At 38.0% G+C, this 57671-nt stretch carries 61 protein-coding genes, 2 pseudogenes and 1 riboswitch (1 of these 64 cut by a window edge); of the genes and pseudogenes, 52 read left to right on the top strand and 11 right to left on the bottom strand.

Translation table 11 applies throughout. The features are described 5' to 3' along the window. Both A5849_RS09880 and A5849_RS09875 read left to right on the top strand, forming a co-directional pair. Nucleotides 1-324, top strand: partial view of a tetratricopeptide repeat protein gene (locus A5849_RS09880; protein ID WP_002290180.1) — the end only. It extends 936 nt beyond the left edge of the window; 324 of the gene's 1260 nt are visible here — the last part of the coding sequence; its start codon lies off the left edge, out of view; its stop codon occupies nt 322-324. Between the two features lie 5 nt (nt 325-329). After that, nucleotides 330-911 carry a ReoY family proteolytic degradation factor gene (locus A5849_RS09875; RefSeq protein ID WP_002309587.1) on the top strand — a complete coding sequence of 194 codons (582 nt, stop codon included), beginning with the start codon at nt 330-332 and terminating at the stop codon, nt 909-911. Between the two features lie 81 nt (nt 912-992). On the opposite strand, the gene A5849_RS09870 is transcribed toward A5849_RS09875, so the two are convergent. After that, nucleotides 993-1868 carry a YitT family protein gene (locus tag A5849_RS09870; protein ID WP_002309586.1) on the bottom strand — a complete coding sequence of 292 codons (876 nt, stop codon included), beginning with the start codon at nt 1866-1868 and terminating at the stop codon, nt 993-995. Between the two features lie 147 nt (nt 1869-2015). Between A5849_RS09870 and A5849_RS09865 the strand changes: the two genes are divergently transcribed. The 8 genes from A5849_RS09865 (at nt 2016) to A5849_RS09830 (ending at nt 10647) form a co-directional block, all read left to right on the top strand. After that, nucleotides 2016-2348, top strand: a complete 333-nt coding sequence (locus A5849_RS09865) for a nucleotide pyrophosphohydrolase (RefSeq protein ID WP_002309584.1) — start codon at nt 2016-2018, stop codon at nt 2346-2348. A gap of 110 nt (nt 2349-2458) precedes the next feature. Next, nucleotides 2459-3667 carry a CCA tRNA nucleotidyltransferase gene (locus tag A5849_RS09860; RefSeq protein ID WP_002309583.1) on the top strand — a complete coding sequence of 403 codons (1209 nt, stop codon included), beginning with the start codon at nt 2459-2461 and terminating at the stop codon, nt 3665-3667. A 153-nt stretch (nt 3668-3820) separates the two neighbouring features. Then, nucleotides 3821-4276, top strand: coding sequence for a hypothetical protein (locus A5849_RS09855; RefSeq protein ID WP_002290187.1), 456 nt, complete (start codon nt 3821-3823; stop codon nt 4274-4276). Between the two features lie 465 nt (nt 4277-4741). Further along, nucleotides 4742-5017: a hypothetical protein gene (locus tag A5849_RS09850; protein ID WP_002290188.1), complete on the top strand. Its 276-nt coding sequence runs from the start codon at nt 4742-4744 to the stop codon at nt 5015-5017. 12 nt (nt 5018-5029) lie between these two features. Further along, on the top strand, nt 5030-7108 hold the full coding sequence (locus tag A5849_RS09845; protein WP_002309582.1) for a sodium:proton antiporter: 2079 nt from the start codon (nt 5030-5032) through the stop codon (nt 7106-7108). Nucleotides 7109-7266: 158 nt separating this feature from the next. After that, nucleotides 7267-9150, top strand: a complete 1884-nt coding sequence (locus tag A5849_RS09840) for an ABC-F family ATP-binding cassette domain-containing protein (RefSeq protein ID WP_086310066.1) — start codon at nt 7267-7269, stop codon at nt 9148-9150. An 11-nt stretch (nt 9151-9161) separates the two neighbouring features. Then, nucleotides 9162-10109, top strand: a complete 948-nt coding sequence (locus A5849_RS09835) for a thymidylate synthase (protein ID WP_086310065.1) — start codon at nt 9162-9164, stop codon at nt 10107-10109. Nucleotides 10110-10128: 19 nt separating this feature from the next. Beyond that, nucleotides 10129-10647 carry a dihydrofolate reductase gene (locus A5849_RS09830; RefSeq protein WP_002309578.1) on the top strand — a complete coding sequence of 173 codons (519 nt, stop codon included), beginning with the start codon at nt 10129-10131 and terminating at the stop codon, nt 10645-10647. 63 nt (nt 10648-10710) lie between these two features. Here the strand turns inward: A5849_RS09830 and A5849_RS09825 are convergent, their stop codons facing one another. Then, nucleotides 10711-11364, bottom strand: coding sequence for a hemolysin III family protein (locus tag A5849_RS09825; protein ID WP_002309577.1), 654 nt, complete (start codon nt 11362-11364; stop codon nt 10711-10713). A gap of 129 nt (nt 11365-11493) precedes the next feature. On the opposite strand from A5849_RS09825, the gene A5849_RS09820 reads away from it, so the two are divergent. The 6 genes from A5849_RS09820 (at nt 11494) to lepB (ending at nt 15568) form a co-directional block, all read left to right on the top strand. Then, nucleotides 11494-12336 (top strand): DegV family protein, encoded by an 843-nt coding sequence (locus tag A5849_RS09820; RefSeq protein WP_002309576.1) that lies wholly within the window; start codon nt 11494-11496, stop codon nt 12334-12336. Nucleotides 12337-12492: 156 nt separating this feature from the next. Further along, nucleotides 12493-13386, top strand: coding sequence for an SGNH/GDSL hydrolase family protein (locus A5849_RS09815; protein ID WP_002316172.1), 894 nt, complete (start codon nt 12493-12495; stop codon nt 13384-13386). Between the two features lie 5 nt (nt 13387-13391). Then, nucleotides 13392-14105 carry a YpmS family protein gene (locus tag A5849_RS09810; protein ID WP_025478090.1) on the top strand — a complete coding sequence of 238 codons (714 nt, stop codon included), beginning with the start codon at nt 13392-13394 and terminating at the stop codon, nt 14103-14105. A 19-nt stretch (nt 14106-14124) separates the two neighbouring features. Then, on the top strand, nt 14125-14643 hold the full coding sequence (msrA, locus tag A5849_RS09805) for a peptide-methionine (S)-S-oxide reductase MsrA (RefSeq protein ID WP_002309572.1): 519 nt from the start codon (nt 14125-14127) through the stop codon (nt 14641-14643). Then, nucleotides 14640-14867 carry a YozE family protein gene (locus A5849_RS09800; RefSeq protein WP_002309571.1) on the top strand — a complete coding sequence of 76 codons (228 nt, stop codon included), beginning with the start codon at nt 14640-14642 and terminating at the stop codon, nt 14865-14867. Before msrA ends, A5849_RS09800 begins: the two co-directional genes overlap by 4 nt. A gap of 149 nt (nt 14868-15016) precedes the next feature. Then, nucleotides 15017-15568 (top strand): signal peptidase I, encoded by a 552-nt coding sequence (gene lepB, locus A5849_RS09795; protein WP_002313873.1) that lies wholly within the window; start codon nt 15017-15019, stop codon nt 15566-15568. Nucleotides 15569-15655: 87 nt separating this feature from the next. Here the strand turns inward: lepB and A5849_RS09790 are convergent, their stop codons facing one another. Both A5849_RS09790 and A5849_RS09785 read right to left on the bottom strand, forming a co-directional pair. Continuing rightward, a complete protein-coding gene (locus tag A5849_RS09790) occupies nt 15656-16198 on the bottom strand; it encodes a folate family ECF transporter S component (RefSeq protein WP_002313872.1) in 543 nt (180 codons plus the stop codon). A gap of 236 nt (nt 16199-16434) precedes the next feature. Continuing rightward, nucleotides 16435-16833, bottom strand: a complete 399-nt coding sequence (locus A5849_RS09785; RefSeq protein ID WP_002309568.1) for a VOC family protein — start codon at nt 16831-16833, stop codon at nt 16435-16437. Nucleotides 16834-17093: 260 nt separating this feature from the next. Between A5849_RS09785 and ylqF the strand changes: the two genes are divergently transcribed. The 10 genes and pseudogenes from ylqF to A5849_RS09735 all read left to right on the top strand — a co-directional run bounded on the left by ylqF (nt 17094) and on the right by A5849_RS09735 (nt 28035). Next, nucleotides 17094-17954 (top strand): ribosome biogenesis GTPase YlqF, encoded by an 861-nt coding sequence (gene ylqF, locus A5849_RS09780; protein ID WP_002309567.1) that lies wholly within the window; start codon nt 17094-17096, stop codon nt 17952-17954. Further along, nucleotides 17947-18714 carry a ribonuclease HII gene (locus A5849_RS09775; RefSeq protein WP_002309565.1) on the top strand — a complete coding sequence of 256 codons (768 nt, stop codon included), beginning with the start codon at nt 17947-17949 and terminating at the stop codon, nt 18712-18714. The genes ylqF and A5849_RS09775 overlap by 8 nt, the downstream gene beginning before the upstream one ends. 55 nt (nt 18715-18769) lie before the next feature. Next, complete coding sequence (gene dprA, locus A5849_RS09770) at nt 18770-19627, top strand: DNA-processing protein DprA (protein WP_002345056.1); 858 nt, start codon at nt 18770-18772, stop codon at nt 19625-19627. Between the two features lie 121 nt (nt 19628-19748). Then, the gene (gene topA, locus A5849_RS09765) at nt 19749-21827 is read left to right on the top strand and encodes a type I DNA topoisomerase (protein WP_002345057.1); all 2079 of its coding nucleotides are present in this window, start codon (nt 19749-19751) and stop codon (nt 21825-21827) included. Continuing rightward, a pseudogene (gene trmFO / locus A5849_RS09760) lies at nt 21796-23171 on the top strand (FADH(2)-oxidizing methylenetetrahydrofolate--tRNA-(uracil(54)-C(5))-methyltransferase TrmFO). The gene topA and the pseudogene trmFO overlap by 32 nt, the downstream one beginning before the upstream one ends. 197 nt (nt 23172-23368) lie before the next feature. After that, nucleotides 23369-24274 (top strand): tyrosine recombinase XerC, encoded by a 906-nt coding sequence (gene xerC / locus A5849_RS09755; protein WP_002345058.1) that lies wholly within the window; start codon nt 23369-23371, stop codon nt 24272-24274. Nucleotides 24275-24309: 35 nt separating this feature from the next. Next, the gene (hslV, locus tag A5849_RS09750; RefSeq protein WP_002290221.1) at nt 24310-24858 is read left to right on the top strand and encodes an HslVU peptidase proteolytic subunit; all 549 of its coding nucleotides are present in this window, start codon (nt 24310-24312) and stop codon (nt 24856-24858) included. A 13-nt stretch (nt 24859-24871) separates the two neighbouring features. After that, nucleotides 24872-26272 (top strand): ATP-dependent protease ATPase subunit HslU, encoded by a 1401-nt coding sequence (gene hslU, locus A5849_RS09745; protein ID WP_002313868.1) that lies wholly within the window; start codon nt 24872-24874, stop codon nt 26270-26272. Between the two features lie 15 nt (nt 26273-26287). Then, the gene (codY, locus tag A5849_RS09740) at nt 26288-27079 is read left to right on the top strand and encodes a GTP-sensing pleiotropic transcriptional regulator CodY (RefSeq protein WP_086310064.1); all 792 of its coding nucleotides are present in this window, start codon (nt 26288-26290) and stop codon (nt 27077-27079) included. 80 nt (nt 27080-27159) lie between these two features. After that, entirely contained in the window at nt 27160-28035 is an 876-nt protein-coding gene (locus A5849_RS09735; protein ID WP_002309552.1) for an aldose 1-epimerase family protein, read from the top strand. Between the two features lie 143 nt (nt 28036-28178). Here A5849_RS09735 and plsY read toward each other — a convergent pair whose 3' ends face one another. Then, nucleotides 28179-28817, bottom strand: a complete 639-nt coding sequence (plsY, locus tag A5849_RS09730) for a glycerol-3-phosphate 1-O-acyltransferase PlsY (protein ID WP_002309550.1) — start codon at nt 28815-28817, stop codon at nt 28179-28181. 126 nt (nt 28818-28943) lie between these two features. Between plsY and A5849_RS09725 the strand changes: the two genes are divergently transcribed. The 8 genes and pseudogenes from A5849_RS09725 to A5849_RS15400 form a co-directional block, all read left to right on the top strand. Further along, nucleotides 28944-29378, top strand: coding sequence for a CoA-binding protein (locus A5849_RS09725; RefSeq protein ID WP_002309549.1), 435 nt, complete (start codon nt 28944-28946; stop codon nt 29376-29378). A 165-nt stretch (nt 29379-29543) separates the two neighbouring features. Continuing rightward, on the top strand, nt 29544-31589 hold the full coding sequence (gene parE / locus A5849_RS09720; protein WP_002335004.1) for a DNA topoisomerase IV subunit B: 2046 nt from the start codon (nt 29544-29546) through the stop codon (nt 31587-31589). Between the two features lie 11 nt (nt 31590-31600). After that, nucleotides 31601-34051: a DNA topoisomerase IV subunit A gene (gene parC / locus A5849_RS09715; protein ID WP_002316184.1), complete on the top strand. Its 2451-nt coding sequence runs from the start codon at nt 31601-31603 to the stop codon at nt 34049-34051. 276 nt (nt 34052-34327) lie between these two features. Beyond that, nucleotides 34328-36559, top strand: a complete 2232-nt coding sequence (gene pflB, locus A5849_RS09710; protein WP_002309546.1) for a formate C-acetyltransferase — start codon at nt 34328-34330, stop codon at nt 36557-36559. A 243-nt stretch (nt 36560-36802) separates the two neighbouring features. Further along, on the top strand, nt 36803-37564 hold the full coding sequence (gene pflA, locus A5849_RS09705; RefSeq protein ID WP_002313865.1) for a pyruvate formate-lyase-activating protein: 762 nt from the start codon (nt 36803-36805) through the stop codon (nt 37562-37564). Nucleotides 37565-37648: 84 nt separating this feature from the next. Then, the gene (locus A5849_RS09700; protein ID WP_086310063.1) at nt 37649-38575 is read left to right on the top strand and encodes a manganese-dependent inorganic pyrophosphatase; all 927 of its coding nucleotides are present in this window, start codon (nt 37649-37651) and stop codon (nt 38573-38575) included. Nucleotides 38576-38756: 181 nt separating this feature from the next. Beyond that, nucleotides 38757-39638 (top strand): DUF1803 domain-containing protein, encoded by an 882-nt coding sequence (locus A5849_RS09695; RefSeq protein WP_002309543.1) that lies wholly within the window; start codon nt 38757-38759, stop codon nt 39636-39638. A 117-nt stretch (nt 39639-39755) separates the two neighbouring features. Beyond that, nucleotides 39756-39881 (top strand): annotated as a pseudogene (locus A5849_RS15400) (GNAT family N-acetyltransferase); the annotation flags it as partial. A 186-nt stretch (nt 39882-40067) separates the two neighbouring features. On the opposite strand, the gene A5849_RS09685 reads toward A5849_RS15400, so the two are convergent. Together A5849_RS09685 and A5849_RS09680 are read right to left on the bottom strand one after the other, a co-directional pair. Then, complete coding sequence (locus tag A5849_RS09685; RefSeq protein ID WP_002345061.1) at nt 40068-40700, bottom strand: hypothetical protein; 633 nt, start codon at nt 40698-40700, stop codon at nt 40068-40070. A 148-nt stretch (nt 40701-40848) separates the two neighbouring features. Beyond that, nucleotides 40849-41391: a DUF2179 domain-containing protein gene (locus tag A5849_RS09680; RefSeq protein ID WP_002289260.1), complete on the bottom strand. Its 543-nt coding sequence runs from the start codon at nt 41389-41391 to the stop codon at nt 40849-40851. Nucleotides 41392-41525: 134 nt separating this feature from the next. On the opposite strand from A5849_RS09680, the gene A5849_RS09675 reads away from it, so the two are divergent. The 4 genes from A5849_RS09675 (at nt 41526) to A5849_RS09660 (ending at nt 44630) form a co-directional block, all read left to right on the top strand. Beyond that, nucleotides 41526-41915, top strand: coding sequence for a hypothetical protein (locus A5849_RS09675; RefSeq protein WP_086310062.1), 390 nt, complete (start codon nt 41526-41528; stop codon nt 41913-41915). A 3-nt stretch (nt 41916-41918) separates the two neighbouring features. Beyond that, nucleotides 41919-42677 carry an alpha/beta fold hydrolase gene (locus A5849_RS09670; RefSeq protein ID WP_002313863.1) on the top strand — a complete coding sequence of 253 codons (759 nt, stop codon included), beginning with the start codon at nt 41919-41921 and terminating at the stop codon, nt 42675-42677. Between the two features lie 135 nt (nt 42678-42812). Further along, nucleotides 42813-43760 (top strand): LacI family DNA-binding transcriptional regulator, encoded by a 948-nt coding sequence (locus A5849_RS09665; protein WP_002309535.1) that lies wholly within the window; start codon nt 42813-42815, stop codon nt 43758-43760. 129 nt (nt 43761-43889) lie between these two features. Then, nucleotides 43890-44630: a hypothetical protein gene (locus A5849_RS09660; protein ID WP_002313862.1), complete on the top strand. Its 741-nt coding sequence runs from the start codon at nt 43890-43892 to the stop codon at nt 44628-44630. A 288-nt stretch (nt 44631-44918) separates the two neighbouring features. Here the strand turns inward: A5849_RS09660 and A5849_RS09655 are convergent, their stop codons facing one another. Beyond that, on the bottom strand, nt 44919-45587 hold the full coding sequence (locus tag A5849_RS09655) for a YitT family protein (RefSeq protein WP_002309531.1): 669 nt from the start codon (nt 45585-45587) through the stop codon (nt 44919-44921). A 132-nt stretch (nt 45588-45719) separates the two neighbouring features. Here A5849_RS09655 and A5849_RS09645 point away from each other — a divergent pair, with 132 nt between their 5' ends. From A5849_RS09645 to A5849_RS09605, 8 genes are all read left to right on the top strand, one after another. Beyond that, on the top strand, nt 45720-46007 hold the full coding sequence (locus A5849_RS09645; protein WP_002309528.1) for a hypothetical protein: 288 nt from the start codon (nt 45720-45722) through the stop codon (nt 46005-46007). Nucleotides 46008-46422: 415 nt separating this feature from the next. Continuing rightward, nucleotides 46423-47961, top strand: a complete 1539-nt coding sequence (locus A5849_RS09635) for an ABC transporter permease/substrate-binding protein (RefSeq protein WP_002319985.1) — start codon at nt 46423-46425, stop codon at nt 47959-47961. Continuing rightward, nucleotides 47958-48923 (top strand): ABC transporter ATP-binding protein, encoded by a 966-nt coding sequence (locus A5849_RS09630; RefSeq protein WP_002309526.1) that lies wholly within the window; start codon nt 47958-47960, stop codon nt 48921-48923. Before A5849_RS09635 ends, A5849_RS09630 begins: the two co-directional genes overlap by 4 nt. After that, nucleotides 48910-50232 carry an NAD(P)/FAD-dependent oxidoreductase gene (locus A5849_RS09625; protein WP_086310061.1) on the top strand — a complete coding sequence of 441 codons (1323 nt, stop codon included), beginning with the start codon at nt 48910-48912 and terminating at the stop codon, nt 50230-50232. Before A5849_RS09630 ends, A5849_RS09625 begins: the two co-directional genes overlap by 14 nt. A gap of 62 nt (nt 50233-50294) precedes the next feature. Further along, nucleotides 50295-50399: riboswitch (TPP riboswitch) on the top strand. Nucleotides 50400-50472: 73 nt separating this feature from the next. Then, a complete protein-coding gene (locus A5849_RS09620; protein WP_002309524.1) occupies nt 50473-51216 on the top strand; it encodes an ABC transporter permease in 744 nt (247 codons plus the stop codon). A 14-nt stretch (nt 51217-51230) separates the two neighbouring features. Then, entirely contained in the window at nt 51231-52223 is a 993-nt protein-coding gene (locus A5849_RS09615) for an ABC transporter substrate-binding protein (protein ID WP_002309523.1), read from the top strand. 11 nt (nt 52224-52234) lie between these two features. Next, a complete protein-coding gene (locus A5849_RS09610) occupies nt 52235-52960 on the top strand; it encodes an ABC transporter ATP-binding protein (protein ID WP_002319982.1) in 726 nt (241 codons plus the stop codon). A gap of 1 nt (nt 52961) precedes the next feature. Continuing rightward, the gene (locus A5849_RS09605; RefSeq protein WP_002319981.1) at nt 52962-53684 is read left to right on the top strand and encodes a TatD family hydrolase; all 723 of its coding nucleotides are present in this window, start codon (nt 52962-52964) and stop codon (nt 53682-53684) included. An 83-nt stretch (nt 53685-53767) separates the two neighbouring features. Here the strand turns inward: A5849_RS09605 and A5849_RS09600 are convergent, their stop codons facing one another. Further along, nucleotides 53768-54394 (bottom strand): LysM peptidoglycan-binding domain-containing protein, encoded by a 627-nt coding sequence (locus A5849_RS09600; protein WP_002310878.1) that lies wholly within the window; start codon nt 54392-54394, stop codon nt 53768-53770. Between the two features lie 334 nt (nt 54395-54728). Here A5849_RS09600 and A5849_RS09595 point away from each other — a divergent pair, with 334 nt between their 5' ends. The 3 genes from A5849_RS09595 to A5849_RS09585 all read left to right on the top strand — a co-directional run bounded on the left by A5849_RS09595 (nt 54729) and on the right by A5849_RS09585 (nt 55840). Beyond that, nucleotides 54729-55163: a universal stress protein gene (locus A5849_RS09595; protein WP_002292929.1), complete on the top strand. Its 435-nt coding sequence runs from the start codon at nt 54729-54731 to the stop codon at nt 55161-55163. A gap of 22 nt (nt 55164-55185) precedes the next feature. Continuing rightward, nucleotides 55186-55506: a hypothetical protein gene (locus A5849_RS09590; RefSeq protein WP_002292931.1), complete on the top strand. Its 321-nt coding sequence runs from the start codon at nt 55186-55188 to the stop codon at nt 55504-55506. Nucleotides 55507-55648: 142 nt separating this feature from the next. Then, nucleotides 55649-55840, top strand: coding sequence for a hypothetical protein (locus tag A5849_RS09585; protein WP_002292933.1), 192 nt, complete (start codon nt 55649-55651; stop codon nt 55838-55840). A gap of 69 nt (nt 55841-55909) precedes the next feature. On the opposite strand, the gene A5849_RS09580 is transcribed toward A5849_RS09585, so the two are convergent. Then, nucleotides 55910-56167 (bottom strand): hypothetical protein, encoded by a 258-nt coding sequence (locus A5849_RS09580; protein ID WP_002292934.1) that lies wholly within the window; start codon nt 56165-56167, stop codon nt 55910-55912. A gap of 157 nt (nt 56168-56324) precedes the next feature. On the opposite strand from A5849_RS09580, the gene A5849_RS09575 reads away from it, so the two are divergent. Together A5849_RS09575 and A5849_RS09570 are read left to right on the top strand one after the other, a co-directional pair. After that, the gene (locus A5849_RS09575; RefSeq protein WP_002292935.1) at nt 56325-56588 is read left to right on the top strand and encodes a hypothetical protein; all 264 of its coding nucleotides are present in this window, start codon (nt 56325-56327) and stop codon (nt 56586-56588) included. Nucleotides 56589-56611: 23 nt separating this feature from the next. Then, the gene (locus A5849_RS09570) at nt 56612-56800 is read left to right on the top strand and encodes a hypothetical protein (protein ID WP_002288067.1); all 189 of its coding nucleotides are present in this window, start codon (nt 56612-56614) and stop codon (nt 56798-56800) included. Nucleotides 56801-56954: 154 nt separating this feature from the next. Here the strand turns inward: A5849_RS09570 and A5849_RS09565 are convergent, their stop codons facing one another. Then, nucleotides 56955-57143, bottom strand: coding sequence for a hypothetical protein (locus A5849_RS09565; protein ID WP_002292937.1), 189 nt, complete (start codon nt 57141-57143; stop codon nt 56955-56957). Between the two features lie 215 nt (nt 57144-57358). Here A5849_RS09565 and A5849_RS09560 point away from each other — a divergent pair. Continuing rightward, on the top strand, nt 57359-57671 hold a 313-nt coding region (locus A5849_RS09560; RefSeq protein WP_086310060.1), incomplete at its 3' end, for a YxeA family protein.

Genomic DNA, 57671 nt, shown 5'->3' with positions numbered 1-57671 from the left:
TTAAGCAATCTTTACTTGGATGATGAAAGATATGAAGATGTGATACAAGTGATCAATCAGATGGAAGAAACTGCTAATCCGTATGCGGAATGGAATCTAGCGCATGCTTATAATGAATTAGAAGACTTCACCGTTGCAGCTGTACACTATGAACAAGCTTATCATGAACTATCTCATGAACCAGATTTCTTGAAAGAATATGCCTTTTTCTTAAGAGAAGAAGGACAGCTAAAAAGAGCGCAAGAATTATTGACTCATTATTTAAAACTTGAACCAGGAGATATGGAGGCACTGTCATTATTAGATGATCTAACAGAGAGGTGAGAAAAATGCTAATTGATGTACGGGAAAAGAAGAATTTTTTAACGTGGATGGTCAATCATGTATCTTTTAGCCGAAGAGAAGTTTTTTGGATCTTGAATTATCTTGCCAATCATGAAGCGATTTTAAGTAATGTCCACTTTGTAGAAGGGGCAAATTTTGCGGATCGAGGTCTGCAAATCAGTGATCTATCTGTTGAAGGGGAACCAATGAAATTGTTTTTGCAGGGAAAAGAATTTACGGATACAGATCAGATTTTTCATGAGATCCGATTGAATTGGAAGAAACCCTTATATGTGGAATGTCTATTTGAGAATGCTTGGCAGACAAGAGAATATCTATCGATCTTAGAAGATAATCCATTTTCTTCTTGGGATGCTTCTGTTAGTGAAGAAGATACTGAATTGATCGAGCGATATTTTCAAGAAAAAGAAGAAGCAGCAAAACTAAATATGCTTTATGCTCAAATCGATCAAGCGCTAGAAGATGGAGATAGGGATGCTTTTTTGAAATTATCTGATGAAGTTAACCGAAAGATCCTTTTGCAGACACAAAAGAAAAGTAACCGGGTAAGTGAACATAACAATTAGTTAAAAACAGTATAGTACTAAAAAAGACAAAGGTCAGCTGGATGTGGAATCTTTCCTCATAGCCAATCTTTGTCTTTTTTCTTATAGTTTTTTCAGTAATCTTGTCTGTGGCTTCAAATAAGTAAAGCCTTGCCCTTCCACTTCATGCACATTGATGATTGAAAGGAAAGCTTTTTCGTCAATCTCGTGGACGATCCTCTTAGCTTCAGTTAATTCACTAGAGCTAACGACCATATAGATGATTTTTTTTGAATTACCAGAGAATGCGCCTTCTCCAGAAAGGAAAGTCACACCTCTTTGCAGACCGGTCATCAGTAGCGGTGCAATCTCTTCACTTTTGTTGGAGACGACAAGTAGACCTTTTGCAGAATATCCGCCATCTAAGATCGAATCAATCACACGACTGAAAACATACGAAACGATCAACGTATACATCATGCGTTTCAAGTCGATATAGGTTAAGGAAGCAAGCAAGACGATGATATCGAATGCCAATAGGGAACGTCCCATGGAGATGCCGTAATTTTGTTCTAAAATCCGAGCGATAATATCGCTTCCGCCTGTTGTTCCACCCATCCGATAGACGATCCCGCTTCCTACCCCTGCAACCAAACCCGCAAGTAGAGAAACGATCAGTAGATCATGCTGTAAATTAATTTCTAGCGGAACCCGTTGCCAAATCCATAAAAAGAATGACAAAGAGAGTGTACCTAGAACAGTATAGGCTAAAGAACGTTTTCCGAGGATCTTTCCCCCTAGTAAAATCAACGGGATATTAATTAATAAAGTCGTATAAGCTGGATCAATTCCGAATAAAGCTCTCAAGATCAAGGTGATCCCTGAGACGCCCCCTTCTGCTAAGTGATTAGCGATGTTCAAATAAACAAGTCCAAATGCGTAAATACTCGTTCCTATAATAATAAAAAGTACTTCTTTTACTGTTTTCCGTGTAGCCATATGAATCCCAGCTTTCAATTATGTATTTTCAAAGAATCTCCATTTAGAAATTCCTTCCTAAATGTAGCACGGAAATTCGTTTTTCTCAATTGCTCTTATCTAGGATTTGCGTTAAAGTTTTGGTAAGATAGTTTTGGAGGGAAAAAGATGGATGAAAAACGTTCTTTATACAGTATGCAGCAGGAAGTAGATGAATATATCCAACAATTCAAGGTCGGGTATTTCTCTCCATTAGCTCAACTGGCTCGATTAACGGAAGAAGTAGGTGAATTGGCCAGAGAAGTCAACCACGCTTATGGAGAAAAAAGCAAAAAAGCTTCGGAACCAGATAACTCGGTAGCAGAAGAACTTGGAGATGTTTTATTCGTTACGATGATCATGGCTAATTCATTGAATATCGACTTAACTGATGTTTTTGAAAAAAATATGGAAAAATTCAATCAAAGAGACCATAACCGCTTTGAACGTAAGGACAAGTAAAAAAATAAAGTGGTTTGTGCTTTGAAGCTACTAAAACGGACTTATCAATCAGGCATCATGCAACTGAGTACTTATCTCAGTACAAGAAACACGCAGGAAAGGTTGGAAAAATGAAATTAAAACAATTACCTCTGGAATACCAAAAGGCAATTCCAGTTCTGAAAAAATTAGAAAATGCAGGATATGAAGCTTATTTTGTAGGTGGAAGTGTTCGTGATATCTTGCTGAACCAGCCGATCCATGATGTGGATATCGCAACAAGCGCATTTCCAGAAGAAATCAAACAGCTTTTTCCAAAAACGATAGATATCGGGATTGAACACGGGACTGTATTGGTATTAGAAAACGATGAACAATATGAAATCACTACATTTCGGACGGAATCAACTTATCAAGACTACCGCAGACCAGATCATGTAGAATTCGTTCGTTCGTTGGAAGAAGACTTAAAACGAAGAGATTTTACAATCAATGCCTTTGCTTTGAAAGAAGACGGCGAAATCATCGATTTGTTCGATGGTCTGCAAGATTTAGAAGAACAAATCTTGCGAGCTGTAGGCAATCCTCATGAGCGGTTCCATGAAGATGCCTTGCGAATGATGCGTGGGTTGCGTTTTGTCAGTCAATTAGGATTCAAATTAGAGGAAGAAACCTTCTACGCCATCAAAGAAAACCACGAGCTATTAGGCAAAATATCTGTAGAACGTATAAATGTGGAATTCATCAAGATGCTTTTGGGAAATGAACGGTCTGCAGGAATCCATGCATTCATTGAAACAGAATGTTATATTTGCTGCCCTGGTTTGAGAGAAGAAGGTGAAGCACTTTTACGTTTTGCTGAATTACCTTCCGTTCCATTGAAAGAAGAGAGTCAAGCATGGACATTATTAATCAGTCAACTGGATCTAAAAGAAAATGAAATTCGCTCCTTTTTGAAATCGTGGAAGTGTTCCAATCAAATGATCAAGGATGTCCAAGCACTTGTTCAAGGACTGCGTCAACGAAAAACTGGAGTTTTAGAACCGTTCGAATTATACTTCTTAGGCAAAAAGCATGCATTGCAAGTAGAAGAATTAATGACTTATTTTGATGAAACACCACAGATGGATGTCGTAGAAGAATCCTATGATCGTTTACCTATCAAGTCATTAAGCGAATTAGCTGTAGATGGTAAAATCTTGCTGGAAGAAAGTGGAAAAAAACCTGGTAAGTGGGTTAGTGAAGCTTTGCAATCAGCTGAAAAAGCTGTCGTAGAACAAAGAATAGAAAATGATAAAAAACAGGTTTTGGATTTTTTATCGAAAGAAAAATTGATTTAAAAAACGCTAGACTGTATCTGCTCAGCTTGGCTAGCTACTTAAACTGGGCAGATACGTCATTAGAAGAAAAAACATAAAATGTGACCACTTACATAAATTTGTGCTAAACTGAGGAAGTACAAGAATAAATTACATCATAAAGGAGTCTTTTTAATGAGTAAAGAAATGACAGCGCTAAAATTTTATTTTAGAAATGGAGAAACATGGACGATTAACCGCCGTCACATCGGCGATCTTTGGATCAAACAAATCACAACAAGTTTTGGACGGATCAACGGCAGTGAATTTGTTGAAATCCATCCATGTGCCGGATTTAAAATCGAAATTTTCCATGAGGGGGACGCAGTTGCGACACATGATATCAACTTAGGTGGACTGGAAATGGGCATGTTTAATCGTGCATTGAAATACGAAGATATCGAACGAATGGAAATCCTTTACCGCAATGGAACACCTGATCTTGTATACTTCCCATATCTAGATAAAGGAACAGAAGGATTAGACAATCAATACCAATCTACAAAAATCAGCGAAAAAACAGGTAACTTGTACATCGTGATCAACCCAGACCAACGTGTAGAAGATGTATACGGAGAATTTTTCGAATAAATTGATCTTACGCAAAAATGAGGTTGTGAAAGAGACATTCAGCCTTGAGCGATGATGAGAACTCTAACAAAGAAATTGCGACGAGTAACCGCAGGAGCGATAAGAAGTGATTTTTGAAAAATAGCTTCTCATATTTTTACAAAATCGTGCCTTATGGCTAATAGGCTGTCTCTAGAACACCATTTATTCAGAATAAGGGACTGTGACAAAAATATTGTCACAGTCTTTTTTTTGTTGTGACAAAGGAACAAGGAGGATATGATAAAAAAACAAATATTATTTTTGTTAGAAACTTTTATCTTTCTTAAGTTTTACTTGATATCTGAGACTATTTGGAATAGAATGAGGCGTTGAAAAATTTATGGAAATTTCTAACTAGCAATAAACGATGAAACAATGAAATATTTTTCATTCAAAGAGAACTTTGCTATAATGATGGAAGTTTGTGTATAGGAGATCTAGAAAATGAGAGAAAGTTTTGAACAACAAAAAAAACTGTTGCATGATCGCTATGGCGCCCTTTCGATGGATGACCGCCGTCAAATACTTTGTAAGTTGCGTAAAAGAAATATATTAATGTATCGTCAGTTGGAACGTCTGAAACATGATCTGCTTCGTTTGGAGTCAAAACGTGTACAGTGTGAATTAGAGGGAAATCAAACACAAGTTGAAGTAGTTGAAACCAAAATTTTAAAGAAAAAAGAACAATTTTTAAAAATGCTTACACAAAATAAAAAGTAAAGGGGATGGACGATGGAATTTGCTGAGTTAGTTATTGTATTTGCAGTAACGATCACCTTATCGAACATAGCTAGCCGCATTTTGCCAATGATCCCAGCTCCACTGATCCAAATTTTCCTTGGAGTGGTATTAGGTCTGACAGAGTGGGGACAATCAGTTGATTTTGAACCTGAATTGTTCTTGGTTATGATCATTGCACCATTGTTATTTAGAGAAGGAGAAAAAGCAGATATTTCTTCGATTCTCAAAAATTTCGGGACGATTCTGTTCTTGGCATTTGGCGGAGTCATTTTGACCCTTGTTGGCGTAGGTGCGACGTTGTCATTCCTGTTGCCAAGTGTCCCTCTTGCTGCCTGCTTTGCTTTTGGAGCAGCGTTAGGTCCGACAGATGCGGTAGCAGTCAGTTCGCTTTCTGGACGGGTGAATATTCCTAAGAAAGCAATGCATATTTTAGAAGGAGAAGGCCTGTTGAATGACGCATCTGGCGTTACTGCCTTCCAGTTTGCTCTTGGTGCGCTAATCACCGGTTCTTTTTCCGCAGTAAACGCTGGGGTGAGTTTAGTGGTCTCCAGTATTGGTGGAGCTTTGATCGGTTTTTTGCTTGTCTGGTTCAAACAAAAAATAATCCATTTGATTGAAAAAGCATCGGCACAAGATGTCACAGGGTATCTGCTAATCGAACTTTTGCTTCCTTTTCTAGCCTATGTCTTGGCAGAGGCATTTGATGTATCTGGGATCATTGCTGCGGTGGCAGCAGGTATTCTCCAAGCTTCTGGTTTTAGGAGAATCACCGTGTTTGATGCAGAGTTGTCGAGTTTGTCCCACAGTACATGGACAACTATTGCTTTTACACTGAATGCATTAGTGTTTATATTCTTAGGAATCGAACTGACACAAGTATTCTCGCCGGTATGGGGAGACGGTTTATATCCAAATGGTCTTTTGTTAGCAATTATCGTATTGATCTCTATTATGCTTTTTGTGATTAGATTCATTTCCATCAGTCTTTTTTATGTATTCAAAGATGGCAGTAAAAAGTTCAAAAAACAGTTGAACGAGATCTTGATTTTGACATTTGGCGGTGTAAAGGGAACAGTCAGTTTGGCTACGATCTTTATTTTGCCCTTTTCAATCAATAATATGATGTTTTACCAGCGATCTTTACTTTTGTTTTTGACGGCCGGTGTTATCTTAGTGACTTTGGTCATAGGGATCATTGTCTTGCCTATGCTGACGGAAACAGAGGAAGCGAAAAGCACGGATTTGAATGCTTTGATGATCTTAGAAGAGGTCGTTGAAGTTTTGCGAAAAGAAATAAAGGAAATTGATCGTGATACAAAAGAATTTTTAGCCACTGAAGCAGTGATAGAAAATTACCAGGAACGGATACGTGATCTGTACTTGGAAGATTTAACCGATGATGAAAAGCAAGAAGTACAAGAAATACAAGCACTGATTTTGTCGATCGAACGCGACGGATTAGATGAAAGTTATCGTTCGGGTAAACTTTCTTCTAATGGTTATCGCTTTTATTCCCGTTTTCTTTCCCGGTTCGAACATTCGATCACCAGTCAATTTTTATCTTTTATCGGCTTTTGGTTCATTGTTGTCCGTAGGTTGATGCGAATCGTTCTCCACCCAAAAATGTTTTGGCAAAGAAGGTATGCGGATCGTCAGACATTTATTAGTGATGAAGATATCCAAGAAATCAGGGAGACATATCAAAAAAATACACAATTGATTATTGAAAGTTTAGATAACTTGACTGATATTTATGATGAAACGATGCTTCAATTTTTTATCCAGCAACGAAAACTTGAGGGAATAAAAATGAGCTCGGGGAATTTGATTTCTTCGTGGATGATCCAGCAAGATAACCTGTTTACGAAAAAAATGCTGAGAGGTTACTATCTTGAAAGAAAAATCATTGATGAATACGAAGTTGCTGAGAAAATCACGACGTTTTCTGCGAATAGCTACCGTAGGAATATCAATTTGTTAGAATCTTACACGATGAACAAACCGTCAGATAACTTTTCTTTCCGATTTGCGTTTCGAGCAAAGTCAAAAAAATCGAGCGCAACGAAATAAAAAAATAGATTTTCAAGAACGATAAAAACAAAACATGTCAGAACAGGATCAGATCGGTCCTGTTCTTTTTTTGGAACACAAAAAGAACAAATTCGAAAAAAATTTTCCTGAAGTTCACTATTTTTATGATACAATATCCAAGATAAGGAGGGAACACGTTGAAAGAATTAAAAGTAACTGACCTCAAAAAAACTTATGGTGAAAAAGATTTGTTTGACCAGATTTCTTTTTTGATCCACGAAAAAGACCGTATCGGGTTGATTGGGACGAACGGGACGGGTAAAACAAGTCTCTTAAATATTATTGCTGGTATCGATAGCGGCGATGGCGATCGGCAAACAGTGTTTTATCCAACTGATTACCGTATAGGTTATCTTTCTCAAGCAGCTGAATTTTCTGATGAACTAACTGTTCTCCAAGCAGTCTTTCAGGGAAACAGTCCCTTGATCCAAACTGTTCGAGCATATGAGGAAGCATTGATCGAACTAGGGGAAAATGGAGAAGACCCTAATGTGCAAAAACGTTATGCTAAAGCAGAAGAACAAATGAATAAAGAAGATGCTTGGACCACAGATACCAATGCGAAGATTATTTTGCAAAAATTAGGAATCAGTGAATTAGATAAAAAAATCAATACGCTATCGGGTGGACAGAAAAAACGAGTTAGTTTAGCTCAAGTGCTGATTGATGAACCCGATTTACTATTACTAGACGAGCCAACAAACCATTTGGATTATCAAGCAATCGAGTGGTTGGAAAACTATTTGAAACAATACCGTGGCGCTCTATTGATGGTTACTCACGATCGTTATTTTCTAGATCGAGTAGCAAACCGGATCTTCGAACTTTCATTTGGAAAATTATACGAGTACAAAGGAAATTATGAAGCTTACGTCTTAGAAAAAGCAGAACGTGATCGTGTAGAAGTAGAACAAGAAGAAAAGCGCAAGCGACTTTATAAGCAAGAACTAGCATGGATGAGGGCAGGAGTGCAAGCTCGTGGTACCAAGCAGCAAGCACGAATTAACCGTTTCGAAAATCTAAAGGAGAATTTATATCAAGTAAACCAAGAAGATGACTTAGAATTGAATCTAGCGACACAACGTTTAGGAAAAAAAGTATTGGAAATCAAAGATGGCAGTTGCCGTATAAATGACCAAACACTGCTAGAACATTTAGATTTGCTGATCCAATCTCGGGAAAGGCTAGGAATTACTGGTAAAAATGGGGCAGGGAAATCGACATTGCTTAATATTCTAGCTGGCAGAATTCCTCTGGATAGCGGTACAATTTCTATCGGTGAAACGGTTCGGCTTGCGTATTATACACAAGAAAATGAAGAAATGGCGCCAGATAAACGGATGATTGCTTACTTGCAAGAAGCTGCTGAAGAAGCAAAAACGGTTGATGGCAGTCAAATCGGGGTAGCAGAATTACTTGAACGATTTTTATTTCCGAGATTTATGCATGGGACACTGATTGGCAAACTTTCAGGTGGAGAGAAACGGCGATTGTTTTTGTTGAAACTGCTGATCCAACAACCCAATGTGTTATTATTGGATGAACCGACCAATGATTTGGACATAGCAACATTGACGATTTTGGAAGACTATTTCAGAAGTTTCCCAGGTGCTGTGATCACTGTTTCCCATGACCGTTATTTCTTGGATAAGGTAGCAGATAAGCTATTGGTATTCCAAGGAAACGGAAAACAAGAACTTTATTATGGAAACATGTCCAGTTATTTGCTGAAGCAAAAAGAACTCCAGCAGCCTGCTGAAAAAGTGAAGCCAAAAACACAGAGCAAGGAACCTGCTGGAAAGAAAAAATTATCTTATATGGAGCAAAAAGAATGGGAAACGATTGAAGAGGATATTGCAGAACTTGAAGAAAAAATCTCATTACTCCAAGAAGAGATGAATCATCAAGGAGATGATTTCACTCGGTTACAGGAATTGCAAAACGACGTATCTGAGACAGAAGCACAACTTGAAGAAAAAATGGCACGTTGGGAATATTTGAGTGAATGGGCAGAAGATTAGGAGGAAAAGGGATGGAACAAGCGTATCTTGACTTAGGAAGAAAATTGTTGGAAGAAGGACATCGTAAAGAAGACAGAACAGGCACGGGCACGTTAAGTTTATTCGGGTATCAAATGCGGTTTGATCTGCAAAAAGGTTTTCCTTTGTTAACAACGAAACGAGTACCTTTTGGCTTGATCAAAAGCGAACTGCTTTGGTTTTTAAAAGGAGATACGAACATCCGCTATCTATTACAAAATAAAAACCATATTTGGGATGAGTGGGCATTTGAACGCTATATCAAAAGTACAGATTATAACGGACCAGATATGACTGATTTTGGACATAGAAGTTTGACAGATCCTGAATTCAATGAAGAATATAAAAAGCAGAGCAAACTTTTTTGCGAAAAGATCCTAACAGATGATTCCTTTGCTGAGAAATACGGTGATCTTGGTCACATCTACGGTTATCAATGGCGGCACTGGGAGACAAAAGACGGCGGTTTTATTGATCAAATCAAAGAAGTGATCGAAGCAATCAAAAAAACACCTGATTCTAGAAGATTGATTGTCTCTGCATGGAATCCAGAAGATGTTCCTAGCATGGCTTTGCCTCCTTGCCATACGATGTTTCAATTTTATGTGCAAGAGGGACGGTTAAGCTGCCAATTGTATCAACGTAGTGGGGATGTCTTTCTAGGTGTTCCGTTCAATATTGCAAGTTATGCGTTGCTGACTCACTTGATTGCACATGAAACAGGTTTAGAGGTGGGAGAATTTGTTCATACATTAGGAGATGCTCATCTTTATATCAACCATATCGAACAAATGAAAGAACAATTAAGCCGAGAAGTACGCGCATTTCCAACTTTAGCTTTGAATCAGGAAAAGCAGTCAGTATTTGATTTTGAGATGGAAGATATCCAGTTAGAAGGATATGACCCACATTCAACGATCAAAGCGCCTATCGCTGTTTAAAATCAGAAAGGATGAGAAAATGTTAGCTGCAATTTGGGCACAGGACGAAAACGGATTGATTGGAAAAGAAGACCGTCTTCCTTGGCGTTTGCCAAATGATCTGAAATTCTTTAAACAAATGACAGAAGCAAATACATTAGTGATGGGACGTAAAACTTTCGAAGGGATGGGCAGCCGTCCGTTGCCGAATCGTCAAACGATTGTTTTGACTAGAGATTCTTCCTATACAGCAGAAGGCGTGCATGTTATGCATAGTGTAGAAGAAGTGCTTGCCTTGGAAAAAGAAACAGATGGTATTTTTTTCATCGCTGGAGGTTCAGCTGTTTATCAAGAATTTCTACCTTTTTGTACGATATTATACCGGACAGTCATCTATCATGTATTTGATGGAGATGCTTATTTTCCAGCTGTTGACTGGTCTGATTGGTCATTGATCAATACGAGTCAAGGAGAAATAGATGAAAAAAATCGTTACCCGCATCAATTTGAAACCTATCAGCGTAATGAGAATCCTTTAAAAAATGGGACAGGCGAATAGACGATAAAAAAACTATTGATGGAACAGCTTTTATTTAGAGCTGACCCATCAATAGCTTTTTTATTAAGTAAAGAATAAAACAGAGAAGTACATAAAACCTGCACCTAACATAACAAACAAATGCCAAACCACATGCATATAGCGGATAGAATTCAAGCTATAAAAGAATGCGCCTATCGTGTAAGAAAGACCGCCTGCCACCATCAAAATAACACCAGTCATTCCAAGAGAATGATAAAGAGGAACAGCAGCCACGACACAGAGCCACCCCATAAAAATATAGATGATCGTAGATACTTTTGATACTCTCTCGCGTTTATGCAACGTCAACGCTTTATATATAATGCCAAGAATCGCAAACAACCAAATCAATACAAATAAAGTCCAACCTAGCCATCCTCGGATACTCAGCAAACAAAAAGGAGTATAACTTCCTGCAATCAAAAGAAAAATCGAACTATGATCGAATACTTGGAACACCTTTTTTGCTTTTGTAAAAATCAATGAATGAAACAACGTAGACGTTAAAAATAAAAGAATCATCATCGATCCATAGATAGCATAAGAGACAATATGGAGAGAGGAATGCAAGTGGGCACCCTTTATCAAAAGAATCACTAGTCCTGCGATACTCAATCCAGTCCCAATTCCATGGGTGACTGCATTAAACACTTCATTTAATATTTCATACGTTCGATTAAATTTCGTTTTTTCCATGAAAACGGCTCCTTTACTAGGTGTAATTAATGAAAAATCATTATTTGTCTGTTATACTAAAAATAGAAATTGTCTTACATGTAGTTTAACATGAATAAGACATCTTGTTAAAGAAAGAGAGAGAAAATAATGACAAACGTAAAAATCGTAACAGATTCTTCATGTACGATGGAAAAAAACATACGCGACGCTTTAGGCATTCGTGTCATGCCGCTATCCATCATGATTGACGGAACAGTATATCCGGATGATGACCAATTAGACGGTGAAAGATTTATGGAAATGATGGCGAAAGCAAAAAATCTGCCAAAAACCAGCCAACCACCGATTGGAGAATTCATCTCAATGTATGATGAGTTAGGAGAAGACGGCAGTGAAGTGATTTCGATCCATATGACAAAAGGCTTGAGTGGAACAGTAGAAGCAGCAAGACAAGCTAGTAATTTAACCAAAACGAAAGTAACGGTTATCGACAGTGATACCACTGACCAAGGATTATCGTTTCAGGTAATTCGAGCAGCTGAATTAGCAAAAGAAGGTAAATCAGTAGAGGAAATCCTTGAAGAAGTCAAAAAAGTACAAGATAATACAAAATTATACATCGGAATTTCCACACTAGACAACTTGGTAAAAGGTGGAAGAATCAGCCGAACGACTGGTTTACTGTCTAGTGTTTTGAACATACGCGTGGTGATGAATTTCGCCCACTCTGAATTGATCCCTGTAACGAAGGGGCGAGGAAAGAAAACGTTCGACAAATGGTTCAATAATTTGAAAAACGAACTGAAAGAATTGCCAAATGTGCGGCAAATCGGCATCTCTCATGCGGATGCAAAAGAACTGGCACAAGAATTCAAAGAAGGTCTGCAAGAATTGTTTCCGGATATGCATATCCCTGTACTGCATACGAATCCGGTTATCGCTACGCATACTGGTAAAGACGCGTTTGCAATCATGTATTACGTAGACTAGTCAAAAAGAGGATAAGCCCTCAGCCTGCAAGGCTTTTAGCTTATTCTCTTTTTCTTTGTAAAAATAGGAAAATAATTATTTTCTTTTTTCATAAAGACTACCTTTTTGATAAAATTTTTGATAACATTAGACCAATCGAATACAAGAGGTGAAAAGATGAAATTAACGAAACGGCATTTGATCCTCGTTTTGTTCCCATTATTAATTGCGATCATCATCTATGCAGGTCTAGCTGCTTCCATACCGAAAGCTGGCCCTCTAATGAAACCAGTAACTACTGTGAGAGAAGATCCAAATAAAAAAGAAAAACTTCACTACATAGCTATCGGAGATTCGCTGACTGAAGGAGTAGGGGATCAAACCAAACAAGGAGGCTTCGTTCCCCTTGTCGCAAATGATCTAAAAGACCGTTATAATTTGACTGCGGTTGAAACAGAAAACTATGGTGTAAATGGTGAACGAAGTGACCAGATCTTAAAGCGAGTAAAAACAAAAGAAGAAATTCGAAACAATATCAAAACAGCTGATTTTATCACGCTGACTGTTGGCGGAAATGATTTGATGAAAGTTATCCAAAATAATTTGTTCGGGTTAACGGTCAATTCCTTTAAAAAACCGATGAAAAACTATCAGGAAAATGTCACAGAACTATTGGAAGAATTTCGATCCCTCAATAAAACTGCGCCAATTTATATTTTAGGCATCTACAATCCATTTTATTTGAACTTTCCTGAAATCACTGACATGCAGACCATCGTTAATAATTGGAACAAAGGAACAGAAACGGTGACAAAAAAAATGCCGAACTGCTACTTTATTCCAATCAATGACTTGCTTTATCAAGGATTGAATCAAGAAGTAGGTGTCACAGAAGAAGGCACAGATCAAACAACTAGCACGACAGAAAATCTAAATGGCATCAAAAACAATGTGCTTTACGAAGAAGATCATTTCCATCCGAATAATTTAGGTTATCAATTGATGGCAAATGCAGTGAGAGATCAGCTGATCGAGACACAAAACCAATGGCTAGAGAAGGAGGACGAGTAAAAAACATGAAAACAAGGTCTGGAGCAACTTCAAACAAAGCAAAGAAAACGAATTACTGGAAAGTCGCTTTTCTTATCCTTCTTGGGGTAGTACTCGGTTCGACAGTATTTTTAGGTAGCCGTATTTTTGCTAATCGGGAACCAGAACTCCCAGAAATACCTGCCCTCACGGAAAGGCAAGGCGATCCTGTCCTCACAATCAATTCAAATAAAGAAAAAGTCAATCAAATCATTAGCTTTTTCCTTAGTGAGTATCAAAAAGATAGTGATATCGAATATAAATTCTATTTGGAAAATGAAGCACTACTCAATGGTACTTTCGAAGTATTAGGTTTTCCTATCAATTTCTATTTATATTTTGATCCTTATGTGATGGAAAATGGAAATGTCCAACTAAAAGCTAGAAGTCTTTCTATTGGAACCTTGAGTTTGCCAATCAAAGATGTGATGAATATGATCAAGAGAAACTATAAATTGCCAGATTGGATCGAAGTTAATACAGATGATTTGACTATCATGCTTAGATTGGATCAATTCCGAATGCAAAACGGGATGTATATTAAAGCAGATAAAATCGACTTAGTAAATGATGACATTCGATTTAGTCTATATTTGCCAAAAGATACCTCTGATGCTTCAAGCAACTCAAATACAAACAAAACTAGCAACAGCAGTACTGAAAGCAAGACAAAAGAGAACAAAAAAACATCAAATGAGTAGTATTAGAGGAGGAATAATAATGGAACGAGCAATATTTGCAGGAGGCTGCTTCTGGTGTATGATCCAACCTTTCGATACGCTTCCGGGTATTCATACAGTGATGTCAGGATATACTGGAGGACACGTACCAGATCCAACTTATGAACAAGTAAAAAGCCAAACGACTGGACATACGGAAGCAGTGGAGATTATCTATGATCCAACATTGATTTCATATGAACAGTTAGTAGAACTTTACTGGCAGCAAACGGATCCGACTGATGCTTTCGGACAATTTGAGGATCGCGGCGACAATTATCGTCCGGTCATCTTTTATTTGACAGAAGAACAACGGATCATTGCTGAAAATAGTAAGAAACAATTAGCTGAAAGTGGACGTTTCGAACAGCCAATCGTTACGAAAATCGAACCAGCCCAACCATTTTATCTAGCAGAAGAAGACCATCAAGAGTATTATAAAAAGCATCCTGAAAATTTTAAAAGAAACCATGCACGCCGGGCTGCCTTTATTGAAGAAAATTGGAGGAACGAAGGGTGAATCGAAGCTTTTTTCACTATTTAATGACACTGCGAGGCGGTGGTGCACATGATACTTTATCTATTTTTGCTACAGAAGCCGGTAAAGATATCCAATTCCCTAAGCACAGCTCTAGCTACGAAGAAATTTCTAGTTATCTAGAATTGAATGTCGACTATTTGCCATCCATGGATATTTTTGACGAAGCTTGGGAAAAATATTTAGAGAACAATCATGACTTATAAAAATTGGCTTTCCATTTATGATCCAAGCGCTTTTTGTCCAACAGCTTGATAGAAAGAATTATTTTTATTTCAGCTATCTAGTCGCATTTTTTTGATATTTTTCTTATAATAAAGAAAGAAGGAAAAAACGAAGGATGGATTGATAGAGATTGACAAAAAAACAACGCTATATTGATCGCTTCTGGCTTATATTCAAATACTTACTTGTTTCTGGATTCATTGCGTTCATGTTGCGGGGATTTTTGTTCATCCCTGTACCAGTAGAAGGCAATTCAATGGAAAATGTGTTGAAACAAGGCGACATGGTTGTGATGGAAAAATTTTCGGAGATCAGACGATTTGATATTGTTGTTTTTCAATTAGCAGATGGGACGATTTATATCAAACGAGTGATTGGGCTTCCAGGAGAAAATGTTAGCTACCAAAATGATCAATTGAAGATCAATGGAAAAGTAGTGAAGGAGCCTTATCTAACTAAAAACATAAAGTCAGATCATGCAAATGCATCCTATACGACGGACTTCACACTACAAGAACTGACGGGACAATCGAAGCTTCCCGAAGATAGTTATTTTGTACTTGGAGATAATCGAAGAGTTTCAAAAGATAGCCGCTCATTTGGTACGATCAATAAAACGGATATTTTAGGTAAAGCAAGATTCGTTTATTATCCGCTTGATGAAATAAAATGGATTCAGTGAGAAACAATAAAGAGGTTGTGACCATTCTTTTGTCACAACCTCTTTATCGTTTGGTCCAAAATCAGCATATTACCTTAGTAGATAAAATCAAACAGCTCGTTTAAACACTTTTCTAGCCTCTAAAGCTTTGATAAATGAATAAACAACCGTTATTTGAATAGGGATCTGAATCATATTCCTGATAACCCTACCTAGAAAAATCACTTTGAAATCTGCACCAAACAAAACAGACATCAGCCAAGAATTGATAAAAAGGCTAACTGGAATCATAATCAATAGTTGGGCAGCGATGACGGAAAGCAGGTTTATCTTTTTATGATATAAAAATAAGCCATTGATAAACCCACCAAGGAATGCTGTGATAAGAAAAGCAACTTGAAACGTACCTGAACCAAATATTGTGAAATTCAAAGTGTTCGACAACGTTTCAAGCAAACCAGCCCAGATCGGCCCATATAGATAACCCATAAGTGCCATACTTAAAAATCCGAATGTGACTTGAAAATAAGCAGGACCAATCGCTATCTTGTATAAGATGACATCAAGAGCTAATAAAAGGGCAGAAGTCGATAACAATCTTGCATTCATTTCGGGCAATCTAAAAACGTCTTTTGCAATCAAAGTGTTCAAAATATTCTCTCCTTTGTCAGTTAATAAGAAAAGGATACCATAAAATCGCCAAGGTGTCATGACACCTTGGCGATTTACAAAAATAACCATCCAACAACTAATAAAATGAGAAGAAGACTGCTTTTATAAACTGTAAAAAAGGCAATTGTACGATCGAAAAAAATAGAGGTGGAGAATACTTATCGCATCATCCATCTCTATTTTTTTGTTATAAAAACGTCAGTTTCGTTATCTGCTTACATCTTCATCCATACGGGTTCTAATGTGTTTCCATCCAAATCTTGGACTTCTAATGAAAACATTTCTTCTTCAGGTATTCCCATATCGACTTCGTGGAAAGCACCACCATTTTCTTTTGCAATTTGAGCGAATTTTTTTACTTTATCCGCGTTGTCCATACTAAACGAAATCAAAGCGCCACTTGTTTTTTTATTATCGGCTATTTCTTTATCTTTTATAAATTTTTTATAAAAATCATGAGAGAGGAGCATCACCCAAAAAGTGTCATCCCACACCATTGAACTAGCTTCTTCAGTAGAGAATTCTTCGTTTTTTTTAAACCCAAGCTTTTCATAAAAAGCAACGGAACGATTGACATCGGCAACAGGAAAATTAACAAAAACCATACTATTCATTTGTTTCGTCTCCTTTCTGCATTGTTCGTCTATCATCTCTTATTTAGGAAGCGCTGTCGAAAAATCAGACTCGTATACAGAAATCAAAATAAAAAATTTACATCATCAAAAAAGAGAAGATGTGATAGAATGAGGACTGGTTCACTTTCACTTAACTAATAGATAGGATTTTTTATAATAGAAAAAAGTGAATATATATTGAAAAATAAAAAACAAGTAAAGTCGGAGAATATTCCGATATGAAAGGAATGGAGAGAACAATGACCATCCAATGGTTTCCAGGACACATGGCAAAAGCCCGACGAGAAGTTTCTGAAAAAATGAAATATGTGGACATCGTATTTGAATTGGTAGATGCACGTTTACCTTTATCTTCTCGTAATCCAATGTTAGATCAGATCATTCAGCAAAAGCCTCGGCTTGTTTTGTTGAATAAAGCGGATCTGGCAGATCCACAACAGACAAAGCTGTGGCAAGAATATTTTCGTAAGCAAGGCCACCTTGCGTTAGCTATCACGGCACAAGAAAGTAAAGGAATCAAAGGGCTAGTACCTGCAGCCAAAGAAGCGTTGAAAGAAAAACGAGCAAGAGACGCTGCTCGTGGGATCAAGCCTCGCGCTATTCGGGCAATGGTATTGGGTATTCCGAATGTTGGAAAGTCTACGTTGATGAATCGACTAGTAGGCAAAAAAATTGCTCAGACAGGAAATAAACCAGGTGTAACAAAAGGTCAGCAGTGGCTTCGTTTGGGTAACGAGTTGGAATTGTTAGACACACCAGGGATTTTATGGCCCAAATTTGAAGATGAAGAAATCGGCAAAAAACTAGCGCTGACAGGCGCCATCAAAGACCAACTTGTCCATTTAGATGATTTGGCGATTTACGGATTGGACTTTTTTGCCCGATATTATTCAGGAAGAATCAGCGATCGTTATGGTTTGCCAATCGAGCAAGAAGAAAAATTGGCACCGGAATTGCTGATGGATATCACAGCAAAACGTGGGTATAAAGAAGACTATGATCGTGGCAGCGAATTAGTCGTGCATGATATCCGTCAAGGAAAACTTGGTCGATACACATTGGATCGTTGCGAAGAAATGGAGCAAAAAAGCGATGACTGAATCCATCCAAAGTATCAAAGAACGATTGAAAAGCATACAGAGAATAGATGATCCTACACTAGAATCATTGAGGAACGATCCACGCAAAGGCGTACAGCAAGCGCTAGTTTCTTTTGAACGACGATTGAAAAAAGAGGCATTGATCAAGGAAAAATATGAAGAAATGTTTTGCTTTGAAAAACAAGGGTACGCACAAGGTCACCAATGGATTGCCGGCATTGATGAAGTAGGAAGAGGACCGTTAGCTGGACCTGTCGTGGCAGCTGCAGTTATCTTGCCGAAAAATGAGATCATATTAGGGCTGAATGATTCAAAACAGTTATCAGAGAAAAAACGAGAACTTCTTTCTCAACAAATTCAAGAAAAAGCTTTGGCCATCGGGATCGGAATCATTGATCAGCAGACAATCGATGAAGTGAATATTTATGAAGCAAGTAAATTGGCGATGATCCAAGCAGTAGAAAACTTGTCTATTGCACCAAGCTATTTGTTGATCGATGCGATGACCTTGGATTTGTCTATACAGCAGGAAAAAATAATCAAAGGGGATGCACGATCTGTGTCGATTGCGGCTGCAAGTATCATTGCTAAAGTATATCGAGACCAATTGATGAAAGAATATGACGTGCTTTATCCTGGGTATGGTTTCTCGCATAATGCAGGCTATGGAACAAAGGAACATTTAGAAGGACTTGAAAGACAAGGGATTACGCCAATCCATCGCAAAAGTTTTGCACCTGTAAAAAAATATTTACAATAAAAAACAGCCGCTTTTACGTATCTTATTAGAAAGAGAGACGAAAGGCGGTTTTATGATGTATCAAATAGAAGAGAATTTATTGAAACTTGCTTATGCAAAAGGAATTAGTAGCCAAGGGAAATGGGCACTTGCTAACTGGATGATGCAGTATCCTTACAAAGAAATCGGATTTGAAGACGTCGTTAAGATAAGAAAAATCACCGCACATCGGGAGCTGTTCCGTACAAGTTGGCATGAAATTCACGATAATTGGGGCAAAATCCAATTGAAACAGTCGTTTATTACTTGCTTTGATCCCAACTATCCCCCTCAGTTGCTTCACTTGACCTATCCGCCAATTGTCCTGTTTTACAGTGGTGACCTATCTTTACTTTCTTGTAATATGTTAAGCGTTGTTGGTGGAAGACGTACTTCTGCTTTAGCCAAAAAAACAGTGTATTATTTACTAAAACCAGTGGTAGAAGCTGGATATGTAATCGTCAGTGGCTGCGCGAAAGGGATAGATACCTACAGTCACCAAGCAGCAATCTCTCATGGTGGACGGACAATCGCGGTCATTGGAACAGGGATAGAGCAAGTCTATCCTGCTGAAAATCGTGACCTGCAAGAGGTGATTGCAAATGATCATCTTCTTTTGAGTGAATATCCTCCTCAATCCGGCCCGAAAAAGCATCGTTTTCCAATGAGAAATCGTATTATCGCAGCTTTGTCTAAAGGAACATGTGTCTTTGAAGCCAAGAAAAAAAGCGGCTCTCTGATAACAGCCCAGCAAGCATTGGATCTTGGAAGAACAGTTTTTTCTGTTCCAGGAAATATTTTAACAGAACATTCTGCCGGATGTCATCATTTGATCCAAGACGGTGCAGTTTGCACGGTTTCGGGTGAAGATATCTTGGCAGAATTTAAAGAATAACACCATACTTTTCATTTGCTTTTCTTGACAAACGTTTTCTGAATGGATATGATTAGCTACGATTTGTATGAATCCTCTTTTAATAGTAGGAACACGACAATGGAAAGGAGTCCATTCAGTAATGGCGTATAAATATTTAGTGATTGTAGAATCACCTGCAAAAGCCAAGACGATTGAGAAATATCTTGGACGAAACTATAAAGTAATGGCCAGTGTTGGTCATATAAGAGATTTACCGAAAAGTAAAATGGGTATCGATTTTGAAAACAATTATGAACCCCATTATATTTCTATACGCGGAAAAGGCGATGTCATCAAAAGCCTGAAAGCCGCAGCAAAAAAAGCTCAAAAAGTTTACTTGGCAAGTGACCCGGATAGAGAAGGAGAAGCAATTGCTTGGCATTTAGCGTACCTACTTGGGTTGGATCTGAAAGAAAAAAATCGGGTGGTCTTCAATGAAATCACAAAAGATGCAGTCAAAGCAGCCTTTAAGGAACCAAGAACGATCGATGTAGATTTAGTAGATGCACAGCAAGCTCGTCGTACCTTAGACAGAATCGTTGGTTATTCGATCAGCCCTATTCTTTGGCGCAAAGTCAAGAAAGGGTTAAGTGCAGGACGTGTCCAATCTGTCGCTTTAAAAATTATTATTGACCGTGAAAAAGAGATTCGAGAATTTGTTCCAGAAGAATATTGGAGCATCGACGGTAATTTTAAAAAAGCTCGCAAGAAATTCAAAGCAAATTTCTGGGGAATCGACGGTAAGAAAAAGAAGTTACCAGATGCACAAAGTGTAAAAGAAGTCACTGCTAGAATTGATGGAACAGACTTCGAAGTAAAAAAAGTAGAAAAGAAAGAGCGCAAAAGAAACCCTGCGAATCCTTTCACTACAAGTAGCCTGCAACAGGAAGCTGCCCGTAAATTAAACTTTCGAACAAGAAAAACCATGATGGTAGCACAACAATTATATGAAGGAATCACTTTGGGTAAACAAGGAACAGTCGGCTTGATTACATACATGCGTACTGATTCTACCCGGATTGCCGATACAGCAAAAGCAGAGGCCGCAGCATTTATTGAAGATACGTATGGAAAAGAATTTTCTAGACATGATCACCGAAAGATCAAAAATGCTCAAGGCGCACAAGATGCCCATGAAGCTGTGCGTCCAACGAGTGTGCTTCGTACACCAGAAGAACTCAAACAATATTTAGATAAAGATCAATTGAAACTTTATACATTGATCTGGTCACGTTTTGTGGCTAGTCAGATGACGCCGGCTATTTTAGATACAATGAAAGTAACATTAGAACAAAATGGTGTGATCTTCATTGCGAACGGTTCAAAAATCAAATTCAAAGGATTCATGCAAGTGTATGTGGAAGGTAGAGACGACGGCAAAGAAGAGAAAGAAAATATTCTTCCAGAACTTGAAGAAGGCGATGTCGTCCAATCTGTTGATATTGAACCAAAACAGCATTTTACTCAACCACCTGCACGTTTCAGTGAGGCTACGTTGATTCGTGCACTAGAAGAAAACGGGGTAGGGCGACCTTCCACTTATGCACCAACACTTGATACGATCCAAAGACGCTACTATGTAAAATTGACACAAAAAAGATTTGAGCCGACAGAATTAGGAGAGATTGTCAATTCGCTGATCTGTGAATTTTTCCCTCAAATCGTCGATGTCCATTTCACAGCAGAAATGGAAGGAGATTTGGATAAAATCGAAGAAGGCACGGAAGCGTGGGTCAAAGTAGTCGATCGTTTCTATAAACCGTTTGAAAAAGAACTGACGAATGCGGAAGAAAAAATCGAAAAAATCCAAATCAAAGATGAACCAGCAGGATTCGATTGTGATGTCTGTGGACATCCGATGGTGATAAAATTAGGGAAATACGGGAAGTTTTATGCTTGTAGCAATTTTCCTGATTGTCGGAATACCAAACCAATCGTAAAAGAAATCGGTGTGACTTGTCCAGTATGTCATGAAGGGCAAGTTATCGAACGAAAATCTAAGAAAAACAGACTGTTCTACGGTTGTTCTCGTTTTCCAGAATGTGAATTCACTTCTTGGGATAAACCAGTGGGCAGAAATTGTCCAAAATGTGATGGATATCTGGTTGAGAAGAAAGTCAAAGGTGGCAAACAAGTAGTCTGTGTAAATGGAGACTACGAAGAAGACATCCAAAAATAATAGAAAAGAGGTTCTTTCATTGAAAATGGTAAATGTTGTTGGAGCAGGACTTGCCGGAAGTGAAGCTGCTTGGCAGATCGCACAAGCAGGAGTACCTGTCCGTTTATATGAAATGCGTCCAGTCAAATCGACTGAGGCGCATCACACAAGTAATTTTGCTGAACTAGTATGTTCCAATTCACTAAGAGGAAATAGTTTGGCTAACGCAGTAGGATTATTGAAAGAAGAAATGCGACGATTGAATTCAGTAGTAATCACTTCGGCAGATGAAACAGCAGTGCCAGCTGGTGGTGCTTTAGCTGTTGACCGAGATTCTTTTTCTGAAACGATTACCCGAAAAGTCAAAGAGCATCCATTAGTAACAGTGATAAACGAAGAAATTACTGAAATACCAGAAGGAATCACCGTAGTAGCAACAGGACCGTTGACTTCTCATCCATTGGCAGAAAGTATCAAAGCATTCAATGGTTCAGATGGTTTTTATTTCTACGACGCAGCTGCACCGATCGTAGACAAAGCTACGATCGATATGGATAAAGTATATTTGAAGTCCCGCTATGACAAAGGAGAAGCAGCTTACTTGAACTGTCCGATGACAGAAGAGGAATTCAAAGCTTTCCATGAGGCACTAATCAATGCCGAAGTGGCAGAACTTAAATCTTTTGAAAAAGAAAAATATTTTGAAGGATGTATGCCAATCGAAGTAATGGCACAGCGTGGTTTCAAAACAATGCTTTTTGGTCCTATGAAACCAGTTGGGCTGGAAGATCCTAAAACTGGCAAACGTCCTTATGCTGTTATCCAGCTACGTCAAGACAATGCTGCAGCTTCTTTATACAACATCGTGGGCTTCCAAACTCACTTGAAATGGGGCGAGCAAAAACGTGTTTTCCGGATGATTCCTGGATTGGAAAATGCTGAATTCGTTCGCTATGGTGTTATGCACCGAAATAGCTTTATGAATTCGCCAGAATTACTGAAACCGACGTATCAATCAACGAAACGCGAAGATTTGTTCTTTGCAGGTCAAATGACTGGTGTAGAAGGCTATGTTGAAAGTGCAGCAAGTGGATTACTTGCTGGAATCAATGCGGCACGCTTAGCAAAAGAAATGGAACCAGTCGAGTTTCCACAAGAAACAGCTATTGGAAGCATGGCTTATTACATTACTCATGCGGAAGGAAAACATTTCCAACCAATGAATGCCAACTACGGTCTATTTCCTGAATTGCCGGAACGCATTCGAGACAAAAAAGCAAGATATGAAGCAATTGCCCAACGTGCTTTAAAAGCTAATGAGACAATAAAAAAAGAATTAGAAAAACAGCAGTCCCAAATGAGTGAGCAAACTCGATGAAGAGGGCGAGACGGATAGTCTCGCTCTTTTTCTTGCGTTTTCCTTAAGGATTTCTCAAACAAAATGTGAGGAATTGCATTAATTGTGAACAAACTTAGAAATATTGGTTAAATTCTGACAATTTATTTGTCTTTTTGTAGACGCTGTGCTAAATTATTCTCTGGGACAAAAGGAAGGTGAGAAAATGACGGAAGCCACGTGGGAACAAAAATTTTTGCGTTATTTGATTGTCGAAAGAGGATATTCAGAAAAAACGAAAGAAGCATATGAAGAAGATATTCTCCATTTTAAACATTTCTTGGAGGAATCTGGAGACGCTGATCTGCTGAAGGCGGAATACTTTACGGTTCGTGTCTATTTGAGTGCATTAGCTGATCATCGCCCCAGCTATAGCAGAAACTCTATCAGTCGCAAGATAGCTAGCCTACGTTCGTTTTATCAGTACCTTCTCAAAGAAGAAGTGATAAAAGAAAATCCATTTTCTTACGTTCATCTCAAAAAGAAAAATTTGAGATTGCCACGCTTTTTTTATGAAAATGAAATGCAAGCACTTTTTGACAGCGTAGCAGGAGACAGTCCTCTAGATTTGAGGAACCGCGCTTTGCTGGAAGTCCTTTACGGATCTGGTATCCGTTTAAGCGAGTGTAGTAATCTGTTGGTATCAGACGTTGATTTTGATTCAGAGGTCATGTTGATTCATGGTAAAGGAAACAAGGAGAGATACGCGCCGCTAGGTTCTTTTGCCCAAGATGCTCTACAAGAATATTTCACAGAAGGCCGTCAGGTATTGATGACAAAATACCACGAAGAGCATGATATTGTTTTTGTGAATCATCATGGAAAACCAATCACGCCTACTGGTATTGAATATGTCTTGAATCAGATCATCAAAAAAAGCAGCTTGGATAGCGATATCCATCCCCACATGCTGCGCCATACATTCGCCACTCATTTATTAAATAATGGGGCAGATTTGCGGACAGTCCAAGAATTGTTAGGACATGCCAATTTATCAACTACCCAGATCTATGCCCATGTAACAAAAGAAAGTCTACAAAAAAACTATCGTTCATTCCATCCAAGAGCGTAAAATAAGGAAAAGAACAAATTTAGGAGGAAACAAACATGGTCGAATCACCATTTCATTCAACCACAATCTGTGCTGTCGAAAAAGACGGAAAATTTGCCATGGCTGGAGATGGCCAAGTAACAATGGGTGAATCTGTTGTCATGAAAGGTACAGCAAAGAAAGTACGACGTATCTACAATGGAGAGGTTGTTGTAGGTTTCGCCGGAAGTGTCGCAGATGCGTTTACTTTAGAAGAAAAATTTGAAGGCAAATTGAACGAATACAATGGAAATCTGCAACGTGCGGCTGTTGAATTAGCTCAAGAATGGCGGACACAGCAATCTATGCAAAAACTTGAAGCGATGCTGATCGTAATGAATGAGAAAGAAATGCTTCTTGTTTCAGGTACAGGAGAAGTGATTACGCCAGATGATGGCATCTTAGCTATCGGATCAGGCGGGAATTTTGCATTGGCCGCAGCCCGAGCAATGAAAAATTATGCTCAAAATGACATGAGTGCGAAAGAAATTGCAGAAAATGCGTTAAATATTGCCGCAGACATCTGTATCTTTACTAATCATAATATTATCGTAGAAGAACTGTAAGAGGTGAGTAAATATGTATGAATTGAAACAAACACCAAGACAAATCGTAAGTGAATTAGACGAGTACATCGTAGGACAGCATGCAGCAAAAAAATCTGTTGCCGTCGCTTTGCGTAACCGCTACCGCCGTTTGCAGTTAGATGAAAAAATGCAACAAGATATTACACCCAAAAATATGCTGATGATCGGACCTACAGGGGTCGGTAAAACAGAAATCGCGCGACGCTTGGCCAAAATCGTCAATGCACCATTTGTCAAAGTCGAAGCAACAAAATTTACTGAAGTCGGTTATGTTGGAAGAGATGTAGAATCAATGGTCCGGGATTTAGTGGAAAATGCGATCCAAATCGTAGAAAAAGAGCAATACAGCCGTGTATACACAAGTGCTAAAAAAAATGCTGAAAAACGTTTGGTAAAAATCTTAGTGCCTGGTATAAAAAAAGAACAGAAACAATCCACTAATCAATTTGAACAAATGATGAATCTTTTTAATGCTAGTCAGCAAAACAATGCTGAACCACAAGAAGAAGTGACAGAAGATATTCGGATCAACCGCCGTACAATTTTGGAACAACTACAAAAGGGATTACTGGACAATCGTGAAGTAACCATTGAAGTCGAAGATCAAAAGAAACCTGCACCAATGATGAACAATGGATTGGAGCAAATGGGGATCGACCTAAATGAAACGTTAGGTGCTCTAACACCGAAGAAAAAAGTGGAACGGACGGTAACAGTCAAAGAAGCTTTAGAGTTATTAATCAAAGAAGAATCAGCAAAACTAGTCAAGGATGCTGATATCCATAGTGAGGCAATCAAATTAGCGGAAGAAAGTGGGATTATCTTTATCGATGAAATCGATAAGATTACTTCTAAATCACAGCAATCTGGAGAAGTATCCAGAGAAGGCGTCCAAAGAGACATATTGCCAATTGTCGAAGGTTCACAAGTAAACACAAAATACGGGATCATTCAAACAGATCACGTCCTATTCATTGCTTCAGGAGCTTTCCATTTGTCTAAACCAAGTGATCTAATTCCAGAACTTCAAGGACGCTTCCCAATACGGGTAGAATTAGATGATTTGACAGCTGAAGATTTTGTGAAAATTCTGACTGAACCGAATAATGCTTTGATAAAACAATATGTAGCATTGATTGGTACAGAAAATGTGTCAGTTACATTTACAAAAGAAGCAATTGAACGGATCGCTCAAATTGCTTTCGATGTCAATCGTGACACAGATAATATCGGTGCACGTAGACTGCACACTATTTTGGAAAAATTATTAGAAGACCTATTATTTGAAGCACCAGATATGCAAATGGGTGAAATAACGATCACAGAAGCATACGTTGATGACAAACTTGGCTCAATTGCGGCAAATGAAGATTTAAGTCGCTATATTTTATAAAATCGGAGGACGACAATGACAGACTTGCTAACGAAAACTCGCAAGATAAACACACTTTTGCAGCAAAAGAATACTTTTGACATGCAAGCAGATTTGCCTTACGATAAAATGGCTGTCACATTAGGTGGTATTCTTGACAGCAACACCTATATCATAGGAAGTGACGGAGTATTACTAGGTTACAATGAACGCCACGATGTGAATAATGAACGAATCAAATCAATGTTTGTTGAGAAACAATTTCCTGAATCTTACACTGATACAGTGGCACAGCTGATGAAAACTGAAGCTAATATCCCGATTACAAGTGATATCACTGCGTTTCCGGTAGAGTCAAGAGAAAAATACCCATTTGGTTTGACGACTGTCGTTCCAATCTTTGGAGCTGGCGAACGTCTGGGGACGATCATTTTGTCTCGCATGGAACAATCGTTTGCAGATGACGATCTCGTCTTAGCAGAATATGGAGCTACGGTTGTCGGTATGCAGATCCTTTATCAGAAGTCTCGAAGTATCGAAGCTGATGTACTGAGTGCGACGGCTGTTCAAATGGCAATCAACACATTGTCTTACAGCGAGTTAAAGGCTGTACAAGCCATTTTTGAAGCGTTGGATGGAGATGAAGGACGTTTGACTGCTTCTAATATCGCCGATAGCATCGGAATCACTCGTTCTGTGATCGTCAATGCTTTACGAAAATTGGAATCAGCTGGAATCATTGAATCTCGCTCGTTAGGCATGAAGGGAACTTATTTAAAAGTATTGAATTCCCGTTTTAAAGAAGAATTAGCAAAACATAGTTATTAGAAACAAGGGACTGGGGCGGATACAGATGTTTGCTCCAGCCTTCCCATTTTAAAAAGTAAGTCGAAGTTGGAGGAATGGCAATGACTGTTATTATTCAAAATGACCAGCTGATCGCTGAAATCGCTGAACACGGTGCGGAATTGATCAGTTTAAAATCAAAAGAACACGGTTTAGAGTATATCTGGCAAGGTGATCCAGCGTATTGGGGCAGACATGCACCAGTTTTATTCCCTTTTGTTGGACGTTTAAAAGATGACCAGTATGTTTACCAAGGGAAAACATATCAAATGGGACAACATGGATTTGCCCGAGATATGGATTTTGAAGTCATTGAACATGGACAAGAAATGGCTAGTTTCATCTTGCGGAGTACACCGGAGACATTAGAAAAATATCCTTTTGATTTTGAATTAGTGATTAGTTATGAATTAGGAGGAGACGGTATCACGGTCCATTACCAAGTAGCAAATACAGGTGAAGAAGAAATGTTCTTTTCTATCGGTGGACATCCTGCTTTCAATGTACCTCTTGAAGAAGGATTGTCATTCGAAGACTTTTATCTAGCATTTTCTCCATTGAAATCAAGATTACGCCTACCTTTAAAAGGCCCATTCATTGATATGGAACAAAAGACGTTAGGACAGACAAATACGAATCTGGCTTTGAATCGTGAACTTTTTGATCAAGATGCATTGGTTTTTGAAACAAGAGGACTAAATGCGTACGCCATTCGGAGTGAAAAATCTTACCATAGCATAACTTTAAGCTATAAAGATATGCCTTATGTAGGAATCTGGTCTCCTTATCCAAAAGAAGCCCCTTTCGTGTGTATCGAACCATGGTGTGGAATTGCTGACACGGTGAATAGCAGTGGAAACTTGATGGAAAAAGTAGGAATCAATCAACTAGGTGCCCATGAAATCTTCAAGACAAAATATTCGATCACAGTGAAGTAAGAGGGTGTAAAAAGCTATTCTACATCAAGTAATAAGAGGTTGTGACAGAAGTGGTCAGCTTCTGGAATACCGTTTGTTCGAAAAAAGGGAGTGTGACAAATCCATGTCACACTCCTGTTTTATCTCTTTGGACTGAAAAAATGTCAGGATTTTTTCTTGCTGCTGTTCAAACCAAATGGGATTCGACTTTCCGTATGGTTTCTGATACGCTTGATATTGTCTTTATGACGATAGAAGATAAAGGAAGAGACTAAAAAGGCAATGATCGTCAGCAACCAATTGGGCTTAGCCAAAATCACAGGAGCTACATAAGGAAGGACGATCGTGGAGAAAGTGATCAACGCTGCACTGATCATACTGCTCAAACTCACCATACTTGTACAAAATAGACTAACGATAAAAATGATACAGGAATAAACAAAAAATACAGGATTAAATCCTAAAAGCATTCCTGCACTTGTCGCAACAGCTTTTCCTCCTTTAAACCCAGCAAATATCGGAAATGTATGACCAAGAATCGCACATACCCCAAACCAAAGAGGGTTAATCCCAGAAAGGTGAAAAATCATCGGCAGACAAGTAGCCAATGTACCCTTTAAAATATCCATAAGAAGGACAACAATCCCGGCGGTTTTGCCTAATACCCGAAATGTATTGGTGGTTCCAGTATTACCGCTCCCATGTTGCCGGATATCTTTTTTGAAAAACAATTTGCCAATCCAGACGCCGGAAGGAATAGAACCTAAAAGATATGCTAAAATAAGTAATAAGATCAATTTCATTTTTTACCCTCTCTCAAGTTGAAAACTATCCTTTATTTTAGCATGAATAGGTAACAGGAACAATTGAAAAAATGAAAGATAGAAGTATAATAGATGAAATAAAAAGAAAAGCAAGGGGTGACAGAAATGTCTATAAAAAATCCAACACAAGAAACGATTTTTAACTATTTGAAAGAAGCAAAAAATATTGCCATCGTAGGCTTGAGTAATAAACCAGAGCGAACAAGTTACATGGTTGCACAGGTATTGCAAGACAATGGATATAAAATCATACCAGTAAATCCATTATTGGCTGGTGAAGAAATTCTAGGAGAGAAAGTCTATGCAAATTTAACAGAAATCGATGATTCAATCGATATCGTAGATGTATTTAGACGGAGCGAATTTTTACCTGAAGTAGCAGCTGATTTTTTGAAAACCGATGCTAAAGTGTTTTGGGCACAACTAGGGATCGAAAACGAAGAAGCAGATGAGATGCTAAGAAAAGCAGGACGCACAGACGTCGTAATGGATCGCTGTATCAAGATTGAACTTGGTAAGTTGAAAGAAAACCAAAAATAAAAATGACCACAAAGAAGAGATGATCGATAGAGAGGAATGTCGAAAAAGCGGTTAGGAGATAATTAAAATTGATTTCTCATCTAACCTCTTTTTTTTCACGACCTTTTCTAGTATGATAATCGTGGTGCGGTTTTGCCGCAAAGTATTATTGAAGGAGCGTTTGCCTTGGCAAAAAAAGTAAACAACGAATATAATGACTCGTCCATCCAAGTATTGGAAGGATTAGAGGCAGTTAGAAAAAGACCAGGGATGTACATTGGATCCACTGACAGCCGAGGCTTGCATCATTTAGTCTATGAAATCGTCGATAATGCAGTTGATGAAGCATTATCAGGATATGGCAGTGAGATTGATGTGACCATCCATGAAGACAATAGTATAACTGTTGCAGATAGCGGACGTGGGATGCCTGTAGGGATGCATGCTTCCGGTATCCCAACAGTTGAAGTGATTTTTACTGTGCTGCATGCTGGCGGAAAGTTTGGTCAAGGAGGATACAAAACTTCTGGTGGGCTTCACGGTGTAGGAGCCAGTGTGGTAAATGCCTTATCGAAATGGCTGACTGTAACAATCGTTAGAGATGGCGTAGAGTATCAGCAGAAATTTAAAAACGGCGGTAAACCTGACGGTACGTTGAAAAAGATAGGAAAAACAAAAAAAGCAAATGGGACGATTGTCCATTTTTTACCAGACGATACAATATTCAGTACAACAAAATTTTCATATGAAATTTTAGCCGAACGGTTAAGAGAATCTGCCTTTCTTCTAAAAGGCGTTAAAATCTCACTTTCTGATCTTCGGGGAGAAGAACCAGTCAAGGAAGTTTTCCATTATGAAGAAGGAATCAAAGAATTTGTTGATTACCTGAATGAAGAAAAAGATACATTGACACCGGTCGTTTATTTTTCAGGAGAAAAAGAAGGTATCGAAGTAGAGGTCGCTTATCAATACAATGACGGGTATTCAGAAAATGTCTTATCTTTTGTCAATAATGTTCGAACAAAAGATGGTGGAACCCATGAAGCTGGAATGAAAGCGGCAATGACGAAATCTTATAACGAATATGCGAGAAAAGTCGGCTTGCTGAAAGAACGGGACAAGAATCTGGAAGGTAGTGATTTCAGAGAAGGATTAGCTGCTGTTCTCTCTATCCGTGTACCTGAAAATCTTCTGCAATTTGAAGGTCAAACGAAAGAAAAACTTGGTACGCCAGTTGCTCGAACCGTAGTAGATAACGTCATCAGTGAACAAATGGGCTTTTATTTGCAGGAAAATAGCGAAATGAGCCAGATGTTGGTCCGTAAAGCAATCAAAGCGAGAGAAGCGAGAGAAGCAGCACGTAAAGCCAGAGAAGAAAGCCGAAATGGAAAGAAGCGTAAAAAAGGCGAATCTCTTCTTTCAGGAAAATTGACACCCGCACAATCCCGAAATCCTAAGAAAAATGAATTGTATTTAGTCGAAGGGGATTCTGCCGGCGGATCTGCTAAACAAGGAAGAGACAGAAAGTTCCAAGCAATTCTACCTTTACGAGGAAAAGTCATCAATACCGAAAAAGCAAAAATGCAAGATATCTTGAAAAATGAAGAAATCAATACGATGATCTATACGATTGGTGCAGGAGTCGGCCCTGAATTTTCTATCGAAGACTGTAATTACGACAAAGTAATCATCATGACCGATGCGGATACAGACGGCGCCCATATTCAAGTATTACTGCTTACTTTCTTTTATCGTTATATGAAACCGCTGATTGAAGCTGGGAAAGTATATATCGCGTTACCACCTTTATATAAAGTATCCAAAGGACAAGGGAAGAAGCAAGTCATTGAATATGCGTGGACAGATGACGAATTGGCAGCAATGATTAAAAAAGTCGGCAAAGGATATATGCTACAGCGATATAAAGGACTTGGAGAGATGAATGCGGAACAATTGTGGGAAACAACGATGGATCCAACTTCCCGTACGTTGATTCGCGTCCGTATCGACGATGCTGCGCAAGCTGAGCGTCGAGTAACCACACTAATGGGTGACAAAGTAGAACCTCGAAGAAAATGGATCGAAAATCACGTACAATTTACGTTGGAAGAAGATGGCAGTATCTTAGATAAAAAAGAGGATACTGAAATCTCTCCTTCAGTTTCTAATGAATTATTAGATGAAGAACGAGCAGATAAAAAAGAAGACAATCAGTTATTTGAAGTAGAATAGGAGGTCACCTGATGGAAAATCGACAAGAAGTACAAGAATTAACTTTAGAAGAAGTGATGGGTGACCGCTTCGGACGTTATTCCAAATATATTATCCAAGAACGTGCACTGCCTGATATCCGTGATGGATTGAAACCAGTGCAACGCCGGATATTATTTGCCATGAACAAAGATGGCAATACGTATGACAAAGGATTCCGTAAATCAGCAAAATCTGTCGGAAATATCATGGGGAATTATCATCCTCATGGTGACAGCAGTATTTATGAAGCGATGGTCCGCATGAGCCAAGATTGGAAGTTGCGGGAAGTACTGATCGAAATGCACGGGAATAATGGGAGTATGGACGGTGATCCACCTGCTGCGATGCGTTATACTGAAGCCAGATTATCCAAGTTAAGTGGAGAGATGCTAGCAGATATCGAAAAAGAAACAGTCGATCTCGTGTGGAATTTTGATGATACAGAAAAAGAACCAACAGTCCTTCCAGCTCGATACCCAAACCTTCTAGTCAATGGATCGACAGGTATATCTGCTGGATATGCGACAGAAATCCCGACTCATAACTTAGCTGAAGTGATCGACGGCACAATCTATATGATCGATCATCCACAAGCGAGCCTTGAAAAATTGATGGAATATATTCCTGGACCTGACTTTCCAACAGGAGGGATCTTGCAAGGGAAAGATGAAATCAAAAAAGCTTATGAAACAGGGCGAGGAAAAGTTATTCTTCGTTCGAAAACAAAGATAGAAGCAATGAAGGGCAATAAACAGCAAATCGTGATCACTGAAATCCCATATGAAGTAAATAAAGCGACGTTGGTGAAAAAAATGGATGAGATCCGTTTGAATAAGAAAATCGATGGAATAGCTGAAGTACGAGATGAAAGTGATCGAACTGGTCTGCAAATTGTCGTTGAATTGAAAAAAGATGCCAATGCTCAAGGAATTTTGAATTATTTGTTCAAAAACACTGAGCTACAGATCAATTACAATTTTAATATGGTCGCTATCGATCATATGACTCCGCACCAAGTTGGACTGAAAGACATTTTAAGAAGTTATATCGAGCATCGAAAGCAAGTCATAACAAAACGCAGCCAATTCGATTTAGCCAAAGCTCAAAAAAGACAGCATATCGTGGAAGGCCTGATGAAAGCTTTATCGATTCTGGATGAAGTAATCGCAACGATTCGTGAAAGTAAAGACAAAAAAGATGCTAAAAAGAATTTAGTCGATGTTTTCCAATTTACAGAAGAACAAGCAGAAGCAATCGTCACATTGCAACTATACCGTTTGACGAACACAGATATCACAGAGCTTCAAAAGGAAGCCGAAAGCTTGATTGCACAAATCACAGAGTTGAATAAAATCCTTTCAAACGACAAAGAGCTTTTCTCTGTTATGAAAAAAGAATTGCGAGAAGTGAAAAAAAATTACTCTTCCGCTCGTCTGACGACAATCCAAGACGAAATCGAAGAAATCAAAATCGATACGCAAGTTTTAGTGGCGCAAGAAGACGTAATCGTCAGTGTGACGCGAGAAGGCTATGTGAAGCGAACAAGCCTTCGTTCTTATAGTGCTTCGAAACCAGAAGAAATCGGGATGCGAGAAGGCGATTACTTGCTGTACTCAGGTGAATTGAGCACATTGGACCATGTTCTTCTGATTACGAATAAAGCAAATGTGATCTACCGTCCTGTTCATGAACTACCCGATTTGAAATGGAAAGATGCTGGCGAACACATTTCTCAAACAATCTCCAATCTGTCTGTAGATGAATCGATCTTAGCTGTTTTCCCATATCAAAAAATCCAAGCAGAAAAAACATTTGTATTCATCAGCAAGAATGGATTGATCAAGCAAACACGAATGACAGAGTTCGAACCATGGCGCACCTATAAGAGCCGTCCGCTCAGCTGTATGAAGCTAAAGGCGGAAGAAGATGAACTTATTGCTGTATATCTGAAAGAAGATCAGCCAGGCTTAGATGTGTTCTTAGTAACGCATCAAGGAATGGGCTTGCGCTATCCTTTAACAGATGTTCCCGTTGTTGGAGCAAAGGCAGCTGGAGTGAAGTCTATGAATTTGAAAGATGGAGATAGGATTGTCAATGGGCTGCTTGTGTTAGCAGACGGAGATACGCCAATCGTAATCGTTACTCAGCGAGGAGCCGTGAAACGCATGCTTGCTCAAGAAATCAGCCAAACTTCACGTGCGAAGCGGGGAGTGACGGTCATGCGTGAGCTGAAAAAAAATCCGCACCGTATTATCTATATGTCGGAAGGAAGATCAAAAGAAATAACCTTGATGAATCAAAAAGGACAACAGATAACGATTGATCCAACGGATTTTCCTATAGGTGATCGAACATCGAATGGTTCGTTTGCTATGGACGAGAAAAAAGGTGGAGAAGTCATCGAAGTTATCGATGCTCCTGAGATTTTCATTGAATCATAACTGTTATGGTATTTTAGTGAAGAGGGGCCATCTGTATTAATACAGATGGCCCCTCTTTTTCATTCATTTTTAATAAATCCTTATACGTTTGCAAAAAAAGATGAAAGTGTTCACAATGCTTAAATATTGGTAAATCAACGTTACTTGCAATATACATAGATAAAACATAAAAATTGTTAAATAAAAAACAAGAAAACCCTTGCAAAGATAAGGTGCTGTGTTATACTAATCACGTAAAAACTGTTACATAAAACAGAAATTTAGGAGGTCCATACAATGGAGCAATGGAATGGATTTAAAGGTACCAAATGGAAAGAAGGCGTAGACACTAGAGACTTTATTCAAAACAACTACACTGAATATCGCGGTGATGACAGCTTTTTGGAAGGTCCAACAGAAGCAACAGAAAAATTATGGGATGAATTGCAAAAGCTGAATGATATCCAATTCGAACGTAACGGTGTCTATGATATGGACACAGAAATCGTATCAACCATTACTTCCCACGATGCAGGCTATTTGGATAAAGATTTGGAAAAAATCGTCGGTCTACAGACAGACAAACCTTTGAAACAAGCATTCATGCCGTTCGGTGGAATCAATATGGCTAACAATGCGCTGAAAAGCAATGGCTATACACCAAACGATGAATTAACACATATTTTCACTGACTGGCGCAAAACACATAATCAAGGGGTGTTTGATGCTTATACTGCTGAAATGCGTGCAGCTCGTAAAAACAAAATCATTACAGGGCTTCCAGACGCTTACGGTCGTGGACGTATCATCGGCGACTATCGTCGTGTGGCATTGTATGGAATCGACTATTTGATGGAACAAAAGAAAAAAGATCATGATATGACTGGTTATCATACGATGAGTGAAGAAGTGATTCGTTTACGTGAAGAAATCACTGAACAATATCGTGCATTAGCACAAATGAAAGAAATGGCTGCAAAATACGGCTATGATATCTCTAAACCAGCTGCAAATGCAAAAGAAGCTGTCCAATGGTTATACTTCGGTTATTTAGCAGCAATCAAATCACAAAATGGCGCTGCGATGTCAATCGGACGTATCTCAGCATTCCTTGATATCTATATCCAACGTGATTTGGATAATGGAGTAATCACAGAAAAAGAAGCGCAAGAATTGATCGATCACTTAGTAATGAAATTACGTATGGTCAAATTCGCGCGTACACCTGAATACAACCAATTATTCTCAGGATTCCCTATCTGGGCTACTTTATCCATTGCTGGTATGGGCTTAGATGGTCGTTCGTTAGTGACGAAGAATGATTTCCGTCTGCTTCACACATTGACAAATATGGGACCTTCACCAGAACCAAACTTGACTGTTTTGTACTCTGAACACCTTCCAGAAGGATTCAGAACATATGCGAGCCGAATCGCTATTGAAAGTTCTTCGATTCAGTTTGAAAATGACAATCAGCTTCGTGAACAATGGGGTTCTGATGATTGTGCGATTGCTTGCTGTGTATCAGGAACAGTTGTTGGAAAAGACATGCAGTTCTTTGGTGCTCGTGCTAACTTGGCTAAAACACTATTATATGCTATCAATGGCGGGGTCGATGAAGTGACTGGCGCCCAAGTTGGACCAGAATATCGTCCGATCACATCAGAAGTACTAGATTTTGAAGAAGTGAAACATAACTTCATGAATATGATGGATTGGTTAGCAGAACTATATGTCAATACGTTGAACATCATTCATTACATGCATGATAAGTATTCTTATGAAGCAGCTCAGCTTGCCTTGATGGATTCTGACTTGCAACGCACATTTGCTACAGGTATTGCTGGAATCTCTCATGCGGCAGACAGCTTGTCAGCCATCAAATATGCAAAAGTAAAAGCAATCCGTAATGAAAAAGGAATAGCAGTTGATTTTGAAGTAGATGGCGATTTCCCTAAATATGGAAATGATGATGACCGTGCAGATGAATTAGTTTCATGGATCTTGGAATACTTCATGGGACAAATCAAACGTCATAAAACTTACCGCAACTCAAAACCAACAACTTCATTATTGACGATTACTTCAAATGTTGTTTACGGTAAAAATACAGGAAATACTCCTGATGGCCGTGAAGCTGGAAAACCACTTGCGCCAGGAGCAAACCCAAGTTACAATGCAGAACAAAGTGGGTTATTAGCCAGCCTGAACTCAACAGCTAAAATGAATTACGGTTGTGCATTGGATGGAATTTCAAATACCCAAACAATCAATCCTTCTGGTCTTGGAAAAGAACAAGATACAAGAATCGAAAACTTGCGTAATGTCTTAGACGGATACTTCTCAAAAGGGGCTTATCATTTGAATGTCAATGTATTCAGTAATGATCTATTGCGTGATGCAATGGAAAATCCAATGAAATATCCGAACTTGACGATCCGGGTATCTGGTTATGCAGTTAAATTCCGTGACTTGACAAGAGAACAACAACTAGATGTCTTGATGAGAACTTCACACGACAGAATGTAAAAAAGTTTGTGAAACAGCCTTTCGACTCAGTGCCGAAAGATCGTTAGATATCCTTCGCATCATAATCGAATGATCAGTATGCTTATTTGAAAGACACGATTTACAGGGGCAGGACATGTATGTTCCGTCCCTGTAAATTTTACACATAATGAAGCGGTGATTGCGAAAAATTTTGTTCAAAAAGCTTCGCTTCGACAGCTAACTTGTACTTAAAATGAAATCAAAGAAAAGATGTGAATTTAAATGGAAGAAAAAACAATCGGCTATGTTCATTCTATCGAAACTTTCGGTTCAGTAGACGGTCCTGGACTGCGCTTTGTCGTGTTTATGCAAGGATGCCGCATGCGTTGCCAATTCTGTCACAATCCTGATACTTGGAATATTGGCGGAGGGAAAGAGTACTCAGCAGATGAACTTTTAGATAAGGCGGAACGCTTCAGACCTTACTGGGGAGATAAAGGTGGTATTACTGTTAGTGGTGGAGAGCCTCTATTGCAGATCGATTTTTTGATCGAACTATTTAAAAAAGCAAAAGAGCGGAAAATGCATACTACATTGGATACATGCGGAAAACCTTTTACGTATGAAGACCCCTTCTTCTCTCGTTTTCAAGAATTGATGAAGTATACAGACTTACTGTTATTTGATATCAAACACATCGATAATGAAGAGCATAAAAAACTAACGCATTGGGACAATGAAAATATTCTAGAAATGGCTCAATATTTGTCAAAAATTAACAAACCGGTTTGGATTCGCCATGTATTAGTTCCTGAGCGAAGTGATTATGATGAATATTTGATCCGACTAGACAACTTTATCCAAACCTTGTCAAATGTAGATAGAGTAGAGATCCTTCCTTATCATACGATGGGAAAATACAAGTGGGAAACACTTGGTTTGAAATATCCATTAGAAGGAATCGAACCACCTACAAAAGAACGTGTCGAAAATGCTAAACGATTGCTTCATACAGAAGAGTATACAAAATATTTAACGCGATAGAACGCATCGGAAAGAAGTTAAGTATTGCTTCTTTCCGTTTTTTTGCTATTATTAAATAGGAGAAATCACAAAGGAGCGAATGACATGTCAAAAATTATAGTTTTTGGTCACCAAAATCCAGATACAGATGCAATTGGGGCAGCCATTGCCTTTTCACACTTGCAAAATGAATTAGGTAAAGAAACAGAAGCAGTTGCTCTAGGTACACCTAATGAAGAAACACAATACGCATTAGACCACTTTCAATTATCTGCACCACGAGTAGTAGAGTCAGCTAAATCAGAAAATGCAGATGTCATGCTTGTGGATCATAATGAATTCCAACAAAGTATTTCAGATATCAGCGAAGTAAATATTTTGGCTGTAGTAGACCACCATCGTATTGCAAACTTTGAAACAGCTAATCCATTGTACTATCGTGCAGAACCAGTTGGATGTACAAGTACGATCATTTTAAAACTATATAAAGAAAACCAAGTAACGATCCCTAAAGAAATTGCTGGGATTATGCTTTCAGCTATCATTTCAGATACATTGTTGTTCAAATCGCCAACATGTACACCTGAAGACGAAGCAGCTGCAAAGGAACTTGCAGCAATCGCTGAAGTAGATCTAACTGCCTATGGTCTTGAAATGTTGAAAGCCGGAACGAATCTAAGTGATAAATCAGCTGCGGTTCTTCTTGATTTGGATGCAAAAAGTTTCCCAATGGGCAGTTCCAATGTGCGTATCGCTCAAGTCAATACAGTGGATCTGAATGAAGTGATGGATCGACAAGCAGAACTAGAAGCAGCGATGGAAGAAGAAATGAAAGCAAATGGCTACGATTTATTCGTATTAGTTGTCACAAATATCTTAGACAGCGATTCAGAATTACTTGTTGCTGGTAAAGGTAAAGAAAAAGTAGAAGAAGCTTTCCAAACAACTTTGACCAATAACCGAGCTTTACTTAAAGGTGTCGTTTCACGTAAAAAACAAGTCGTACCTCAGTTGACGGCTGTATTCAGCTAATCAAATGGTAGGATGAAGCATTCAAAGTGAATGGGATAAGCGATTGAATAAAAAGAAACACAGAACATACTAAAAGTCTAAGAAGTGGAGGAGAATAACAGTCAAACATGACTCTTGTTCTTCCTCCTTTTTATGTAAAAGTCTTTTAAGTAAAATAAAATGGATAGAAAAGAGAACATATATGAACTATTATTATTCAAAAAATAAGGAAAATTTTTATCAAAAACTGACCGGTGATCCGCTTTTTTCTTTATTGACCGATTATCTATATGAACATCGAGAAAAAGAAACGATTCTAAGAGAATTGAAAAAAGAATTTCCGCAAAACAAATTTTCTCATTTTCTTGATCTGTTGATCGATGCAGGATTAATCAAGAGAGAAGAGCGAAGATATCATTTGAACTTTCCAGTATTTGATCCCAACGATTACTTGCAACAAGTCACTTCGGCTGCTGAAACCATAGCCGACCAATTGAAGAGACTCTCTGTTGCTGAACAAAAATTAGCGATGGGAGAAGTTATTTGGGCGTATTGTTTTGAAGATGAACGAAAAGAAGCATATTTTTATGGAGTAAGAAACAGCCGAGAGACAGAATTGCTGAGAACGACTGCAGGAAATCAGAAGTACCGTTTTATTACACTTTCCTCTAAAGAACACTTCCCGCTTACGTTGGCTAATTATTTTTTTATACAAAAGAATCAGCTTCCTGTAACGAAGGCATTCAAAGAATTAGCCGAACTTATTGGAGATGTAAATGAAGCGTACTTTTTTGATCAAATAGAAGTTATCGTTGACAGGATACGTAAAAATAAATATAAAAATCGTCGGCCTAGTATTTTCCATCAGTCATTACTTGTGACGGATACCATAAAGGAAGAAGAATCATTTACACTAGCATTGCCTATTGTCGAAAAAAACAATCCTGAGATTGAATTTCCAACATTGGATCCTTCATTGACAATGGAGGAAACGGCCTTTCTTAAACGACAAATCTTTTCTGAGTTGAGCAAAAAATTTATGCCGCATGCATTTTCTTATATCAAAGAATATGGAGCAATATAGAACAATATAGAACAGCTTTGGTGAGAAGAATCTAAGAGAGCAGTAAGCTAAAATTATGCTGATTCTTGCAAGAGGAGTCTTTCTCTTCTTTTATAGTTAAAAGAATTATTGGAGTATTTTGCCTATCTACCACATATTGGATTCACTACATGGTATGGAAATAAAGGAATGCAAAAAATTGGTGAGAAATGTGGAATGACAAAGGAAGGGGTCATAAGAAAAGTTAGATTTTTAAATAATTAATATTATGATTCAGTCAAGTATGGCATTCTAAGGGAAGAACTAGCGATTAGATTAGGAAGTTCATTTGGTGATCCAGAATCACTCAGAAACGAATGGTAAGTCATTATTAATCATCTATCCAATCTTGGGTTATTCTTTTAGATTGAAGTGTTTAAAATTAAAAAAGCATTTATGAAGTCGTCGTAGTCAGGCTTCAAAATGCTTTTTATTTTGTTTCTTTTTTCTTTGCCACATAAATACACCTAGACTGACGATGAAGAGCATATCCAACAGATTTCCTGCGACTTGGATCGTCGAAGGGTTGGCCAATGGTATCAAAGCAAGGACAAAAAAGGAAAACAAGCTGTAGATAAAACATGTGACAGGAACTAATCGAAAGAAGAGCGGACATCTCATTTGGCTAAAAATGAGTGAAAAAATAAAATAAGTGAAAATAGATAAAATCACGACTAAACCATTCATGATAAAGAAGAAAAGCGTATTGTGATTAAACGAATAAAAAAGGATAGCTAAAAAAGAAAACGTTTTAAATGAAATCAATACACCTGAAGCTTCATTTAACTTACCAGGATGTCGATGAAAAAAATAGGCACTGAAATACACAGAAAACATCAAGGCGCATAGAGAAGATAAAATTAAAAAAAACGGATTTTCTTCTGTTTCTGTAATATCAGAATGATCTAAAAGCAACCAGCCTAATGCACTAGAAGGCGCCTGTGAGGTCTTAACGTACGAATAACATAGAAAAAATAAAATCGTCAAAGTTGCAAAAAAAGAGCCTAAATGTAAAAAATTAGTTGTTTTACGTTGAATTTCCATAATATCTCCAAATTAAATTGATAAGTATATAAAGTATAATAACAAATCAATGAGTATATGTCGATGTTTTTTAATCAAAATAATAAATAAAAAGCTGTCGAACATCTAAAATTTAATTTATATGTTCGACAGCTTTTTAGTTTGTGAGTTATTTTCCTTGTCTTTTTCTTACTTTTTTAGTCCAAAAACCACCTGAAATATATTTTGGTTCATATGAGATGATGAAAGCACGCTCTTCAATTTCTTTGATCAGGCGATACAGTTCACGTTCGCTTTTTCTAGGAGAAAGTATTTCCAGGACCAGTCGCTCGCCTTCTAGACCCATTGCAGAAGTCTGTGTTACACCGTAACCGTGTTCTCTCAGTATACCAGGCAAACTTTTATCTTCCGCGCTATTTGCTGGCAAAATCGTTGTGACCATGATGTATCCTAATGCCAGCTTGTCTTCAATCAAAATCCCAACACTGATACCTACTGCGTAACCTAACGCATAGACAAATAAATTCAGCGGATTATCTAAACGATCCAATACAAGAGATAGCCCTACGATATAGATCGTGATCTCAACCATACTGACAAGGGGAGCAATCAGCCGGTAGCCTTTCATTGTTAGCATAAAACGTAACGTGTTCAAAGTGATATAAGCAAAATTGATGAGGAAGATCATCCCTAACATTTTAGGATCAATCATTTGTAAAACTCCTTTCATTTGTATAACAACAATATCAAAAAAAATCGCAAGTGAAGAAAAATTGAAACTTTATTGGTACCAAAAAATGATAAAATGATTATAATAGAATTATAAAGATAGGTTAGGTGATTAAAATGAAAACGGTCAATCGAGTATTTTGTGCCAGTCACGTGCTCAGTCTCCTTCTCAGTATATACTTAGGTGTCTATGCGATTCAACAGCCAATTGATGTAGAGAACATTGTTTTTCAGATGTCGCTGACAGATGGTTTGATTCTAAGCGTTTTTTTCTTTTTGATACTATTTATTGGTAATATTTTCGGTAGCGTTACCAGTTTTTTGAATTTCTCTATTTATCCTCTCCTTTCGCTAGCATTAGGAGTGGTGGGGCTTTGTTCCCTATTCTTATTTCCTGAGCCATTCAGTCCTGCATTTATATTATTTGGTATACTGAACCTGTTCCAGACGACTGTCGGATCATGGTTGCTATGGCGATCAGGAAATTTAATGAAAATAGGTGAGTAGCCATTGAATCCAATTATATTGAAACGTTCTGTCAATCAAATTCCAGTGTTAGAAGTTGTCCTGAAAGAATTAAGAGAAGAACGGATTCCCGTTGTCATCTATTATCACGGATGGCAGACAAGTAAGGAGTTAGTTTTGACACAAGGAAGGAAAATTGCACAGCAAGGTATTCGCGTGATCCTGCCAGATGCGATGAATCATGGGGAACGAAAACAGCCAGTTTCTTCTATTCCATCCTATACATTTTGGGATAGTATCTACGGGAACTTGTTTGAGTTTGACACGCTTATCAAGCATTTAGAAAAAAGAGATCTTTTACATGATCGGCTTGCAGTTGGTGGGGTTTCGATGGGCGGAATGACAACATGCGCGTTGTTAGCTAAGCATCCTCATATAGCAGCAGGTGTATGTTTGATGGGATCTCCTGCGCTTCTGGAATATGGGAAAGAAATCGCAAGACGAGCGTCAGAATACAACTATATCTTGCCAAAAGACTATTTTGATTTGATCTCGTGGGTCAAGAGTTATGATTTATCATTGCAACCGGAAAAGCTAGATGGACGCCCTCTGTTCTTTTGGCATGGACAAGCAGATGAAAAGATCCCTTATATACAAACGGAAAGATTTGTAGAGAAAAACCGGCCTGAGCCTTACGGAAAAGAAATTGTTTTTCGTTCCTCCAAAACACAGCGACACATGGTACAAATACCACTGATGGAGGAAGCTTCCGCTTTTTTAGCAAAGAATTTGATAAAAAAATAGAAATAGCTGAATTGGGAAATCACTTAAGGAGGATAGGAGATTTTCTGATTTTTCTTTTGGGCTATAATGAACCCTGTTAGGAAAATTTGGTATAATTGGTAATAAGAACGACAACATGTTAGAAAGGAAGAGAGCATGCCCACTTTAGCAGATGTTGCAAAACGTGCCAATGTTTCAAAAATGACGGTTTCTCGAGTCATCAATCATCCGGAACAGGTGACGGATGAATTGAAAGAGCTAGTTTTCTCAGCAATGGCTGAATTGGATTACCGCCCAAATATTGCTGCAAAAGCACTTGTCACGAATCGGTCACAGATCATCAAATTATTTATACTGGAAGAAATCGACACAACCGAGCCCTACTACATGAATTTGCTGATGGGGATCGCTAAACGGATCGGAAAAGCGCATTATTCTCTCCAACTAGTTACAAATGACGCATTCGATGTCGGTTCTTGTGATGGATACATCATCACAGGTGTCAGAAAAAAAGACTTCGATTGGATTGACCGCTTGGAAAAACCAGTTGTTTTGTTTGGAGAAAATTGTGAAGGATATGACTATGTAGACAGCGATAATGAATATGGTACAGCAAAAGCAACGCAATATGCCTTAGAAAGAGATTACCAAACAATTATTTATATCGGGATTGAAGTGGACGAATCGTTTGAGCTTTCAAGGGAAGCTGGTTACTTATCTGTGATGAAGGAAGCTGATCTTCCAAGTAAGATCTTGCGATTTCCAAATCATTCGACAGAAGTAGAAAGATATATGATAGAAAACTGGGCAGGTTTCACCGATAAAACTTGTTTTGTATGCAGCTCAGATCGACTGGCACTAGGAGCGGTAAGAGGAATTGTAAATGCTGGTGGGCGCTTGCCGGAAGAATTTGGTGTAATCGGCTTTGATGGCGTGTTTTTAGACCAAATCAGTTCGCCTAAATTGACAACGATCAAGCAAGATATTATCCGTATGGGGGAAGTATGCGGGGAAATGTTGCTGAAAAAAATAGAAGAGAAAGGGGCAAGTCAAGGTTATCGTCGCTTTTTCCCTGAACTAGTTATCAGAGAAACGACAAATTAAGCCTCGTTACTTTTTATATATTTATGAAATTCATCGCTATTTTCTTAAAATAATCAGCGCATTGCTACTGAAAACAAAAAATCTGTGCTATTATTGAGAAAAGTTCCATTTTTGAGAAGGATGGTTTGAATGAAAGAAATCAGACGAAAACATTTCCGTTTTCCTGCGTACGATGACGAGTTAGGCGTAAAATTAACCAGCGAGAAGAAGCGGGTATTATTTGACGGACAGGAAGATCTTTTGACTGAACAGAATCAGCACCCGTTTGAACAAATGAACGAATTCCATTTCACGAACACAAACACTGAACAGGTCCGACGCAAGCGCCGCGCAACAAATGGATTGAAGTCAGCTCCGCGCAAGGAAAATTTGGAAAAACATAAAGAAAAATTACCGGATTATACTGGACATCATCAATCAGAACTCACGTCGACTGGACGGAAAAAACTTTTTGGTGAGTCTTCTCGTCCTGTCAGGCAAAGTGAAACGAGGACAGAGTCTCGAAATACTATGAGAAATTCATCTGTGGACACAAAGGTACGGGAACGTTCTTATTTTGTTCCTAAATATGTACCTGCATCCATTATTCCAGACCCTAGAGAAAGTAAAATTTCTGAAGAGCATTTGATCGAATCAATGAAAAAAACAGATGACTCTTATCTGTTGTTTGATACAGAACCAACGCCTTATCAAGAAAAAAGAAATGATGAGCCGTCTGTACGCACGTTCAATCGAACAAAAACATTAGGGGAAACAAAGCAGTCAGAAGAAAAAAAATCGAAAAAAAACCACGGTATCTTAGAACGTTCACTGCAAGGGCTGATTGACGATCAGGGAAATTCTTTAGGAGAGAATAGCTATTTTAAATAAGACAAATACAACCTTGTATTATGTTATAGTGGAGAAGGAAACGCTGCGGCGTTTCTTTTTTTATACTCTACTCGAAAGATTATATCGTAACCTATTTTTTTCTTAGCTGATGTTTTCTGCCGTGAGCAAGAGGAGAAAGGGTGAAGAGTAAAAAACAAACTATTTTAACAGAGTGTCTGCAAAAATAGTTTGTTTTCATATTTTTATAGAAAATTTTATTGAAAAAATATACGTTGTAGTTTACATAATGATTTTTTAGTAAAGTAACTAAAATAGTAAAAATAAGAATTAGTGCTCTAACTGTTCAAGAGGATCAAGTGGTTCAAATGTTTCTGTAGTCTGTTTTGCTTCCAAATGGGGCAAAACAGGTCCCATTTCCAGATACTTCACTTTATTCAATGTATAAGATAGAATAGAACAGCTAAGCAATGTATACAGAAAATGTGTGAGATCCAAATAAAGCAAGGAGACAACTAAAATACCAAAAGTGATCAAGAAAAGACTTTTGCCAATCTTAATATGAAAATATTTTTCAATGGCTTGATAAATGATATCTGTTCCGCCTGTGCTTCCGCCAAATCGAAAGACGAGACCGCAACCAATGCCAGAAAGAATCCCTGTCATCAAACTATTGATCAGTAGACTATCTACAGCAAAATGTATATGAAGGCTTTCCCATAAATGTAAAAAGAAAACCAGCGCAAATGTTCCGACGATCGTCCGAAGAAAAGCGTGTTTTCCAAAAAGAAACAATGAGATAAGCAGTAAAGGTAAATTAAAAAGCAGCGAAGTGATAGAAGGCGCGAATCCAAAAAGATTATGCAAGAGTAAAGCAATACCAGTAACACCACCGTCTGCCAGTTTAGATGGAATATTGATGCCTGTCACAGCCAATCCATAGATCCCAGCGCCTAAAATGATTCCGCACAATTCTGTCATTAAATTTAATTTTTTCATTTCTAGCCTCTTTTCTTTTGAAAATTTTCAGCAACCTCTTCATTATACTGACTTATACTCTTTCTTCAAGAGGAAAATGAAAAAAATTTATTTTTGGTTGTTTCTTCCAAATTATCAAAAAGGAGTGGAAAAATGCGAGCAGCAGACTTATTGACAATTCTTACAAAATCACCCAAAAAAACAGATTATCAAGGTGTTTTTTTGGCTCAAGACCAAAAACTGATTCCTGTGACAAGAATCCAGATAAATGAATCGTATCAATTCATCTTTGTGTTTGAACAAGGCAAAGCACCACTTGCTATGAAAGAAATCTTTCTATTTTTGATGAAGAACCGTGAAAAAGCTGTTTATTATCAGTCAAAAGAAGAACTCATTCCGCTTTATGGAGTGAAAGAGATAGAAAATAAAGTGGTGATATAAGTAAAAATAAGAAAACAAGACGTTTATGATGCCAAAACAACCGTTTTTTACATTTTTGGCAAAAAAGTGTCATGATACAGTATAATACTTGTTGAACAGGTCAATAAAGGTGTTCTCCCCCACGAGATTTCTACTTTATTGGCTGTTTCTTTTTACTTAAAAGAAAAGTTGTATATGAAAAACGATACGGTTGATTCCGAGTGATCATTTCGTATAGATGTATTGGATGTTCGTTGTGAAGAAACGAGAACCAATAAATCTATCCGATTTTGTTGCTCGGATTCTTTTTTATCCGCATATTTAGAGGTGATATTTTTATTAATTACTGACGCCTAGTAGGGTTAAGGTAAGTCAAGTTAGTTGGGAAAATGTAAAGAAATGTTTATACTTAAAGAATAACAGAAAGGAAGGTCGCATGAATAATTTTATACAAACATTAAGTGAAAGAAAAGGCGAGTTGCTGGAAGCTGCATTTCAACATCTGTCTATTTCTCTCATTTCTTTGCTGATTGCAGCACTGATTGCTATTCCTCTAGCAATTTGGGCAGCTAATCATAAAAAAATGGCAGAAGTCTTATTGCAGATCACGGGTGTGCTTCAAACGATTCCTTCACTTGCCTTATTAGGGTTACTTATCCCATTTGTAGGGATCGGAACTGTTCCAGCATTGATTGCACTTGTTATTTACGCTTTGCTTCCGATTTTCCAAAATACGTACATTGGTCTAGCTGAGATTGACCCGTCTATTGAAGAAGCGGCGGTAGCATTTGGTATGTCCAGAATGAGACGCTTGCTGAAAGTAGAACTTCCCATCGCATTGCCTGTCATTATCTCAGGTATCCGAACTGCCTTAGTTTTGATCATCGGTACGGCTACTTTGGCGGCATTGATCGGAGCAGGTGGATTAGGAACATTTATTTTATTAGGTATCGACCGCAACACACCAGTTTTAACATTGATTGGTGCAATCAGTTCTGCCTTGCTTGCCATTATATTCAGCGGATTGATTCGCTGGTTGCAGCATAAGAAACCTCGATATTCTATCATTACTTTAGCAGCCGTGGTGTGTTTAGTTGGGGGCGTTTCTTTATATCAGTCTGCCTTGTTTAAAAATGAAACCATCACGATTGCTGGAAAATTAGGAGCGGAACCTGAAATCCTGATCCAAATGTACAAAGAATTGATTGAAGACAACACAAAAACAGAAGTTGAATTAAAACCGAATTTTGGCAAGACTAGTTTTTTGTTCAATGCCTTGGATCAAGGGCAAATCGATATCTATCCTGAATTCACAGGGACTGTCCTAGAAAGCTTGGTGAAGGTACCTGAAGCAATGAAAAGTGCTGATTTGACAAAAGAAAAAACATATGACGAAGCAGAAGAATTATTGAACAAACAATTCGATATGACATTATTGAAACCAATGGCTTATCAAAATACGTATGCCTTGGCGGTCAAGAAATCTTTTGCAGACGAGCATCAACTTAAAAAGATTTCCGATTTAGCAGCAGTTTCTAATCAGATCAAAGCGGGATTCACACTGGAATTTATTGATCGTTCCGATGGATATAAAGGAATTCAAGAAGCATATGGATTGAATTTTTCAAGTGTACAAAGCATGGAACCAAGTTTGCGTTACCAAGCAATCAATAATGGAGATGTCAATATTGTGGATGCTTATTCCACAGATAGCCAACTCAAGGAGTATGATCTAGTCACTCTAGAAGATGATCAAGGGCTATTCCCAGCTTATCAAGGCGCGCCACTGATGAAAACAGATTTCGCCAAGGACCATCCTGAAATCGTTGAAGCGCTGAATAAATTAAGCGGAAAAATAACAGAAAATCAAATGATCGATATGAACTATCAAGTCAATGTCGAAAAGAAAAAACCGGCAGAAGTAGCACGAACCTTCCTGGAAAACGAAGGATTACTAAAGGAGGGAGATCAGTGACTAAATTAATCGAATTCAAACATGTGCAAAAAAAGTACGATGGAAAATATGTCATTGATGACCTAACTCTTGCAATCAAAGAAGGAGAAATCTTTGTTTTGGTTGGGCCTTCTGGTAGTGGAAAAACAACTACTTTGAAAATGATCAATGGATTATCTAAACCATCAGCAGGAGACATCTACTTCAAAGGGAAATCGTTAAATGAATATAATCTGCAGAAAATGCGGTGGAATATGGGGTATGTGCTGCAGCAAATCGCTTTGTTCCCGACCATGACAGTCAAGCAAAACATTGAAGTCATACCTGAAATGTTAGGTTGGGAAAAGCAGAAAAGAGCAGATCGTGTAGATGAACTTCTTCAAAAAGTTGGCTTATCTCCTGATATTTATCGAGATCGTATGCCTAGAGAGTTGTCTGGAGGAGAACAGCAACGAATCGGGATCATCCGAGCCATTGCTGCAAGCCCAGATGTGATTTTGATGGACGAGCCATTTAGCGCATTAGATCCTATTTCAAGAAATTCATTACAAGAATTAGTTTTATCTTTACATGAAGAACTAGGAACGACCATCGTTTTCGTTACGCATAATATGGAAGAAGCAATCAAGCTAGGAGATCGTATTGCGTTTATGAAAGATGGAGAAATTATCCAATGCGACACACCAGAACAGTTATTGATGAATCCTAAAAATGAATATGTACGGCATTTCTTTGATGAACCGAAACAGACGAAAGAATGGCGAGTCGAAGATTTAGTCGTCAATGGATATTTTTTAAAAGAAGTACCAAAAAACAGTCATCAACAAGTTTGCCTTGATACGCCTCTGAAAGAAGTGTATTCACTTCTTTCAGTGTACCCAAACATTGTGATAGTAGAAAAAGGAAAAAATATTGGTTCACTGACAAGTAAAGAAGTCTTTACTTTTTTAAGTCGAGAGGAGGAAGAAAATGAAAACATATGAGGCAATCGTCATCGGTTCAGGTGTGAGCGGCTTAAGTGCTGCTTATGGATTGAAAGAAGCAGGTAAAACAGTACTAGTGGTCGAAGAAGATCTATGGGGCGGGACTTGTCCTAACCGTGGATGTGATCCTAAAAAAGTCTTGTTGAGTGCAGTAGAAGCCCGTAATCGGATAAAACAATTGAATGGAAAAGGATTTAACGATATCCCAACCGCTAATTGGGAAGAACTCCAAAAATTCAAACGCACATTCACAGATCCAGTTCCAGAAAATCGAAAAAAACAATTGGCAGAAGCTGGAATCGATCATCTTTCAGGGACCGCTCGTTTCTTAGACAACTCATCTATTGAAGTCAATGAAGAAGTTTTTTATGGAGATTACTTTGTTCTGGCAACAGGACAAAGACCCACGATCTTACCGGTGGAAGGAAAGGAATACTTGAAGACTAGTGCAGATTTTTTATCATTGCCTGTACTGCCTAAAGAAATTATTTTTATTGGCGGCGGATATATTGCTTTTGAACTGGCTACGATTGCCAATGCTGCAGGGAGTAAAGTAACCATTGTCCATCATAATCAACGACCATTAAAAGAATTTGAGGCGTCTTTGGTAGAGGAAGCCGTCCATCAAATGGAAGCATCTGGTATTCAGTTTGCTTTTGATGTTGAAACCCAAAAGATCATCTCGGAAGGAACTCGATATCGTTTAGTCGGAAAAGATACGGAATTAGTAGCAGATATGATTTTTTGTGCGACTGGGAGACAGCCGAATACAGAATCTTTAGCACTTGAACAAGCGAATGTCGTCTTTGATAAACACGGGATTGAGGTCAATGATTATCTGCAAACGAGCAATCCAAAAATTTTTGCGTGTGGAGACATTGTTTCAAGGAAAACACCCAAATTGACACCAGTCGCCACTTTTGAAGGGAATTATGTAGCTAAGCGGATAACGGATGCAATAGGCGGCCCTATCAAATATCCAATTATACCCACGATCGTCTACGCTAGTCCTAAGCTTGCTGAAGTAGGGATTACAAAAAGTCACGCCTCTTCGTCAGATCAAGTGGTAGAGATGGATCTTACCAATTGGTTCACCTATCATCGCGTCAATGAACCAGTTGCTAAGGCTGAATTAACTTTCGACCAGCAAAACTATTTGATTGGTGCTGCAGTGATTAGCGAGCAAGCAGACGAATTGATTGATGATTTGACACTAGTCATCAATCAAAAATTGACTAAAAAAGAGTTGGATAGCTATATCATGGGGTATCCGACATTGGCAAGTGATCTCTCCTATTTATTGAAATAATCAGCATGATAACTAAAGCGCTTGTTGCTTTTTCCTTCTTGTGCTACACTTTAAAAAATGAATACCTGTTTCTGGGGATGTCGTAGACGACATGAGAGTAAGTTGTGAACTTAGACCCATTGAACCTGTCAGTTAATACTGGTGAAGGGAGAAACATAGCAGACGCTTGAAGCGGGTTACTATGTCGTGCCCATTTCAAGCGTTTTTTGTTATCCATATTAGAAGAAAGGAGGCGTCAAAATGAAGAAAAATCTTTATCCAGCAGTCAGTATGGCATTCATTTTAATTATTTGGCAGATTGTTGTCTTAGTTTGGAAAATACCCGCTTTTATTTTACCCGGACCTGCTGCTGTATTTTCTGCGTTAACAGCAGATGCACAAGTATTGCTTTCCCATTCTGTCACAACATTAAATGAAGCAGTGATTGGTTTGGCAATAGCTAGCGTTCTTTCTTTTATTACTGCTTTGGCAATGGATTATTGGAAGTTCTTAGAAATGTCTTTTTATCCATTACTAGTGATTTCTCAAATGTTGCCAATCATGGTTTTAGGGCCATTATTGACCCTATGGTTTGGTTTCGGTATGCTTCCAAAAGTGATTCTTGTTGTCTTGATAAGCTATTTTCCGATCGTAGTTTCTTTTTCGGATACATTGAGGAAAGTATCGAAGGAGCAAATCATCTTTTTGAAAACGATGGGGGCAGATACAGGGAAGATTTATCGAATATATAAAATACCAGCGGGTTTATCCGGATTCTTTTCCGGTTTAAAAGTAGCCGCTACTTATTGTGTCAGTGGAGCAGTCGTTGGAGAATGGCTAAGCGCTCAAGCAGGCTTAGGGTATTATATGATACGCGTAAAAAACAGCTACCAGATTGATAAAGTTTTTGCTGCGATCATTTGTGTCATTTTATTGAGTTTATTGCTGAATGGCGCTTGTTCATTATTGAAAAAAGGGTATTACCGTATGCTTTATACTTTTTAAGAGAAGGGGATCAAATGAAAAAATTATGGCTTTTATTACCGCTACTGTTGCTTTTATCCGCTTGTGGCACTGCAAAAGAAACAAGTAGCAAACAAGAAACGAAGGATTTGAAAAAAGTGACACTTGTTTTGGATTATGTACCAAATACTAATCATACTGGCATCTACGTAGCAAAAGAAAAAGGCTATTATAAAGAGGCTGGTTTAGATGTCCAAATCGTCGAACCAGGAGATAATTCGACAAGTATTGGTCTAGTAGGTGCGGACAAAGCACAATTTGGTATAAGTTATCAAGAAGATGTCACTTATGCGCACGCAGATGGAAAGAATATACCAGTCAAAGCAATTGCTACAGTGATCAAACATAATACTTCTGGATTCGCCACCCTATCAGACAGTAACATCCATTCACCAAAAGATTTTGAAGGAAAAACATATGCAGGTTGGCAAAGTCCAAGTGAAGAAGCTGTCTTAAAAGCTGTGATGGAAAAAGACGGCGGTGACTTTTCAAAACTGACAATGGTAGGAAGCAATGGAGAAGGGCCAGAAAGCTTAGGAAAATCCTCAGATATCCAATGGTACTTTGAAGGTTGGGATATGATCAAAGCAAAAGAAGCGGGTATTGAACTAAACTATATCCCATTGAAAGAATTAGATGAACGGTTAGATTACTATACTCCGGTAATTATTACGAATGATCAACTGATCAAAAATGATCCAGGATTGGTACAGTCTTTTATGGATGCCACGAAAAAAGGCTATCAGGAAGCTATTAAAGATCCAAACGACAGTGCTAAACTGTTGCAAAAATATGCAAAAGGAAACGAATGGACGTTTTTAGAAGAATCACAAGCATTCTTGTCAAAAAATTATACGGATGATCCTGAGAATTGGGGATTGATGGAAGAAAAAGTTTGGCGCAATTATACAGCTTTTATGCAGGAAAACGGATTGATCAAGCAAGATGTACCTTCGAAAGAACTATTCACTAATCAGTTTATAAAATAGGAGTGATAGATGTGTCAATCCAAATCAGCCACTTGAATGTAGTCATTGAAAACCTGAAAATATTAGAAGACATCCATTTCACTATCCCTAAAGATACTTTTACATCGATTGTCGCGCCAAGCGGAGCCGGTAAGTCAACATTGCTGAAAACTTTAACAGGAGTCCAGCCTATGACTTCTGGAACGATCAAAGTAGACGATCAAAAAGTAACTGGTCTCCATACAGCATTTAGTTATATGCCGCAAGAAGATATGTTACTTCCTTGGCTGAGCGTCTATCAAAACGTTACGTTATATCAAAAAATCAATCATCTAGCAATCAATGAAGAACAAATAAGGGATTATCTGGATATCTTTGGGTTAAACGGCTATGAACATTTTTTGCCGGAACAATTATCTGGCGGGATGAAGCAGCGAACGGCCTTGTTACGAACAATCATGAATCCTTCTTCTTACTTGCTTCTTGATGAACCATTTGGAGCGTTAGATGCTATGACCAGAGGGCAGATGCAAGACTGGATGCTGAAACTGCCTAAAAAAGCAAAGCGAACTACTTTGCTCGTGACACATGATATTGAAGAAGCAATTTATTTATCAGACAGGATCCTTGTGCTTTCCGCCCGTCCGGCACATGTGATTGCTGAGATTCAAGTGCCTGAAAAACGACGGTCACGTGAATGGCTACTGCAGCAATCAGAGTTGAAGCAAACGATTTATCAGTTATTGGCAGGTGAATGAGATGTTAAGTGATGCTCATTGTCATTTAGATGGGAGTCAGAGTTTAGCACTCCTTCAGCAGGAACACACGATTTTGACGATCATTAATTGTGATTCGCCAGAAGAATGGGAGAAAAACAGACGGCTTGCAACAAGCAAGAATCAAGTCTTAAGTTACGGTATCCACCCTTGGAAAGCGGATAGCTATACGTTTGCACATGTTGAGCTTTTTTTGAAGAAAGCAAGGATCATCGGTGAAATAGGGTTAGACAATATCTGGACGAATGTGCCACTGTCTACACAAAAAAGGGTGTTTGAGCAACAGCTTGCTTTTGCAGCCATAAATAAGAAACCTGTTGTACTGCATACAAAAGGATGCGAAAAAGAGATCTTAAGCTATATCCAAGCTTACCCTAATCACTATTTGATTCATTGGTATTCTTCTTTGGACTATCAACAAGACTATATTGATTTAGGCTGTTATTTCAGCATTGGTCTTGATTTGAAAAAGAACCCAGCAGTCTGGCAACTAGCTAAAACAGTCCCAATCGACCACTTACTTATTGAAACGGATGGACTACATGCAGCAGAGTGGGCGTTAGGGGATAATTTTTCAGAAAAAGATTATGTCTCACTGCTTGAAGAACAGTTAAAGACAATCGCTGAAATCAAAGAGCTATCAGTTGAAGAAGTTAAGAAAAATACTTATCAAAACTTGGAACGTTTCATTAGATTAGGTAAATAAAAAAAGAGGTGTGACACAACTAGTGTCGCACCTCTTTTGGCTTTCTTTGTATAAAAGTAAACCGTTCGATTAATAAATGAATCTTAGTACCAACCGTTTGCTTCCCAGAATGCTTTCGCAGCTTCCCAAGAACCATAACGTGAAGCAACATATTGTTCTGCCACTTTTTCTTGGTTCGCAGCAGAGTAATCACCATTCAAGTAAGAAGAATCTAATTGGTAACGTCCGATGTAACGTCCGTTCGTTGCTGTGTAAGAACCGCTTGATTCTTTTTGTGCGATCCATTCTTTTGCAGCATTCGTGCTTGTTGCCGTTGTTTCTGTTGTAGCAGATTGTGTTTCAGCAACAGGGGCTGCTTGTGTTTCCGTTTGAACCGTTTCTTGTACAACAGGTTGTTCAGCTTGAACAGGTTCAGCTTGGACTGGTGCTTCTTGAACGGCTGCTTGAGGTTCAGCAGCTGCTTGTGTAGAGCCTTCTGTTGGAATCGTTAATTGTTGTCCTGAGTAGATCAGGTTAATGTCAGAAATTGAATTTGATTCTGCAATGGCATTGATCAAGGAGTTGTCACCAACGTATTTTTGAGAAATCGTTGATAGAGTATCACCTGATTGAACGGTATAAGCTTCGTCCGCATGAGCAGTCGTTCCCATGAAGAATGCAGCGCCGGCAGCCAAAGTTGTTCCAAAAAGTAAAGTTTTAAGTGATGTCATGAAAAATCTCCTTTATTCGTTAAAAAGTTTTATTTGTTGTGTTCAACGAGGAATACTTTAACACGTGAAAATATTTCATAGGTAAAAGAAGCATGACAATTTATGACAAATCCTCGTTTTTTGTAACAGAATGATGTTCATCTCATGTGAAAAATGATGAGGAAATTCACATAATGCAGAAATAATAGGTTTAGAACAAGAGTTCTGATGAGAACAGAAATGTATAAATAACTTGAAAAAAATTGCTATTAATCATCATTTTATTTACACATTGCGTATATTTTTTGTATTTTTGCTTGAGATGTTACAATAAAAGAAAAAGGAGGCGGTTCCAATGAGTAAGAGATACCAGAACATCATGGTAGCAGTTGACGGATCAAGACAATCGATCAAAGCGTTCGCTGAAGCCCTTGACTTAGCAAAGGACAATGAAGCCCACTTATTTATCGTGTCAATCATCAACAAAGTTGAGCTGACCCATAGTGCCTATGCCTTTTCAAAAATCTATGCAGATGAAAAACAAAGAACAGAAGTAGCCATGCTGAAAAAAATCAATGATGCCAAAGAGTTCGGTATTGCTGAGATCCATGCAATAGTTGAAACTGGAGATCCAAGAAATTTGATTGCCAATGTCATCCCTGGACAAGAAAATATTGATTTGATTGTTATGGGAGCGACAGGAAAAGGAGCGATACAACAAGCACTAGTAGGATCGACCGCTTCTTATGTCGTTTCACATGCCCCTTGCAGTGTATTGGTTGTGAAGTAATTAGATAAGGGAGGAATAGAAAATGGTTCGCCCTCAAGAAGTTCGTGCACCAAAAGAAAAAATAGAAATTTTAGCAATTATTGAAGACGGCACACAAACAAAAAAAGGATACTCGATTGCTTTAATAAAGTGGAAAGGAAAAAAAGGTGTTGCTGTAAGGTGGGATGGAGATAATCAACAAGACAAAGGATTCCCAATCACTGCGAACGGCTACCATCCAGCGTGGTTTGTTCTGCCTGATAAATTTACAGAATTATACAGCTATGATTATGCGAAAACCGTCACATCCCTCAAAGCATTAGACAAATTAGCAGAAGAGCAGCATAAAATGGATGAAAAATAAAAAAGACGAACCAATCAGTCTTTAGAAAACTGACTGGTTCGAGGAGTAAAAAATGAAAAAAGGTTATTTGGGATGAATATAGAATAATGCGTATAGCTTAAATCAAACTTAAAGCCATAAAAAAGGCAAGAGGGTGAGGTAAATGGAAGCAGGAAAAGTTTTACAGGAAGTAAAAGTATTATGTGCAGATAAAAAATATGAAGAAGCAAAAAGTCTGATTGAAAAGAACAAAGAAAATTTGGAAGAAAAATATCCGATTGCACAAGAATTTGTAGAATTAAAACAAGGAACGCTTCTTCACCGATTCAAACATTTTTTTGGTATCACAGAATAGAAAAAAACGATTAAAGATACAGCAAATCTCTGCTGATCTTTAATCGTTTTCTTTTGAAACTGCTAGGATTCAATTCTGATTTTTATATAAAAAATAAATCCAAATGATTAGAAAAACTACTGCAAGCGTCAATTCGATGATGTGTATCACTAATACAGATGTTGTTTCCCAATGTCTAAAAGAAAAAATCTGATAAGTAAAATATACGGCAGGTAAAGAGGCCAGTAAAACTGAAAACTTCTTTTTCGTCCATTTTATGTAATAGAAAAGAATGCTTAGCATAATAAAAAAAGGAATATAAAAAACAAACTGACCGATCGCAATCATACTATTGCCTCCAATAAATAAAGTCCAAGATACAAAATAACACTTTGTGCGTGAAGGCGCAAGCAGCTCTATGGATTTATCCAGTAAAATATGTATTGTTTTTGAATTTATAGGGGAAAATTGCTATAATCAAAGTGAAAGAAGGAGTGGAATTTTCATGGATCATGTAGTGTTAGAAATCGATTTGCATTTAATCAATAATATTCGGGTGATTTACTATGTTGTAAGCAATAGTGTCGAACAACGTGTACTGACGAATAAAATCAATGGTATTTTAGCAAAGAAAGACGTTCACCGATTCAATAACGGTGAAGGTAGTTATTATAGTATCCCAGTAGAAAAAATCATTTATACGACAGTCAAAGTCAGAGAAGATCTGGATACTAAAAAGGCATATGAACCTATTTTTACAACTTATTGATTAACAGCAAATGGAGGAAAAAAATGAATCCATATGAACAACTTATCCAAGATTTGATTGATGGAAAAATCGAAAAAATTGATGTAAAAAGAGAAGAATTGATGGCTTTTCGAGAAGCATGGCTGAAATTGGAGAATCGTAAATATGTGGTAGGAAAAGCATCGCTGAACGGCAATGTGACTTATCATTATGATCCAACACGCTTATTTTAGTAAGGATGATTCAGAAAGAAGAAGGGACTGTGACAAAAATCGTGTCACAGTCCCTTCTTCTGGACAAACGGTGTTCAAGAGACAGCCTATCGGCAATAAGGCTGAACGTCTCTTTCACAACTTCTGATTCCCGGTGTTCCAGAAATGAAAATTCCTACTTATTAAATAGATTTTTGAATTTGTCTTTCACACTGTCGATATTTACGTCTTTTAGAAGATTTTGTGCTTTCTCTTTGTAAGGACCTAGTTGTTCTTTATGTTCTTCGATAAATCGTTTTGCGCCGTCGAAGTTGCCGCCTTTTATCATTTCCTTGACTTTTTGAAATAATTCTTCTTGATTCATTTTGAACACATCCTTTGCCATCAACTTGATTTTTTAACATGGATAAAGTGAGAAAAACTACATTATCCACACCTCCATAATATCAAATAACGATCATTTTTACTAAAAAAACACTTGTTTCTCGCTTCTAAAGTAGGAGAAAAATCTCCAACTTAGGTCGGATGGAATTTTTCTAATTGCCCCATATACTGAATATATAACAAGGAGGTAGAAAGATGAAAGTGATTAAATATTTGATAGGATTGGCGGCGATTAGTGGTATTTTGCTATTTGGACTGAAATACTATACTGAAGGAAGTTACGGGGAAATCCCTGGTATACTTGATCAACTAAATCCATTAGTTGAAAAAGGTGAGGTCTATGTAAAAACACAAAAACCAGAGGAAGTAAATGAACATGGAACGGCAAGGTATGTTCAAAAAGCTGCTAATGTCGATGGAGAAGAGCGTACAATTGAATTTAATGGACTTTCTGTGTTAAAAGAAAATCATTATTTGAAAATCAGCAATAAAGGAGCGCACATAGAAA

It is taken from the genome of Enterococcus sp. 10F3_DIV0382, from assembly GCF_002140245.1.
In the GTDB taxonomy this organism is placed as follows: domain Bacteria; phylum Bacillota; class Bacilli; order Lactobacillales; family Enterococcaceae; genus Enterococcus_B; species Enterococcus_B lactis.
The sequence above is the reverse complement of the archived record's forward strand: the minus strand, read 5'-3'. Positions and strand labels throughout refer to the sequence as shown.

Excerpts from the sequence above, each read along its gene's own strand:
- A5849_RS09590 (WP_002292931.1), top strand. The coding sequence starts at position 55,186 with ATGGTTCGCCCTCAAGAAGTTCGTGCACCAAAAGAAAAAATAGAAATT.
- A5849_RS09580 (WP_002292934.1), bottom strand. The coding sequence starts at position 56,167 with ATGATTGCGATCGGTCAGTTTGTTTTTTATATTCCTTTTTTTATTATG.
- A5849_RS09700 (WP_086310063.1), top strand. The coding sequence starts at position 37,649 with ATGTCAAAAATTATAGTTTTTGGTCACCAAAATCCAGATACAGATGCA.
- xerC (WP_002345058.1), top strand. The coding sequence starts at position 23,369 with ATGACGGAAGCCACGTGGGAACAAAAATTTTTGCGTTATTTGATTGTC.
- hslV (WP_002290221.1), top strand. The coding sequence starts at position 24,310 with ATGGTCGAATCACCATTTCATTCAACCACAATCTGTGCTGTCGAAAAA.
- A5849_RS09735 (WP_002309552.1), top strand. The coding sequence starts at position 27,160 with ATGACTGTTATTATTCAAAATGACCAGCTGATCGCTGAAATCGCTGAA.
- A5849_RS09835 (WP_086310065.1), top strand. The coding sequence starts at position 9,162 with ATGGAACAAGCGTATCTTGACTTAGGAAGAAAATTGTTGGAAGAAGGA.
- parC (WP_002316184.1), top strand. The coding sequence starts at position 31,601 with ATGGAAAATCGACAAGAAGTACAAGAATTAACTTTAGAAGAAGTGATG.
- A5849_RS09620 (WP_002309524.1), top strand. The coding sequence starts at position 50,473 with ATGAAGAAAAATCTTTATCCAGCAGTCAGTATGGCATTCATTTTAATT.
- hslU (WP_002313868.1), top strand. The coding sequence starts at position 24,872 with ATGTATGAATTGAAACAAACACCAAGACAAATCGTAAGTGAATTAGAC.
- A5849_RS09850 (WP_002290188.1), top strand. The coding sequence starts at position 4,742 with ATGAGAGAAAGTTTTGAACAACAAAAAAAACTGTTGCATGATCGCTAT.
- A5849_RS09660 (WP_002313862.1), top strand. The coding sequence starts at position 43,890 with ATGAAAGAAATCAGACGAAAACATTTCCGTTTTCCTGCGTACGATGAC.
- A5849_RS09865 (WP_002309584.1), top strand. The coding sequence starts at position 2,016 with ATGGATGAAAAACGTTCTTTATACAGTATGCAGCAGGAAGTAGATGAA.
- A5849_RS09655 (WP_002309531.1), bottom strand. The coding sequence starts at position 45,587 with ATGAAAAAATTAAATTTAATGACAGAATTGTGCGGAATCATTTTAGGC.
- A5849_RS09695 (WP_002309543.1), top strand. The coding sequence starts at position 38,757 with ATGAACTATTATTATTCAAAAAATAAGGAAAATTTTTATCAAAAACTG.
- A5849_RS09725 (WP_002309549.1), top strand. The coding sequence starts at position 28,944 with ATGTCTATAAAAAATCCAACACAAGAAACGATTTTTAACTATTTGAAA.
- A5849_RS09845 (WP_002309582.1), top strand. The coding sequence starts at position 5,030 with ATGGAATTTGCTGAGTTAGTTATTGTATTTGCAGTAACGATCACCTTA.
- A5849_RS09875 (WP_002309587.1), top strand. The coding sequence starts at position 330 with ATGCTAATTGATGTACGGGAAAAGAAGAATTTTTTAACGTGGATGGTC.
- A5849_RS09565 (WP_002292937.1), bottom strand. The coding sequence starts at position 57,143 with ATGAATCAAGAAGAATTATTTCAAAAAGTCAAGGAAATGATAAAAGGC.
- A5849_RS09675 (WP_086310062.1), top strand. The coding sequence starts at position 41,526 with ATGAAAACGGTCAATCGAGTATTTTGTGCCAGTCACGTGCTCAGTCTC.
- A5849_RS09570 (WP_002288067.1), top strand. The coding sequence starts at position 56,612 with ATGAATCCATATGAACAACTTATCCAAGATTTGATTGATGGAAAAATC.
- A5849_RS09830 (WP_002309578.1), top strand. The coding sequence starts at position 10,129 with ATGTTAGCTGCAATTTGGGCACAGGACGAAAACGGATTGATTGGAAAA.
- A5849_RS09625 (WP_086310061.1), top strand. The coding sequence starts at position 48,910 with ATGAAAACATATGAGGCAATCGTCATCGGTTCAGGTGTGAGCGGCTTA.
- A5849_RS09815 (WP_002316172.1), top strand. The coding sequence starts at position 12,493 with ATGAAATTAACGAAACGGCATTTGATCCTCGTTTTGTTCCCATTATTA.
- A5849_RS09775 (WP_002309565.1), top strand. The coding sequence starts at position 17,947 with ATGACTGAATCCATCCAAAGTATCAAAGAACGATTGAAAAGCATACAG.
- dprA (WP_002345056.1), top strand. The coding sequence starts at position 18,770 with ATGTATCAAATAGAAGAGAATTTATTGAAACTTGCTTATGCAAAAGGA.
- topA (WP_002345057.1), top strand. The coding sequence starts at position 19,749 with ATGGCGTATAAATATTTAGTGATTGTAGAATCACCTGCAAAAGCCAAG.
- pflA (WP_002313865.1), top strand. The coding sequence starts at position 36,803 with ATGGAAGAAAAAACAATCGGCTATGTTCATTCTATCGAAACTTTCGGT.
- A5849_RS09870 (WP_002309586.1), bottom strand. The coding sequence starts at position 1,868 with ATGGCTACACGGAAAACAGTAAAAGAAGTACTTTTTATTATTATAGGA.
- msrA (WP_002309572.1), top strand. The coding sequence starts at position 14,125 with ATGGAACGAGCAATATTTGCAGGAGGCTGCTTCTGGTGTATGATCCAA.
- A5849_RS09600 (WP_002310878.1), bottom strand. The coding sequence starts at position 54,394 with ATGACATCACTTAAAACTTTACTTTTTGGAACAACTTTGGCTGCCGGC.
- A5849_RS09820 (WP_002309576.1), top strand. The coding sequence starts at position 11,494 with ATGACAAACGTAAAAATCGTAACAGATTCTTCATGTACGATGGAAAAA.
- A5849_RS09605 (WP_002319981.1), top strand. The coding sequence starts at position 52,962 with ATGTTAAGTGATGCTCATTGTCATTTAGATGGGAGTCAGAGTTTAGCA.
- A5849_RS09665 (WP_002309535.1), top strand. The coding sequence starts at position 42,813 with ATGCCCACTTTAGCAGATGTTGCAAAACGTGCCAATGTTTCAAAAATG.
- A5849_RS09585 (WP_002292933.1), top strand. The coding sequence starts at position 55,649 with ATGGAAGCAGGAAAAGTTTTACAGGAAGTAAAAGTATTATGTGCAGAT.
- A5849_RS09635 (WP_002319985.1), top strand. The coding sequence starts at position 46,423 with ATGAATAATTTTATACAAACATTAAGTGAAAGAAAAGGCGAGTTGCTG.
- A5849_RS09855 (WP_002290187.1), top strand. The coding sequence starts at position 3,821 with ATGAGTAAAGAAATGACAGCGCTAAAATTTTATTTTAGAAATGGAGAA.
- pflB (WP_002309546.1), top strand. The coding sequence starts at position 34,328 with ATGGAGCAATGGAATGGATTTAAAGGTACCAAATGGAAAGAAGGCGTA.
- A5849_RS09595 (WP_002292929.1), top strand. The coding sequence starts at position 54,729 with ATGAGTAAGAGATACCAGAACATCATGGTAGCAGTTGACGGATCAAGA.
- A5849_RS09645 (WP_002309528.1), top strand. The coding sequence starts at position 45,720 with ATGCGAGCAGCAGACTTATTGACAATTCTTACAAAATCACCCAAAAAA.
- A5849_RS09785 (WP_002309568.1), bottom strand. The coding sequence starts at position 16,833 with ATGAATAGTATGGTTTTTGTTAATTTTCCTGTTGCCGATGTCAATCGT.
- ylqF (WP_002309567.1), top strand. The coding sequence starts at position 17,094 with ATGACCATCCAATGGTTTCCAGGACACATGGCAAAAGCCCGACGAGAA.
- plsY (WP_002309550.1), bottom strand. The coding sequence starts at position 28,817 with ATGAAATTGATCTTATTACTTATTTTAGCATATCTTTTAGGTTCTATT.
- A5849_RS09860 (WP_002309583.1), top strand. The coding sequence starts at position 2,459 with ATGAAATTAAAACAATTACCTCTGGAATACCAAAAGGCAATTCCAGTT.
- A5849_RS09615 (WP_002309523.1), top strand. The coding sequence starts at position 51,231 with ATGAAAAAATTATGGCTTTTATTACCGCTACTGTTGCTTTTATCCGCT.
- A5849_RS09680 (WP_002289260.1), bottom strand. The coding sequence starts at position 41,391 with ATGATTGATCCTAAAATGTTAGGGATGATCTTCCTCATCAATTTTGCT.
- codY (WP_086310064.1), top strand. The coding sequence starts at position 26,288 with ATGACAGACTTGCTAACGAAAACTCGCAAGATAAACACACTTTTGCAG.
- A5849_RS09810 (WP_025478090.1), top strand. The coding sequence starts at position 13,392 with ATGAAAACAAGGTCTGGAGCAACTTCAAACAAAGCAAAGAAAACGAAT.
- A5849_RS09825 (WP_002309577.1), bottom strand. The coding sequence starts at position 11,364 with ATGGAAAAAACGAAATTTAATCGAACGTATGAAATATTAAATGAAGTG.
- A5849_RS09575 (WP_002292935.1), top strand. The coding sequence starts at position 56,325 with ATGGATCATGTAGTGTTAGAAATCGATTTGCATTTAATCAATAATATT.
- A5849_RS09685 (WP_002345061.1), bottom strand. The coding sequence starts at position 40,700 with ATGGAAATTCAACGTAAAACAACTAATTTTTTACATTTAGGCTCTTTT.